Origin of the sequence: Salmonella sp. NW645 (assembly GCF_051703725.1) — a bacterium.
GTDB classification, from domain to species: Bacteria; Pseudomonadota; Gammaproteobacteria; order Enterobacterales; family Enterobacteriaceae; genus Salmonella; species Salmonella enterica.
In genome coordinates this window covers 228,626-285,981 of record NZ_JAMMKR010000001.1, presented here as the reverse complement: position 1 = coordinate 285,981, position 57,356 = coordinate 228,626, and the positions used below count along the sequence as shown (strand labels likewise).

57 protein-coding genes, 1 pseudogene and 1 other annotated feature (2 of these 59 running past the window's edge) are annotated in these 57,356 nt (G+C 51.6%); of the genes and pseudogenes, 28 read left to right on the top strand and 30 right to left on the bottom strand.

What is annotated here, in order from left to right:
• Both rssB and galU read left to right on the top strand, forming a co-directional pair.
• On the top strand, positions 1-768 hold the 3' portion of the coding sequence (gene rssB, locus NA389_RS01405) for a two-component system response regulator RssB (protein ID WP_000193432.1). The gene continues 246 nt to the left of window position 1, outside the view; 768 of the gene's 1,014 nt are visible here — the last part of the coding sequence; its start codon lies beyond the left edge, outside the window; it ends in the stop codon at positions 766-768.
• A 202-nt stretch (positions 769-970) separates the two neighbouring features.
• The gene (gene galU / locus NA389_RS01400; RefSeq protein WP_000729450.1) at positions 971-1,879 is read left to right on the top strand and encodes a UTP--glucose-1-phosphate uridylyltransferase GalU; all 909 of its coding nucleotides are present in this window, start codon (positions 971-973) and stop codon (positions 1,877-1,879) included.
• A 131-nt stretch (positions 1,880-2,010) separates the two neighbouring features.
• Here the strand turns inward: galU and hns are convergent, their stop codons facing one another.
• The gene (hns, locus tag NA389_RS01395) at positions 2,011-2,424 is read right to left on the bottom strand and encodes a histone-like nucleoid-structuring protein H-NS (RefSeq protein WP_001287383.1); all 414 of its coding nucleotides are present in this window, start codon (positions 2,422-2,424) and stop codon (positions 2,011-2,013) included.
• 662 nt (positions 2,425-3,086) lie between these two features.
• Between hns and tdk the strand changes: the two genes are divergently transcribed.
• Complete coding sequence (gene tdk / locus NA389_RS01390; protein WP_000068097.1) at positions 3,087-3,704, top strand: thymidine kinase; 618 nt, start codon at positions 3,087-3,089, stop codon at positions 3,702-3,704.
• A gap of 194 nt (positions 3,705-3,898) precedes the next feature.
• On the opposite strand, the gene adhE is transcribed toward tdk, so the two are convergent.
• Positions 3,899-6,577, bottom strand: a complete 2,679-nt coding sequence (adhE, locus tag NA389_RS01385) for a bifunctional acetaldehyde-CoA/alcohol dehydrogenase (protein ID WP_000301679.1) — start codon at positions 6,575-6,577, stop codon at positions 3,899-3,901.
• Between the two features lie 476 nt (positions 6,578-7,053).
• On the opposite strand from adhE, the gene NA389_RS01380 reads away from it, so the two are divergent.
• From NA389_RS01380 to NA389_RS01350, 7 genes are all read left to right on the top strand, one after another.
• Positions 7,054-7,701 (top strand): YchE family NAAT transporter, encoded by a 648-nt coding sequence (locus tag NA389_RS01380; protein ID WP_000615840.1) that lies wholly within the window; start codon positions 7,054-7,056, stop codon positions 7,699-7,701.
• A 776-nt stretch (positions 7,702-8,477) separates the two neighbouring features.
• Entirely contained in the window at positions 8,478-10,109 is a 1,632-nt protein-coding gene (gene oppA / locus NA389_RS01375) for an oligopeptide ABC transporter substrate-binding protein OppA (protein ID WP_001521098.1), read from the top strand.
• 122 nt (positions 10,110-10,231) lie between these two features.
• Positions 10,232-11,152 (top strand): oligopeptide ABC transporter permease OppB, encoded by a 921-nt coding sequence (gene oppB, locus NA389_RS01370; RefSeq protein WP_000911097.1) that lies wholly within the window; start codon positions 10,232-10,234, stop codon positions 11,150-11,152.
• A gap of 14 nt (positions 11,153-11,166) precedes the next feature.
• On the top strand, positions 11,167-12,075 hold the full coding sequence (oppC, locus tag NA389_RS01365) for an oligopeptide ABC transporter permease OppC (RefSeq protein ID WP_000979653.1): 909 nt from the start codon (positions 11,167-11,169) through the stop codon (positions 12,073-12,075).
• Between the two features lie 11 nt (positions 12,076-12,086).
• Positions 12,087-13,094 (top strand): ABC transporter ATP-binding protein, encoded by a 1,008-nt coding sequence (locus NA389_RS01360; protein ID WP_000058861.1) that lies wholly within the window; start codon positions 12,087-12,089, stop codon positions 13,092-13,094.
• Entirely contained in the window at positions 13,091-14,095 is a 1,005-nt protein-coding gene (gene oppF, locus NA389_RS01355) for a murein tripeptide/oligopeptide ABC transporter ATP-binding protein OppF (RefSeq protein WP_000994697.1), read from the top strand. Before NA389_RS01360 ends, oppF begins: the two co-directional genes overlap by 4 nt.
• Before the next feature lie 47 nt (positions 14,096-14,142).
• Entirely contained in the window at positions 14,143-14,979 is an 837-nt protein-coding gene (locus NA389_RS01350; protein WP_000059072.1) for an ion transporter, read from the top strand.
• A 47-nt stretch (positions 14,980-15,026) separates the two neighbouring features.
• Here the strand turns inward: NA389_RS01350 and NA389_RS01345 are convergent, their stop codons facing one another.
• Together NA389_RS01345 and cls are read right to left on the bottom strand one after the other, a co-directional pair.
• Complete coding sequence (locus NA389_RS01345; RefSeq protein WP_000425070.1) at positions 15,027-15,356, bottom strand: HI1450 family dsDNA-mimic protein; 330 nt, start codon at positions 15,354-15,356, stop codon at positions 15,027-15,029.
• Between the two features lie 33 nt (positions 15,357-15,389).
• The gene (cls, locus tag NA389_RS01340; protein ID WP_000206886.1) at positions 15,390-16,850 is read right to left on the bottom strand and encodes a cardiolipin synthase; all 1,461 of its coding nucleotides are present in this window, start codon (positions 16,848-16,850) and stop codon (positions 15,390-15,392) included.
• Between the two features lie 142 nt (positions 16,851-16,992).
• Between cls and NA389_RS01335 the strand changes: the two genes are divergently transcribed.
• Complete coding sequence (locus tag NA389_RS01335; RefSeq protein WP_001531561.1) at positions 16,993-17,166, top strand: YciY family protein; 174 nt, start codon at positions 16,993-16,995, stop codon at positions 17,164-17,166.
• A gap of 43 nt (positions 17,167-17,209) precedes the next feature.
• On the opposite strand, the gene NA389_RS01330 is transcribed toward NA389_RS01335, so the two are convergent.
• Positions 17,210-17,506, bottom strand: coding sequence for a YciI family protein (locus NA389_RS01330; protein WP_000967605.1), 297 nt, complete (start codon positions 17,504-17,506; stop codon positions 17,210-17,212).
• A 223-nt stretch (positions 17,507-17,729) separates the two neighbouring features.
• Here NA389_RS01330 and tonB point away from each other — a divergent pair, with 223 nt between their 5' ends.
• Positions 17,730-18,452 (top strand): TonB system transport protein TonB, encoded by a 723-nt coding sequence (gene tonB / locus NA389_RS01325; RefSeq protein WP_023137495.1) that lies wholly within the window; start codon positions 17,730-17,732, stop codon positions 18,450-18,452.
• A gap of 58 nt (positions 18,453-18,510) precedes the next feature.
• Here tonB and yciA read toward each other — a convergent pair whose 3' ends face one another.
• From yciA to NA389_RS01305, 4 genes are all read right to left on the bottom strand, one after another.
• The gene (yciA, locus tag NA389_RS01320) at positions 18,511-18,912 is read right to left on the bottom strand and encodes an acyl-CoA thioester hydrolase YciA (protein ID WP_000210317.1); all 402 of its coding nucleotides are present in this window, start codon (positions 18,910-18,912) and stop codon (positions 18,511-18,513) included.
• Between the two features lie 160 nt (positions 18,913-19,072).
• Entirely contained in the window at positions 19,073-19,612 is a 540-nt protein-coding gene (locus tag NA389_RS01315) for a septation protein A (protein WP_000808682.1), read from the bottom strand.
• A gap of 56 nt (positions 19,613-19,668) precedes the next feature.
• The gene (locus NA389_RS01310) at positions 19,669-20,412 is read right to left on the bottom strand and encodes a YciC family protein (RefSeq protein ID WP_000028507.1); all 744 of its coding nucleotides are present in this window, start codon (positions 20,410-20,412) and stop codon (positions 19,669-19,671) included.
• 25 nt (positions 20,413-20,437) lie between these two features.
• Entirely contained in the window at positions 20,438-20,842 is a 405-nt protein-coding gene (locus NA389_RS01305) for a YkgJ family cysteine cluster protein (RefSeq protein ID WP_000114955.1), read from the bottom strand.
• 337 nt (positions 20,843-21,179) lie between these two features.
• Between NA389_RS01305 and ompW the strand changes: the two genes are divergently transcribed.
• Positions 21,180-21,818, top strand: coding sequence for an outer membrane protein OmpW (ompW, locus tag NA389_RS01300; RefSeq protein WP_000714802.1), 639 nt, complete (start codon positions 21,180-21,182; stop codon positions 21,816-21,818).
• Positions 21,819-21,899: 81 nt separating this feature from the next.
• On the opposite strand, the gene NA389_RS01295 is transcribed toward ompW, so the two are convergent.
• The 10 genes from NA389_RS01295 to trpL form a co-directional block, all read right to left on the bottom strand.
• Complete coding sequence (locus NA389_RS01295; RefSeq protein ID WP_000488353.1) at positions 21,900-22,778, bottom strand: manganese catalase family protein; 879 nt, start codon at positions 22,776-22,778, stop codon at positions 21,900-21,902.
• Positions 22,779-22,797: 19 nt separating this feature from the next.
• Positions 22,798-23,304 (bottom strand): ferritin-like domain-containing protein, encoded by a 507-nt coding sequence (locus tag NA389_RS01290; RefSeq protein WP_001109977.1) that lies wholly within the window; start codon positions 23,302-23,304, stop codon positions 22,798-22,800.
• Positions 23,305-23,377: 73 nt separating this feature from the next.
• Entirely contained in the window at positions 23,378-23,881 is a 504-nt protein-coding gene (locus NA389_RS01285) for a YciE/YciF ferroxidase family protein (protein WP_001022826.1), read from the bottom strand.
• 89 nt (positions 23,882-23,970) lie between these two features.
• On the bottom strand, positions 23,971-24,153 hold the full coding sequence (locus NA389_RS01280; RefSeq protein WP_000807657.1) for a general stress protein: 183 nt from the start codon (positions 24,151-24,153) through the stop codon (positions 23,971-23,973).
• Positions 24,154-24,631: 478 nt separating this feature from the next.
• Positions 24,632-25,438 carry a tryptophan synthase subunit alpha gene (gene trpA, locus NA389_RS01275; RefSeq protein WP_000443021.1) on the bottom strand — a complete coding sequence of 269 codons (807 nt, stop codon included), beginning with the start codon at positions 25,436-25,438 and terminating at the stop codon, positions 24,632-24,634.
• The gene (trpB, locus tag NA389_RS01270) at positions 25,438-26,631 is read right to left on the bottom strand and encodes a tryptophan synthase subunit beta (protein ID WP_000209485.1); all 1,194 of its coding nucleotides are present in this window, start codon (positions 26,629-26,631) and stop codon (positions 25,438-25,440) included. Before trpB ends, trpA begins: the two co-directional genes overlap by 1 nt.
• A gap of 9 nt (positions 26,632-26,640) precedes the next feature.
• Complete coding sequence (trpCF, locus tag NA389_RS01265; RefSeq protein ID WP_001195303.1) at positions 26,641-27,999, bottom strand: bifunctional indole-3-glycerol-phosphate synthase TrpC/phosphoribosylanthranilate isomerase TrpF; 1,359 nt, start codon at positions 27,997-27,999, stop codon at positions 26,641-26,643.
• Positions 28,000-28,002: 3 nt separating this feature from the next.
• On the bottom strand, positions 28,003-29,598 hold the full coding sequence (gene trpD / locus NA389_RS01260; RefSeq protein WP_000763487.1) for a bifunctional anthranilate synthase glutamate amidotransferase component TrpG/anthranilate phosphoribosyltransferase TrpD: 1,596 nt from the start codon (positions 29,596-29,598) through the stop codon (positions 28,003-28,005).
• Positions 29,598-31,160: an anthranilate synthase component I gene (trpE, locus tag NA389_RS01255; RefSeq protein WP_001194377.1), complete on the bottom strand. Its 1,563-nt coding sequence runs from the start codon at positions 31,158-31,160 to the stop codon at positions 29,598-29,600. The genes trpD and trpE overlap by 1 nt, the downstream gene beginning before the upstream one ends.
• Before the next feature lie 22 nt (positions 31,161-31,182).
• Positions 31,183-31,278 (bottom strand) — a sequence feature (Trp leader region).
• Positions 31,255-31,299, bottom strand: a complete 45-nt coding sequence (trpL, locus tag NA389_RS01250) for a trp operon leader peptide (protein WP_102040439.1) — start codon at positions 31,297-31,299, stop codon at positions 31,255-31,257. (Overlaps the previous feature by 24 nt.)
• Before the next feature lie 121 nt (positions 31,300-31,420).
• On the opposite strand from trpL, the gene rnm reads away from it, so the two are divergent.
• From rnm to rluB, 3 genes are all read left to right on the top strand, one after another.
• Positions 31,421-32,302 (top strand): RNase RNM, encoded by an 882-nt coding sequence (gene rnm, locus NA389_RS01245; RefSeq protein ID WP_000500444.1) that lies wholly within the window; start codon positions 31,421-31,423, stop codon positions 32,300-32,302.
• Positions 32,303-32,309: 7 nt separating this feature from the next.
• Positions 32,310-32,930: an L-threonylcarbamoyladenylate synthase gene (locus NA389_RS01240; RefSeq protein WP_000077250.1), complete on the top strand. Its 621-nt coding sequence runs from the start codon at positions 32,310-32,312 to the stop codon at positions 32,928-32,930.
• Positions 32,931-33,030: 100 nt separating this feature from the next.
• On the top strand, positions 33,031-33,906 hold the full coding sequence (gene rluB / locus NA389_RS01235; RefSeq protein WP_001291233.1) for a 23S rRNA pseudouridine(2605) synthase RluB: 876 nt from the start codon (positions 33,031-33,033) through the stop codon (positions 33,904-33,906).
• An 86-nt stretch (positions 33,907-33,992) separates the two neighbouring features.
• Here rluB and cobO read toward each other — a convergent pair whose 3' ends face one another.
• Positions 33,993-34,583 carry a cob(I)yrinic acid a,c-diamide adenosyltransferase gene (gene cobO, locus NA389_RS01230; protein WP_001278862.1) on the bottom strand — a complete coding sequence of 197 codons (591 nt, stop codon included), beginning with the start codon at positions 34,581-34,583 and terminating at the stop codon, positions 33,993-33,995.
• Positions 34,580-35,341 carry a YciK family oxidoreductase gene (locus tag NA389_RS01225; RefSeq protein WP_000559309.1) on the bottom strand — a complete coding sequence of 254 codons (762 nt, stop codon included), beginning with the start codon at positions 35,339-35,341 and terminating at the stop codon, positions 34,580-34,582. Before NA389_RS01225 ends, cobO begins: the two co-directional genes overlap by 4 nt.
• A 237-nt stretch (positions 35,342-35,578) precedes the next feature.
• Here NA389_RS01225 and sohB point away from each other — a divergent pair, with 237 nt between their 5' ends.
• Positions 35,579-36,625 (top strand): protease SohB, encoded by a 1,047-nt coding sequence (sohB, locus tag NA389_RS01220; protein WP_000422082.1) that lies wholly within the window; start codon positions 35,579-35,581, stop codon positions 36,623-36,625.
• Positions 36,626-36,666: 41 nt separating this feature from the next.
• Here sohB and NA389_RS01215 read toward each other — a convergent pair whose 3' ends face one another.
• Positions 36,667-36,918 carry a YciN family protein gene (locus tag NA389_RS01215; RefSeq protein ID WP_000548616.1) on the bottom strand — a complete coding sequence of 84 codons (252 nt, stop codon included), beginning with the start codon at positions 36,916-36,918 and terminating at the stop codon, positions 36,667-36,669.
• 402 nt (positions 36,919-37,320) lie between these two features.
• Here NA389_RS01215 and topA point away from each other — a divergent pair, with 402 nt between their 5' ends.
• The 6 genes from topA (at position 37,321) to acnA (ending at position 44,948) form a co-directional block, all read left to right on the top strand.
• Positions 37,321-39,918, top strand: coding sequence for a type I DNA topoisomerase (topA, locus tag NA389_RS01210; protein ID WP_000513593.1), 2,598 nt, complete (start codon positions 37,321-37,323; stop codon positions 39,916-39,918).
• A gap of 403 nt (positions 39,919-40,321) precedes the next feature.
• The gene (cysB, locus tag NA389_RS01205) at positions 40,322-41,296 is read left to right on the top strand and encodes an HTH-type transcriptional regulator CysB (RefSeq protein WP_000776232.1); all 975 of its coding nucleotides are present in this window, start codon (positions 40,322-40,324) and stop codon (positions 41,294-41,296) included.
• A gap of 280 nt (positions 41,297-41,576) precedes the next feature.
• On the top strand, positions 41,577-41,717 hold the full coding sequence (locus tag NA389_RS01200) for a YmiA family putative membrane protein (protein WP_213083417.1): 141 nt from the start codon (positions 41,577-41,579) through the stop codon (positions 41,715-41,717).
• On the top strand, positions 41,718-41,888 hold the full coding sequence (locus NA389_RS01195; RefSeq protein WP_000029024.1) for a hypothetical protein: 171 nt from the start codon (positions 41,718-41,720) through the stop codon (positions 41,886-41,888).
• A gap of 109 nt (positions 41,889-41,997) precedes the next feature.
• The gene (ymiC, locus tag NA389_RS01190; RefSeq protein ID WP_223148964.1) at positions 41,998-42,090 is read left to right on the top strand and encodes a small membrane protein YmiC; all 93 of its coding nucleotides are present in this window, start codon (positions 41,998-42,000) and stop codon (positions 42,088-42,090) included.
• Between the two features lie 182 nt (positions 42,091-42,272).
• Complete coding sequence (gene acnA / locus NA389_RS01185; protein WP_000099466.1) at positions 42,273-44,948, top strand: aconitate hydratase AcnA; 2,676 nt, start codon at positions 42,273-42,275, stop codon at positions 44,946-44,948.
• A 55-nt stretch (positions 44,949-45,003) separates the two neighbouring features.
• Here the strand turns inward: acnA and ribA are convergent, their stop codons facing one another.
• Entirely contained in the window at positions 45,004-45,594 is a 591-nt protein-coding gene (gene ribA / locus NA389_RS01180) for a GTP cyclohydrolase II (RefSeq protein ID WP_001176283.1), read from the bottom strand.
• Between the two features lie 195 nt (positions 45,595-45,789).
• Between ribA and pgpB the strand changes: the two genes are divergently transcribed.
• The 5 genes from pgpB to yciH all read left to right on the top strand — a co-directional run bounded on the left by pgpB (position 45,790) and on the right by yciH (position 49,442).
• Positions 45,790-46,554 carry a phosphatidylglycerophosphatase B gene (gene pgpB / locus NA389_RS01175; RefSeq protein WP_000948651.1) on the top strand — a complete coding sequence of 255 codons (765 nt, stop codon included), beginning with the start codon at positions 45,790-45,792 and terminating at the stop codon, positions 46,552-46,554.
• Positions 46,555-46,703: 149 nt separating this feature from the next.
• Positions 46,704-47,012 (top strand): LapA family protein, encoded by a 309-nt coding sequence (locus NA389_RS01170; RefSeq protein ID WP_000876301.1) that lies wholly within the window; start codon positions 46,704-46,706, stop codon positions 47,010-47,012.
• A 6-nt stretch (positions 47,013-47,018) separates the two neighbouring features.
• The gene (gene lapB, locus NA389_RS01165) at positions 47,019-48,188 is read left to right on the top strand and encodes a lipopolysaccharide assembly protein LapB (protein WP_000891378.1); all 1,170 of its coding nucleotides are present in this window, start codon (positions 47,019-47,021) and stop codon (positions 48,186-48,188) included.
• A gap of 190 nt (positions 48,189-48,378) precedes the next feature.
• The gene (pyrF, locus tag NA389_RS01160) at positions 48,379-49,116 is read left to right on the top strand and encodes an orotidine-5'-phosphate decarboxylase (RefSeq protein WP_001666970.1); all 738 of its coding nucleotides are present in this window, start codon (positions 48,379-48,381) and stop codon (positions 49,114-49,116) included.
• Complete coding sequence (yciH, locus tag NA389_RS01155; RefSeq protein ID WP_001285199.1) at positions 49,116-49,442, top strand: stress response translation initiation inhibitor YciH; 327 nt, start codon at positions 49,116-49,118, stop codon at positions 49,440-49,442. The genes pyrF and yciH overlap by 1 nt, the downstream gene beginning before the upstream one ends.
• A 119-nt stretch (positions 49,443-49,561) precedes the next feature.
• Here yciH and osmB read toward each other — a convergent pair whose 3' ends face one another.
• From osmB to fabI, 7 genes and pseudogenes are all read right to left on the bottom strand, one after another.
• Positions 49,562-49,780, bottom strand: coding sequence for an osmotically-inducible lipoprotein OsmB (osmB, locus tag NA389_RS01150; RefSeq protein ID WP_000481166.1), 219 nt, complete (start codon positions 49,778-49,780; stop codon positions 49,562-49,564).
• Between the two features lie 258 nt (positions 49,781-50,038).
• Positions 50,039-50,791, bottom strand: a complete 753-nt coding sequence (gene yciT, locus NA389_RS01145) for a DNA-binding transcriptional regulator YciT (protein ID WP_001088593.1) — start codon at positions 50,789-50,791, stop codon at positions 50,039-50,041.
• An 86-nt stretch (positions 50,792-50,877) separates the two neighbouring features.
• The gene (locus NA389_RS01140; protein ID WP_001279854.1) at positions 50,878-51,057 is read right to left on the bottom strand and encodes a YciZ family protein; all 180 of its coding nucleotides are present in this window, start codon (positions 51,055-51,057) and stop codon (positions 50,878-50,880) included.
• Positions 51,058-51,178: 121 nt separating this feature from the next.
• A complete protein-coding gene (gene pdeR, locus NA389_RS01135) occupies positions 51,179-53,161 on the bottom strand; it encodes a cyclic di-GMP phosphodiesterase (RefSeq protein WP_000977609.1) in 1,983 nt (660 codons plus the stop codon).
• A 261-nt stretch (positions 53,162-53,422) separates the two neighbouring features.
• A complete protein-coding gene (locus NA389_RS01130) occupies positions 53,423-55,357 on the bottom strand; it encodes an exoribonuclease II (RefSeq protein ID WP_000485043.1) in 1,935 nt (644 codons plus the stop codon).
• A gap of 244 nt (positions 55,358-55,601) precedes the next feature.
• Positions 55,602-56,579: pseudogene (locus NA389_RS01125) on the bottom strand (carboxymuconolactone decarboxylase family protein); the annotation flags it as partial.
• 199 nt (positions 56,580-56,778) lie between these two features.
• Positions 56,779-57,356, bottom strand: the 3' portion of a protein-coding gene (fabI, locus tag NA389_RS01120) for an enoyl-ACP reductase FabI (RefSeq protein WP_000506501.1). The gene runs 211 nt beyond the window's last position; the window shows 578 of its 789 coding nt (coding positions 212-789); the start codon falls outside the window, past its right edge; its stop codon occupies positions 56,779-56,781.

Sequence of the window (57,356 nt, the reverse complement as noted above, 5' to 3'; positions counted from 1 at the left end):
CTGGTTATTTCCGCAACAGAAAATATGGCGGATATCGCCAAAGCGTTACGCCTTGGGGTTGAAGATGTCTTGCTGAAGCCGGTAAAAGATCTCAACCGCTTGCGGGAAACCGTATTCGCTTGCTTATACCCTAATATGTTTAACTCGCGGGTTGAAGAAGAAGAACGCCTGTTTCGTGACTGGGATGCAATGGTGAGTAATCCAACCGCCGCAGCGCAATTGTTGCAGGAATTGCAGCCCCCGGTACAGCAGGTGATTTCTCATTGCCGCATTAATTACCGGCAGCTCGTCTCCGCCGATCAGCCTGGACTGGTGCTGGATATTGCGCCGCTATCTGATAACGAACTGGCATTTTATTGCCTGGATGTCACCCGGGCGGGCGATAACGGCGTGTTAGCCGCATTGTTGCTGCGAGCGCTATTTAACGGCTTATTGCAGGATCAGCTCGGCCAACAAAAGCACCGTTTACCGGAGTTAGGCGCGCTATTAAAACAGGTAAATCATCTGCTCAGACAAGCCAATTTACCTGGGCAATTCCCGCTATTTGTCGGCTACTATCACAGTGAGCTCAAAAATTTGATTCTCGTCTCCGCCGGATTGAACGCCACCTTAAATACGGGCGCTCATCAGGTTCAAATTAGCAGCGGCGTGCCGCTAGGAACATTGGGTAACGCCTACCTTAACCAATTAAGCCAGCGTTGCGACTCATGGCAGTGTCAAATATGGGGCGCAGGAGGGCGTCTGCGATTGATGTTGTCTGCGGAATGACCAAACGGAAGAGTGAGCGGAAATTGCTTTACCGGCCTTTCCCGACGAGTGTTACTATCTGCGGCAGATTTATAAGTATTTGTCTTAATTATACCAATATAAGTCCTTTTTGGACCTGAGGCTTGTTCTGGTACTGATATACTGGAACACGATACAGATTAATGAACACGTTCAATACATGAACAGTCCAGGAGAATTTTAAATGGCTGCCCTTAATTCGAAAGTCAAAAAAGCCGTTATCCCGGTCGCGGGATTGGGAACCAGGATGCTGCCAGCGACCAAAGCTATCCCGAAAGAGATGCTGCCGCTGGTTGATAAGCCATTAATTCAGTACGTCGTGAACGAATGTATCGCTGCTGGCATTACTGAAATCGTGCTTGTGACGCACTCGTCTAAAAACTCTATTGAAAACCACTTTGATACCAGTTTTGAGCTGGAAGCGATGCTGGAAAAACGCGTTAAGCGTCAGCTTCTGGAGGAGGTTCAGTCTATTTGCCCTCCGCATGTCACTATTATGCAGGTACGTCAAGGGCTGGCAAAAGGCCTGGGCCATGCCGTATTGTGCGCGCATCCCGTTGTCGGAAACGAACCTGTCGCTGTTATTCTGCCAGACGTTATTCTTGACGAATATGAGTCCGACCTGTCTCAGGATAACCTGGCTGAAATGATCCGCCGTTTCGACGAAACCGGCAATAGCCAGATTATGGTTGAGCCGGTAGAAGATGTGACTGCATACGGCGTGGTAGATTGCAAAGGCGTTGAGCTGGCGCCGGGCGAAAGTGTGCCGATGGTTGGCGTGGTTGAAAAACCAAAAGCGGATGTCGCGCCGTCTAACCTTGCGATTGTTGGGCGTTATGTGTTGAGCGCGGATATCTGGGCGTTGCTGGCGAAAACCCCTCCGGGCGCCGGGGATGAAATTCAGTTGACCGATGCTATCGATATGCTGATCGAAAAAGAAACGGTTGAAGCCTACCACATGAAGGGTAAAAGCCATGACTGTGGTAATAAGTTAGGATATATGCAGGCATTCGTTGAATATGGCATCCGTCATAATTCGCTGGGTGCTGAATTTAAAGCCTGGCTTGAAGAAGAAATGGGTATTAAGAAGTAACGATACGTTATAAATTTTTTAACAGAAGCGCTGGTAAATCCGGCGCTTTTTTTATGCCTGGGGTTGTCAGCGGAGAACTCAGGCAAAAAAAATCCCGCCAGCGGCGGGATTTTAAGCATCCAGGAAGTAAATTATTCCTTGATCAGGAAATCTTCCAGTTGCTTACCTTGTTCTTCCATTGCTTTTTTGATTACAGCCGGTGTACGACCCTGGCCAGTCCAGGTTTTAGTTTCACCGTTTTCGTCAACATAGCTATATTTAGCCGGACGAGCTGCGCGTTTAGCTTTGGTGCCGGATTTAGCGGCAGCCATGCTATTCAGCAGTTCATTCGGGTCAATGCCGTCGGCAATTAACATTTCACGATACTGTTGCAGTTTACGAGTGCGTTCTTCCACTTCAGCAGCAGCAGCGCTTTCTTCTTCACGACGCTCATTAACGACAACTTCTAATTTTTCCAGCATTTCTTCAAGCGTTTCCAGAGTACATTCTCTTGCCTGCGCACGAAGAGTACGGATGTTGTTCAGAATTTTAAGTGCTTCGCTCATTGTAGTAATCTCAAACTTATATTGGGGTGGTTTGTTGAGCTAATAATAGAGCGATAAATTCAGTTGTGCAATAGCCAGGAATGTAAGGAATTCAAAATTACGCTTTATTAAGCACACGTTTTAATTATCTCAACTTAAATTTTCCTTGAGGCGACGCACAAAAAAGAGCTTATTGGCAGGGGGGATACTCATCGTCTGTCGCTAAAAATTTAGGAGTCAGGTCACATTTTATCATGATGAAATACGATCTCATTGCAGAGATATCAATCTCTTGTATTAGCTTTCCTTACAAGAAAACCCTATTACTTTGCACCGGGTATGAGTAACGGTAACAATAAGTACAAGGTTTTCATATTGGCGGGTGATGATAAGCATTGTTGATGAATTTTAACGGCATAATTTGTGAAGGAATGTGTATATGCCCTTCATACTTCAAGTTGCTTATGTGTTGGCTACGCTCGCTCACCCCAGTCACATAGTTATCTATGCTCCTGGGGACTCACTCCCTTGCCGCCTTTAAGCAACTCGAATTATTTTGGGTATAGTGAGCGATGTTTGTACAATTCTTAATACTCACCGGAGCGCGAGCCGCGCCGTCGCGTCGGTAAATTATGGTACAATCCCGCCAATCTTTATTTCACTCAGGTGAGGTCCTGCGACCAATGGCACAGCTATATTTCTACTATTCGGCAATGAATGCGGGTAAGTCGACTGCACTGCTGCAATCTTCATACAATTATCAGGAACGCGGGATGCGTACCGTCGTATATACGGCGGAAATCGACGATCGTTTCGGCGCAGGCAAAGTCAGCTCTCGTATCGGTTTGTCGTCGCCGGCAAAATTGTTTAACCAAAATACATCCTTGTTTGAAGAGATTCGTGCCGAGAGCGCGCGGCAGACAATACATTGCGTGTTAGTCGACGAAAGCCAGTTTTTGACTCGCCAGCAGGTTTATCAATTATCCGAGGTTGTCGACAAATTAGATATTCCAGTACTCTGCTATGGGCTACGAACAGACTTTCGTGGGGAGCTCTTTGTCGGCAGCCAATACTTGCTGGCATGGTCAGATAAGCTGGTGGAATTAAAAACTATCTGTTTCTGCGGTCGTAAAGCCAGTATGGTTCTGCGACTTGATCAGGACGGCAGGCCTTATAACGAAGGCGAACAGGTGGTTATTGGCGGGAATGAACGCTACGTTTCAGTTTGCCGTAAGCATTATAAGGACGCGCTGGAGGAGGGCTCACTGACGGCGATTCAGGAGCGTCATCGGCACATATGATACTGAGAAAGATCGGCTTATAAAACGCCCTGTAGCGCTTTGGAGGTCATTATTCAGGCCTCCTGACGAAGGGCGTGCCGTGAGCGCGTAGGTCAGATGGTAAGCATAGCGCCTTCAGGCATCAGATAAACAGGTAAAATAAAAAAAACGGCCTCAATTGAGGCCGTTATTGTCATGCTAAAGCAGATAACGAATTAAGCGGATTTTTTCGCTTTTTTCTCTGCTTTCGGTGTGGCAACGACGTCTTTCTTCGCTGCAACTTCACCTTCGGTGAAATCACGACCGTAGTAGGTATCCAGCAGAATCTGTTTCAGTTCGGAGATCAGCGGATAACGCGGGTTAGCGCCGGTGCACTGGTCATCGAAGGCATCTTCAGACAGTTTGTCAACGTGTGCCAGGAAGTCAGCTTCCTGTACGCCTGCTTCACGGATAGACTTAGGAATACCCAGCTCAGCTTTAATGCTTTCCAGCCATGCCAGCAGTTTTTCAATCTTAGCGGCGGTACGGTCGCCCGGCGCGCTCAGGCCCAGGTGGTCAGCAATTTCAGCGTAACGGCGGCGTGCCTGCGGACGATCGTACTGGCTGAAAGCGGTCTGCTTGGTCGGGTTGTCATTCGCGTTGTAGCGGATAACGTTACAAATCAGCAGGGCGTTCGCCAGACCGTGCGGAATGTGGAACTGAGAGCCCAGTTTGTGCGCCATGGAGTGACATACACCGAGGAAGGCGTTGGCAAACGCGATACCGGCGATAGTCGCTGCACTGTGAACACGTTCACGCGCAACCGGGTTTTTAGACCCTTCGTGGTAAGACGCCGGCAGGTTTTCTTTCAGCAGTTTCAGAGCCTGCAGAGCCTGACCGTCAGAGAACTCAGAAGCCAGTACGGAAACGTAAGCTTCCAGGGCGTGAGTCACCGCATCCAGACCACCGAACGCACACAGGGACTTCGGCATATCCATCACCAGGTTGGCGTCGACAATCGCCATATCCGGGGTCAGGGCATAGTCAGCCAGCGGATATTTCTGACCGGTTGCATCGTCGGTCACAACCGCAAACGGTGTGACTTCAGAACCGGTACCGGAAGTGGTGGTGACGGCGATCATTTTCGCTTTCACGCCCATTTTCGGGAACTTGTAGATACGTTTACGGATGTCCATAAAGCGCAGCGCCAGTTCTTCGAAGTGAGTTTCCGGATGTTCGTACATGACCCACATGATTTTCGCGGCGTCCATCGGGGAACCGCCGCCCAGCGCGATGATCACGTCTGGTTTGAAAGAGTTAGCCAGCTCAGCGCCTTTGCGAACAACGGAAAGCGTCGGGTCGGCTTCAACTTCGAAGAAGACTTCGGTTTCAACGCCAGCCGCTTTCAGCACAGAGGTGATCTGGTCTGCATAGCCGTTGTTGAACAGGAAGCGGTCAGTCACGATGAGCGCACGTTTGTGGCCATCAGTAATCACTTCATCCAGCGCGATGGGCAGAGAGCCACGGCGGAAGTAGATAGATTTCGGAAGTTTGTGCCACAACATGTTTTCAGCTCGCTTAGCAACGGTTTTCTTGTTGATCAGGTGTTTCGGACCAACGTTTTCAGAGATGGAGTTACCACCCCAGGAACCACAACCCAACGTCAGGGAAGGTGCGAGTTTGAAGTTGTACAGATCACCGATACCACCCTGAGAGGCCGGGGTGTTGATCAGGATACGCGCAGTTTTCATCATCTGACCGAAGTAAGCAACGCGTTCTGGCTGGTTATCCTGGTCAGTGTACAGGCAGGAGGTGTGACCGATACCGCCCATAGCGACCAGTTTTTCTGCTTTTTCTACCGCTTCTTCGAAATCTTTCGCACGATACATCGCCAGAGTCGGAGACAGTTTTTCGTGTGCGAACGGTTCGCTTTCATCAACGACTGTAACTTCACCGATCAGAATCTTGGTGGTTTCTGGTACGGAGAAGCCTGCCAGTTCAGCGATTTTGTAGGCTGGCTGACCGACGATAGCGGCGTTCAGAGCGCCATTTTTCAGGATAACGTTTTGAACCGCTTTCAGCTCCTGGCCCTGCAGCATGTAGCCGCCGTGGCTGGCGAAACGTTCGCGAACGGCATCATAGACGGAATCAACAACGACAACAGACTGTTCAGAAGCACAGATTACGCCGTTATCGAAGGTTTTAGACATCAGAACAGACGCCACAGCGCGTTTGATATCAGCGGTTTCATCAATGACAACCGGGGTGTTGCCTGCGCCTACGCCGATAGCAGGTTTACCGGAGCTGTATGCTGCTTTAACCATGCCTGGACCGCCCGTCGCAAGGATCAGGTTAATATCCGGGTGGTGCATCAGCGCATTAGACAGTTCTACGGAAGGTTGATCGATCCAGCCAATCAGATCTTTCGGCGCGCCGGCAGCGATAGCCGCTTGCAGAACGATGTCTGCCGCTTTGTTGGTTGCTTCTTTAGCGCGCGGATGCGGAGAAAAGATGATGGCGTTACGGGTCTTCAGGCTAATCAGCGATTTGAAGATCGCGGTAGAGGTCGGGTTAGTGGTTGGAACGATACCGCAAATAATGCCGATAGGTTCAGCAATGGTGATGGTCCCGAAGGTGTCGTCTTCAGACAGCACGCCGCAGGTTTTTTCATCTTTATAGGCATTGTAAATATATTCAGAAGCGAAGTGGTTTTTAATCACTTTGTCTTCCACGATACCCATACCGGATTCGGCGACGGCCATTTTGGCCAGCGGAATGCGGGCATCAGCGGCTGCCAGAGCGGCGGCGCGGAAGATTTTGTCGACCTGTTCTTGAGTGAAACTGGCATATTCACGCTGGGCTTTTTTTACACGCTCTACGAGTGCGTTAAGTTCAGCGACATTAGTAACAGCCATAATGCTCTCCTGATAATGTTAAACTTTTTTAGTAAATCATCTGCGCGATACGTGAGTATAGACAGATCGACGATACTTTGTATAAATGCCTGAAATTCAGGTGGTTACTTAACGTCCGTTTCGCTCTGATTTACTAAAAGAGCTTCTGCGTTAGTATCATTTAACTCTAACGCGTTACGTCCAGGTGGCGTAAGCAAGATTACTCACTTCTGAGTAGCGATTGTGTGATCTAAATCAAGATTACGCAAAGCTGACACCTTTCAGCAGGCCATTTTAGCCTTTTATGTAAATTGTTAAGAAATCGTTGTCATGAAGAGTGAGTGGATTAGCATAACGAGTACATATAAATAACAGCGATGAATGGATGAAATTAGGTGTAGATAAGAGGTGAACTATGCGAATAAAAGGCGTATCTTCTGCGCGTTTTGATCATTAACGAACATTGACTTCATCCGGCTAACGCTTCGGAGCTAACCGTGATTCAACCGCTTTTTGATTTTCCTGTTTACTTTAAGTTTTTTATCGGGCTCTTTGCGCTGGTTAACCCGGTGGGGATTATCCCCGTTTTCATCAGCATGACCAGCTACCAGACGGCCACGGCGCGTAATAAAACTAACCTCACCGCGAATCTGTCGGTTGCGATTATCTTGTGGAGTTCCTTATTCCTCGGCGATGGCATCCTGCAGCTGTTTGGTATTTCTATTGACTCGTTCAGAATTGCGGGCGGTATCCTGGTTGTCACCATTGCAATGTCGATGATCAGCGGGAAGCTGGGGGAAGATAAACAAAACAAGCAAGAAAAGTCAGAGACGGCCATACGCGAGAGCATTGGCGTTGTGCCGTTAGCGCTGCCGTTAATGGCGGGGCCAGGGGCGATTAGCTCCACTATCGTCTGGGGGACGCGTTATCACAGTATCGCGCATTTGCTTGGTTTTTCAGTTGCTATTGCGCTTTTTGCGCTTTGCTGCTGGGGCGTGTTCCGTATGGCGCCGTGGCTGGTTCGTTTGCTGGGGCAAACCGGTATCAACGTTATTACCCGAATCATGGGGTTGTTGTTAATGGCGCTCGGCATCGAATTTATTGTCACAGGAATAAAAGGCATTTTCCCCGGCTTGCTCAACTAAACTCCCACCTGTTGATTTACAGGCGGTGCCCTAAGGGAGCCGCCTTGTGACATTTCCAGTGACATTCCCACGTAACACTTCTTACTTTGATAAGCATTCAGCGTTTTAATGATAAAAAATACTAATATAATCTAACGATATTTATTTTTATTAATCAAACTATTATCAACATTACTGAGTCCGTGAGAAGCGGTAGGTCTGTTATTTTATTCACACCATACTCTGGGGCTTGATGAAGGATTATTGAAATGTTATTAGTTGTTTCAGCTCCATCGTAGATGAATGTGCTAAATAATGAGTATTTGTTAAATTTGTGTGTGTTTTCTGGCGCAGGTATATCCTACGATGTGACAGCGAGGTGGTTTTCTTTCAAGTTATTGATTATAAATAATAAATTAAAGCTTTTTAACATTCTTTAACTGTTTTTCTGGGCAGGAAATTTTCCATAAAAGAGAATTGGTTAACAAAATTGTAAAATGAATTGGCGGTTCAGAAACGCATTTGATACTTTTCGGCCAAACATTTTGCAGAAGATTTCACATTGTTGATAACTATTTTCATTTACATGGTTGTCAGAAATAACGTGCGACGTGGGCAGGTACGTCGTATACCGAATCGACGAAAGGCGATCGAACGAATCGTCAGAATAAATAAAGTCGGTGATAGCAAAAGCAGTGACAGACCTGGCAGTACACCACCAGTGCTGTACAGGAGCCCTGACGGGATTAAACAGGCTGGTAAAAACCAGTAATTATAATGAGTGGAGTACAAACACAATGTCTAACATCACGAAAAAAAGTTTGATTGCAGCGGGAATACTCACTGCGCTCATCGCCGCCAGCGCCGCGACTGCGGCAGACGTGCCCGCCGGTGTTCAGTTAGCCGACAAGCAAACGTTGGTACGTAATAATGGATCAGAAGTGCAGTCTCTCGACCCGCATAAAATTGAAGGCGTGCCGGAATCGAACGTCAGCCGTGACCTCTTTGAAGGCTTATTAATTAGTGATGTCGAGGGGCATCCTTCACCGGGCGTCGCGGAAAAATGGGAAAATAAAGATTTTAAAGTCTGGACATTCCATCTACGTGAAAATGCGAAATGGTCAGATGGTACGCCTGTCACCGCCCATGATTTCGTTTATAGCTGGCAACGCCTGGCCGATCCTAATACGGCATCGCCGTACGCCAGCTATCTGCAATACGGTCATATCGCTAATATCGATGACATTATCGCCGGTAAAAAACCCGCCACCGATCTGGGGGTAAAAGCGCTTGATGATCACACCTTTGAAGTGACCTTAAGTGAGCCGGTGCCTTATTTCTACAAATTGTTGGTCCACCCTTCAGTGTCTCCTGTACCGAAATCAGCGGTCGAAAAATTTGGCGATAAATGGACGCAACCAGCCAATATTGTCACTAACGGCGCTTATAAGTTAAAAAACTGGGTGGTGAACGAACGTATCGTGCTGGAGCGTAACCCGCAATACTGGGATAACGCCAAAACCGTCATCAATCAGGTAACTTATTTGCCTATCTCTTCGGAGGTGACGGATGTGAACCGCTACCGCAGCGGCGAGATCGATATGACTTATAACAATATGCCGATCGAATTATTCCAGAAACTGAAAAAAGAGATCCCGAATGAAGTCCGCGTAGACCCTTATTTGTGTACCTATTATTACGAAATTAATAATCAAAAAGCGCCGTTTAACGATGTCCGCGTGCGTACCGCGCTGAAACTGGCGTTAGATCGCGACATTATTGTTAATAAGGTTAAAAATCAGGGCGATTTACCCGCTTATAGCTACACGCCGCCGTATACCGATGGCGCAAAACTGGTAGAGCCTGAGTGGTTCAAATGGTCCCAGCAAAAGCGTAATGAAGAAGCGAAGAAATTGTTGGCTGAAGCCGGCTTTACGGCGGATAAGCCCTTAACATTCGACCTGCTGTATAACACCTCCGATCTGCATAAAAAACTGGCCATTGCCGTGGCGTCTATCTGGAAGAAAAATCTGGGTGTCAATGTGAATCTGGAGAATCAGGAATGGAAAACCTTCCTGGATACCCGTCATCAGGGCACCTTTGATGTCGCCAGAGCCGGGTGGTGCGCAGATTATAATGAACCGACCTCGTTCCTGAATACCATGTTGTCCGACAGTTCAAATAACACCGCGCATTATAAGAGCCCGGCGTTTGATAAGCTGATTGCCGACACGCTGAAAGTGGCGGACGATACGCAGCGCAGCGAACTCTACGCTAAAGCGGAGCAGCAGTTAGATAAAGACTCGGCTATTGTGCCGGTGTATTACTACGTTAACGCGCGCCTGGTGAAACCCTGGGTGGGCGGGTATACCGGTAAAGACCCGCTGGATAATATTTATGTGAAAAACTTATATATTATCAAACATTAATGGCAAGACATGGGACAACTGCGGTTGTCCCATGGTGTCTTTTTTCATCGCACTATAACGTTCCCTGGCGGATCTGTTTGTCACGTCCGGGAAGTAAAGGCACAGGCCAGAAGGTACGGGCAATGTTGAAATTTATTTTACGCCGCTGTCTGGAAGCGATTCCGACGCTGTTTATTCTTATTACCATCTCTTTCTTTATGATGCGCCTCGCGCCGGGTAGCCCTTTTACCGGCGAGCGCGCATTGCCGCCGGAAGTGCTGGCCAATATTGAAGCAAAATATCATCTGAACGATCCCATCATGACGCAGTACTTCAGCTACCTGAAGCAGCTGGCGCATGGCGATTTTGGACCATCGTTTAAATACAAAGATTACACGGTCAACGATCTGGTTGCCGCCAGCTTCCCCGTTTCGGCGAAACTTGGCGCCGCCGCTTTTTTACTGGCGGTCATTATTGGTGTCAGCGCTGGCGTGATTGCCGCGTTAAAGCAAAATACGCGATGGGATTATACGGTGATGGGATTTGCCATGACCGGCGTCGTTATCCCCAGTTTTGTGGTAGCGCCGCTACTGGTGATGGTCTTTGCGATAACCTTGCAATGGCTGCCTGGCGGCGGCTGGAACGGCGGGGCGTTAAAATTTATGATCCTGCCGATGGTCGCGCTTTCACTGGCCTATATTGCCAGCATCGCTCGTATTACGCGCGGCTCAATGATTGAAGTTCTGCATTCGAACTTTATTCGTACCGCGCGGGCAAAAGGATTACCGATGCGCAGAATCATCTTCCGCCATGCGTTAAAACCTGCGCTGCTGCCGGTTTTATCCTATATGGGGCCAGCCTTTGTCGGCATTATTACCGGCTCAATGGTGATTGAAACTATTTATGGCTTACCGGGCATTGGGCAGCTTTTCGTTAATGGCGCGCTCAACCGCGATTACTCGCTGGTGTTAAGTTTGACCATTTTAGTCGGGGCTCTGACCATATTGTTTAACGCCATTGTCGATGTGCTCTATGCCGTTATCGACCCGAAAATTCGCTATTGATACTGGAGCTCGCGATGATGTTAAGTAAGAAAAACAGCGAGACGCTGGAAAATTTCAGTGAAAAGCTGGAGGTGGAAGGTCGCAGCCTTTGGCAAGATGCCCGTCGGCGCTTTATGCATAACCGTGCGGCGGTGGCCAGTCTTATTGTCCTGTTTCTGATAGCCTTATTCGTGACAGTGGCTCCTATGCTGTCGCAATTTACCTATTTCGATACCGACTGGGGCATGATGTCCAGCGCGCCGGATATGGCGTCCGGTCACTATTTCGGCACTGACTCTTCCGGGCGCGATCTGTTGGTGCGCGTTGCCATCGGCGGGCGTATCTCATTGATGGTCGGGATTGCCGCCGCGCTGGTGGCGGTCATTGTTGGAACGCTGTATGGCTCGCTGTCCGGCTATCTGGGCGGCAAAATTGATTCTGTGATGATGCGGTTGTTGGAGATCCTCAACTCGTTCCCGTTTATGTTCTTTGTGATTTTGCTGGTGACGTTTTTTGGGCAGAACATTCTGTTGATTTTCGTCGCCATCGGCATGGTCTCCTGGCTTGATATGGCGCGTATCGTGCGTGGCCAAACCCTAAGTCTTAAACGTAAAGAGTTCATCGAAGCCGCGCAGGTGGGTGGTGTGTCGACCGCCAGCATTGTGATCCGCCATATTGTGCCTAACGTCCTGGGCGTAGTGGTAGTGTATGCATCGTTGCTGGTGCCCAGCATGATTCTGTTTGAGTCTTTCCTCAGTTTCCTGGGGCTTGGGACGCAGGAACCGTTAAGCAGTTGGGGAGCGTTGTTGAGCGATGGCGCAAATTCAATGGAAGTCTCACCGTGGCTGCTGCTGTTTCCGGCTGGCTTTCTCGTGGTGACGTTATTCTGTTTTAACTTTATTGGCGATGGCCTGCGTGATGCCCTCGACCCGAAAGATCGTTAAGGAGTACAGCCATGAGCTTATCAGAAACCGCAACTCAGGCGCCGCAATCGGCGAATGTACTGCTGGAGGTAAACGATCTTCGTGTTACGTTCGCTACGCCTGATGGTGATGTGACGGCGGTCAACGATCTGAACTTTACGCTTCGCGCTGGAGAAACGTTAGGTATTGTTGGCGAGTCTGGATCGGGGAAATCGCAAACGGCGTTCGCATTAATGGGACTGCTGGCGACGAATGGTCGAATCGGCGGTTCCGCGACCTTTAACGGACGTGAAATTCTTAATTTACCTGAGCGCGAACTGAATACGCTGCGCGCAGAACAGATTTCGATGATTTTTCAGGACCCGATGACCTCGCTAAATCCTTATATGCGCGTTGGGGAGCAGTTAATGGAAGTCCTGATGCTGCATAAAGGGATGAGCAAAGCGGAAGCTTTTGAAGAGTCCGTCAGAATGCTGGATGCCGTAAAAATGCCGGAAGCGCGCAAACGGATGAAAATGTACCCGCACGAATTTTCCGGCGGAATGCGTCAACGTGTGATGATTGCGATGGCGCTGTTGTGCAGGCCGAAACTGCTTATTGCCGATGAGCCTACCACCGCGCTTGATGTTACCGTGCAGGCGCAGATTATGACCTTGCTTAATGAGCTAAAGCGCGAATTTAATACCGCCATTATCATGATTACCCACGATCTGGGTGTGGTCGCGGGTATTTGCGATAAGGTCCTGGTAATGTATGCCGGGCGTACCATGGAATACGGTAAGGCGCGCGATGTCTTTTATCAGCCCGTTCATCCGTATTCGATAGGCCTGCTTAATGCGGTGCCGCGTCTGGATAGCGAGGGGGCGGAAATGCTGACGATTCCGGGCAATCCTCCCAATTTATTGCGTTTGCCTAAAGGTTGTCCGTTCCAGCCGCGTTGTCCTCATGCGATGGAGATCTGCAATAATGCGCCGCCACTTGAAGCGTTCAGTCCTGGTCGCTTGCGCGCCTGTTTTAAACCGGTGGAGGAACTGCTATGAATGCTGTGATTGAACAACGTAAAGTTCTCCTCGAAATCGCCGATCTGAAAGTACATTTTGATATCAAAGAAGGGAAGCAGTGGTTCTGGCAACCGCCGAAAACTCTGAAAGCGGTGGACGGCGTTACGCTACGCCTGTATGAAGGCGAAACGCTGGGCGTGGTGGGGGAATCCGGCTGCGGCAAGTCGACGTTTGCGCGCGCCATTATTGGTCTGGTGAAGGCGACGGACGGTAAAGTCGCCTGGCTGGGAAAAGATCTGCTGGGCATGAAAGCGGATGAGTGGCGCGAAGTGCGCAGCGATATCCAGATGATTTTCCAGGACCCGCTGGCGTCACTCAACCCGCGAATGACGATTGGCGAAATTATCGCTGAACCGCTGCGCACTTATCATCCTAAACTTTCGCGCCAGGACGTGCGTGACCGCGTGAAAGCCATGATGCTGAAAGTGGGGCTGCTGCCGAATCTCATTAACCGTTATCCCCATGAATTTTCCGGGGGGCAGTGCCAGCGCATCGGTATCGCCCGGGCGTTGATCCTGGAACCTAAGCTTATTATTTGCGATGAGCCGGTGTCGGCGCTGGACGTTTCTATTCAGGCGCAGGTGGTGAATTTGCTCCAGCAGTTACAGCGAGAGATGGGGCTGTCGTTGATTTTTATTGCGCACGATCTGGCGGTCGTAAAGCACATATCCGATCGTGTCCTGGTGATGTATCTCGGTCATGCGGTAGAATTGGGCACCTATGATGAGGTGTACCATAACCCACTGCATCCTTATACCAAAGCGCTGATGTCGGCGGTACCGATTCCCGATCCCGATCTGGAGCGAAATAAGAAGATACAATTGCTGGAGGGCGAATTACCTTCGCCCATTAACCCACCTTCCGGCTGCGTGTTCCGTACACGCTGTCCGCTAGCCGGGCCAGAATGCGCGCTAACGCGACCGGTGCTGGAAGGGAGTTTTCGCCATGCCGTTTCCTGCCTTAAAGTAGACCCGTTATAATCGCAAGGGCTGACAATTCGTCAGCCCTTCTTTTAGGTGAGGTTACCGTGTCACTTTCTTTGTCGTCGGTTCGCCGTCGTCTTTATCATAATCTGTTCGATTTGACTACGCGCTCAGGTCGCCGTTTTGAAGGGTTATGCGCGCTGTTTGCGCTGCTTAGCGTACTGGTCATTTTTGTTGAATCAGGCGTAGGAACGGAATATCACCTGACATTTGATGAATGGCATATTTTTGTCTGGCTGGAGCTCTGCGTTACCCTGATATTTACCGGTGAATACTTGCTCAGACTGTTTAGCTGGCCCGACCCGACAAAATACGTTTTTAGTTTTTGGGGATTTATTGATCTGGTGACGATTTTGCCGCTGTACGTCATGTGGCTGTGGCCGGAAATTAGCCTGAACTATATGTTTGCCTGGCGTGCTATGCGAGCGATTCGCGTGCTGCGTATTCTTAAACTGCTACGCTTTATGCCATCTCTGCGCGTATTCTGGAGCGCCATTATTAGCGCGCGTCATCAGCTTATTCTGTTCTATTCATTTATTGCGATCGTGATGATTATTTTCGGTGCCCTGATGTATCTTATTGAAGGACCGAAATATGGCTTCACGACGCTTAATGCCTCGGTGTATTGGGCGATAGTGACAGTCACAACCGTGGGGTACGGTGATATTACGCCGCATACGCCGCTGGGACGTATTGTCGCGTCGATGCTTATTTTGATTGGTTATTCGGTGATTGCGATTCCCACAGGACTGATTACCACGCACATGAGCAGCGCGTTTCAAAAACGTCACTGGCAGCGAAAATGTCCGCAGTGCCAGCAAAGCCAGCATGAACATAGCGCGCAATATTGTAACCGATGCGGCAGTAAGCTACCGGATTAAACAGGCTTGCCGGAGGGCGCAATCAAACGCCATCCGGCCTGAACCGCTTATTCGCGCCAGAGAATATGGCACAGCTTGTGGTCCTTTTCCCGGCACAGCAGAACGCGGGCAAAAATGTCGTTAATTTCGCCGTCTTCGGTATCCGCCAGGCCAATCACCACCTCGGCAAAAAAGTCTGGATTCAGGTCAAAATCGACGTGCTCTTGCCAGTCTTCAGCGGGATCAAACAACTCCGCGCCACCGCGCTCCTCGAATTGCAAATTGAACAGAATGATATCAGCCGGATCAAGATTATCCGCCGCCAGCTCAAGAAAAATATCGTAAGCCTGCTCAAGCGTTTCGTCTTCAGTCAGGCGATTGTTCAGATCCATTTCCATAGTGACTACCTGTTTACTCATGTTGGTCACGTTTTACAACAATGGACTAAAGAAGTAAAACAATCGCTCGGTAATACGCTGCCATAACGGACGTTTTACCCACAAACGCGCATCTAACAGGCGGGAGCGCGAAATATAATCGTCCTGTACCGCAGCCAGATCGGCGCCGAAACCCGTATCATCAATGACCAGCGTAATCTCGAAATTAAGCCACAGGCTACGCATGTCGAGATTCACGGTACCGACCAGGCTCAGTTCGCCATCGACCAGTACGCTTTTGGTATGCAACAGCCCGCCTTCGAACTGATAGATTTTCACGCCCGCCGCCAGTAACTCGCTGAAAAAGGCGCGACTGGCCCAGCCGACGAGCAGTGAATCATTTTTACGGGGCAGGATAATACTGACATCCACGCCGCGCTGCGCAGCGGTACAAATGGCGTGCAGCAGATCGTCGCTGGGGACGAAATATGGCGTGGTCATAATTAAATATTCGCGCGCAGCATAGGTGGCGGTTAATAGTGCCTGGTGAATGAGATCCTCCGGAAAACCAGGACCGGAAGCAATGGTATGAATGGTATGCCCGCTGGCCTGCTCAAACGGCATAATATTCACATCCGGCGGGGGAGGCAGAATGCGTTTACCCGTCTCAATTTCCCAATCGCAGGAGTAAACAATCCCCATTGCTGTCGCCACGGGGCCCTCCATCCGCGCCATTAAATCGACCCATTGCCCAACGCCGGCATCCTGTTTGAAAAAACGCGGGTCCACCATATTCATACTGCCGGTATAGGCGATGTAATTGTCAATCATCACCATTTTACGGTGCTGGCGAAGATCCATACGGCGTAAAAAGACGCGCATCAGATTCACCTTCAGCGCCTCTACGACTTCAATGCCAGCGTTACGCATCATGGCCGCCCAGGGGCTGCGGAAGAAAGCGACGCTACCCGCGGAATCCAGCATAAGCCGGCAGTGGATGCCACGGCGGGCGGCGGCCATTAACGATTCAGCGACCTGATCCGCCATGCCGCCTGGCTGCCAGATGTAAAACACCATTTCGATATTATGCCGCGCCAGTTGGATATCGCGAATAAGCGCCTGCATGACATCATCGGAGTCGGTAAGCAATTGCAACTGGTTGCCTTTGACGCCCGCAATCCCCTGACGTCGTTCGCACAGCTTAAACAAGGACGATGCGACGCTACTGTTTTCTTGCGCGAAAATGTGTTTGCAGGCTTTGAGGTCATTCAACCATTTGGCGGTAGACGGCCACATGGCACGGGCACGCTCGGCGCGACGTTTGCCTAAATGCAATTCGCCCACGGACAAATAGGCGATGATCCCGACCAGCGGAAGGATATAGATGATTAATAACCAGGCCATTGCGGAGGGAACTGCGCGCCGTTTCATTAGAATACGTAATGTGACGCCGGCAATGAGAACCCAGTATCCCAAAATGACCAGCCAACTCACCACGGTGTAGAAGGTTGTCATAACTTTAAAAATCCTTTAGAAAGCGTGTTGTTAAGAGTTTACGCGTCAGGATTCACATGGCAAATAAAAACACGGGAAAAGCGCTGGTCTGCATCCGGCGAGGGGGTATAATGGCGCTTCTGTTACAGTGAGAGTCGTAAACATGAAGCGTAGTAGAACGGAAGTGGGGCGCTGGCGAATGCTACGTCAGGCGAGCCGCCGTAAAGCGCGTTGGCTTGAAGGGCAATCACGCCGTAATATGCGTATCCATACCATCAGGAAATGCATCTTTAATCGTCAGCGTAATTCATTACTCTTTGCGATTCACGGTGTGTGAGCCAGAAAGGGCACCGTATGCGGTGCCCAACAGGCCATCCTTTTCAAAAGATCTTCTTATATGGTTTGACCGAAACCTGCGCATAGACGCCCGCTGCGACGTAGGGGTCCGCATCAGCCCAGGATTGCGCCGCTTCTAAAGATTCAAATTCAGCGATCACCGTTGACCCGGTAAATCCGGCTACCCCAGGATCGTTACTGTCCACTGCGGGCATCGGCCCGGCAGTTAATAATCGCCCTTCATCATGCAGAAGTTGCAGGCGCGCCAGATGCGCGGGCCGTACCGAGAGGCGTTTTTCAAGCGAGTTGGCATTATCCTGAGCGTAAATAACATACAGCACGGGTAGAGCTCCTTAATCGGTAAAAGTTGCTGATTACGTTATTGGAAAGGGCATTTAACTGCAATGTAAAGATACCGACTTTGTTAAACATGCACATTTTGTGTGGTGTTTTTGTGCGATATCATCTTTTAAATGCCGCTATCAGCAATGCCTTATTGAATATGATTGCTATTTGCATTTAAAATTCAGCTCTGGTTTTTCAACTGAAACGATTATGACTTCAATGACCCTTGATTTACCTCGTCGCTTTCCCTGGCCGACACTCCTTTCCGTAGGCATTCATGGTGCTGTAGTGGCGGGTTTGCTCTATACCTCGGTACATCAGGTTATTGAATTGCCTGCGCCAGCGCAGCCTATCACGGTGACAATGGTTTCACCCGCCGACCTGGAGCCGCCCCAGGCGGTTCAGCCGCCGCCGGAGCCGGTGGTTGAACCCGAACCGGAGCCAGAGCCGATCCCTGAACCGCCTAAAGAAGCGCCCGTGGTGATTGAGAAACCCAAACCTAAGCCAAAACCCAAGCCGAAACCGAAACCGGTGAAAAAGGTTGAAGAGCAGCCGAAGCGCGAAGTCAAACCGGCCGAGCCGCGTCCTGCCTCACCGTTTGAAAATAGCGCCCCGGCGCGGCCAACAAGCAGCACCGCGTCGGCGACCAGCAAGCCGGCGGTGAGCGTGCCCACTGGACCTCGCGCTCTGAGCCGTAACCAGCCGCAGTATCCGGCGCGAGCACAGGCGTTACGTATTGAAGGCCGCGTAAAGGTGAAGTTTGACGTGACCTCTGCTGGGCGAGTGGAAAATGTACAGATTCTGTCCGCGCAGCCGGCCAATATGTTTGAGCGTGAAGTTAAGAATGCGATGCGCAAATGGCGCTATGAAGCAGGCAAGCCGGGGTCCGGGCTGGTGGTCAATATTATCTTCCGTCTGAACGGTACGGCGCAGATTGAGTAACTCTGGCGCCGCCAGTAGGAATATTACCATCACCTGCTGGCGGCGTAAGCGGGTATACTTAACCCTGAACCGGGAGCGGGCGAGGTTTACCGTCCGGATCGACGGCAACATAAATAAACAGCGCCTCGGTGGCCTTGTAGCGCTGTCCAATCGGTTCTGACGCGACTTTTTTTACCCAGACTTCAATATTGATGCTAATAGACGTCGTACCGCGTTTAACGCAGCGCGCGTAGCAGCATACGACATCGCCAACCGCGACGGGGCGCAGAAATGTCATTCCTTCCACGCGTACGGTTACAACCCGACCGTGCGCGATCTCTTTGGCCAGTATCGCGCCGCCAATATCCATTTGCGACATCAGCCAGCCGCCAAAAATATCGCCGTTCGCATTGGTATCGGCAGGCATGGCCAATGTACGTAAAACCAGCTCGCCCTGAGGAGTATTATCCATTGTTGTCATTGTAAAACCGACTATCAGAAAAAATTACAGCCGCGATGCTACTATGAATTTTGTGTGGAGAATAGAGGGAATAAAGGTACTGACGGGAAAGCGCAGGGCGTAAAGGCGGAGAAAATATCGCCAGGCGTTCGCAGTCTGGCGATGATAAGTCACGGGAGGGTTATGATTTATCTTCCTGTGGCAGATGCCGGTAGATATAGACGCCGCTCAGCAGGGTAAAAATGAGCGTCAGCGCCGTGAGTCCGAAGACCTTAAAGTTAACCCAGATATTTTGCGGCAACCAGAAGGCGATATAAATGTTAGCCAGACCGCACGCAATAAAAAACAGCGCCCACGCCAGGTTCAGCTTTGACCAGACCTGCTGCGGCAACGCCAGTTCTTTACCTAACATACGTTGGATTAACGGTTTTTTCATCACCCACTGGCTTATTAACAGCGCGCCGGCGAACAGCGCATAAATAACCGTCACCTTCCATTTAATAAATTCATCGTTATGGAAGAAGAGCGTCAGACCGCCGAAGACGGCAACCAGAACAAAGGTAATCAGCGCCATCTTCTCTATTTTCCGATAACGCACCCAGCTATAAATCAGCACGATTGCCGTCGCGACAATCAGTGCGGAGGTCGCCGCATAGATGTCATAAAGTTTATAAAACGCAAAAAAGACAACCAGCGGTAAAAAATCCAGAAACTGCTTCATTCTTCGATTCCATCATCAACGAGCGTCGAATGCGCCGCGTAACGGCGCATTGCGGATTATTGGCGAATCAACATATACAGGCGGAATAAGTAGATAAGCAATACTGCGGAAATCAGATTGCTCAACGTATTCGCCAGTACAGCGCCTACATTTGGGGTCAGTACAGCGAAGCTGGGCGCGAACAGCAATAGCAATGTTTTAGCCAGTAACCAGCCTATCACCGCAGGCGCGACCAGTCTCATGTTAGCCCAGGCCAAACGCATACTGCTGCGCATTGCGGCAAACACGCCCATTTTCTCTTCAACCAACATCACTGGCGCAAGCGCCAGCACAATGGCCATAATAATCCCCGGAACGACAATCAGCATTATACCGATTTGCACTAACAGGGTAGTCAGAAAAATAAGAATAAACAGTTTAGGCAATGCAGGGGCGCTGGCGCCGATAGCGCGCAGCGCGCTAACCCGATGTCCCGCTGAAACTAATTGAATCATCAGGATGATACCGCCGGCCAGAATAGCGTTGCCGATAAGCCCGGAAAACGTCGAGGCGGCAGAGGCGCGCAACAGGATCTGCTGCTGCTCCGGCGTCATATTTTGTACCAGCTCAAACAGGCCAGCGCTGCCTGCCAGATGTTCTCCTTCACTGAGTTGCGCGATTTGCGCATCGCTGGGTGAAAAGGCATGACCTAAGACCACCGTGATAAATGCGCACAGCAACGAAACCAGCAAGATAGTAATAAATTGATTTCGGAAAAAATTTCCGGCGTCACGGTAAACGGACTTCGCCGTGATAGACATGCACTCTCCTTGAGTTTTGCAGGTGTTAATTTGCGGGCAATTGTACCCTGGATAACTCTACAGTGGCAGCATCAGCAGTTGTATGGAAAAGCATATCTTTGTAAAGCGGCGGTAATCCGTATCGCGCGCGGGCGCGATTGCACGCCTCATTCACTTCGCCTCCTTCGCCCGATATCGAAAATTCGCGACAGGTTGAAGGGCGGTTTTCATAAATAGCGCAACTGACGTTTTCACCCGGCGTGCCAATTAGCGCTTTACAGTGCGGCTGTTTTTGGTTGGTACCGGCCATACAACGTAAAAAAGGAGTAACAGGCTCGGTTAATGATGCCGGAACGCGTCCGCTGGCATCGTCGCCTTCAGCCCAATAAAAGGAGACACGAAAATAGGCACAACAGGCACCGCATGTCATGCATGGGTTAAGAACGCTCATGATTCACCTGCAAAAAACTCACGTATCAATAGATTACAACGGAAATTAATCTGTCCCGCAGTGTTCGCGAATCTTAACGCCACGCGCCATTGCGGGACATTGATTACCTTAGCCAGCCTTTATCGCCAGGGCAACAGGAGCAGACAAATATTTGCATAGCGTGAATATGTCAAAATTGATCTGAATTCCTATAACCAGGATTTTCAATACAAGTTTTAAATTAATCTGGATCAATAAATGTTAAATTATAAGAACAAATGTGATCTGTGTTAGATCACTTATTACTTCATTGTGGGTATATTCATCACGCTTTTATAACCATAACGATGGAGCGGGTATGAAAAAATTTACAGTGGCGGCACTGGCGTTAACAACTCTTCTCTCAGGCAGCGCGTTCGCGCACGAAGCCGGAGAATTCTTTATGCGTGCAGGTCCGGCAACCGTCAGACCTACAGAAGGGGCGGGTGGTACGCTGGGGCATTTAAACGGGTTTGATGTGAGTAATAACACGCAACTCGGCCTGACATTCACTTACATGGCGACGGACAATATCGGGGTTGAATTGCTGGCGGCCACGCCGTTCCGCCATAAGGTGGGTACAGGCGCGACGGGCGATATCGCCACGGTCCACCTGTTACCGCCAACGTTAATGGCGCAGTGGTACTTCGGCGATTCCAGCAGCAAAGTGCGTCCTTATGTCGGCGTAGGGGTGAACTACACCACCTTCTTCGATAACGGCTTTAACGATAATGGTAAAAATGCCGGGCTGTCCGATCTGAGCTTTAAGGATTCCTGGGGCGCGGCAGGGCAAGTTGGGGTAGATTACCTGATTAACCGCGACTGGTTAATTGGCGCCTCTGTCTGGTACATGGATATTGATACTACCGCCAATTATAAAATGGGCGGCGTTCAGCAGCATGACAGCGTGCGTCTGGACCCATGGGTATTTATGTTCTCGGCAGGCTATCGTTTCTAATCGCGTGATGTTGTGACGAAAAAAGACCCCGCCAGGCGGGGTCAAAAAAGGACATGACACACGGATTTTACTTGTCGGAACTCACTTGTCTTCTTTCGGTTCGCCGCAGCCTAGTTCTGCGCCAGTGAGAGGATCAACGGTGGGGTCCGATTTCGTTCTTTCTGCCATCGCTTTGAGCAGCGCCAGCTGCTCGCGCGGCAATTTCACTGTCGCCAGGCCATCGCCGCCATCAACAGCAGGCATCGGTTCTGCGACATAGTTGAAGTTCTCATCGCTATTCCAGCTACCTCGCGGATCGTCGCCTTGCGACATGTTGTAGTACACGTCGGTATACTGTTCTACTGGCGGTAATTTACCCGGCGGGAAGTTGTTACGAATCGAATACAGCGCCTTTTCAAAAGAGAGCTGGTGCGCGACTTCACGGGTCATTAAGAAACTGAGCGTGTCTTTTACGCCAGGATCGTCGGTCAGATTAATCAGGCGTTCATAAATGATCTTCGCTCGCGCCTCTGCCGCGATGTTTGAGCGTAGATCGGCTGTGACTTCGCCGATAGTATCAATATAAGCCGCGGTCCACGGTACGCCGCCGGAGTTTGTCAACGCAGGGCCGCCGCCATACAGCAGAGAGGTGATATGGCTGTCATTACCATTCTGCGTCAGCGAGCGATAAAGTTCCGCTTCGCTTTCGGTGCCTTCCGCCAGCTCGCCTTTAGCGCCTTTATTAAGCATTCCTACCAGTGAGCCGATAATTTCCAGATGACTCAGCTCCTCGGTGGCGATGTCCATTAACATCTCTCTACGACCGGCATCATCATCGCTTAAACCTTGCGTGAAGTAGCGGCAGGCAGCCGCCAGTTCGCCCTGCGGGCCGCCAAACTGTTCCAGCAGCAGGTTCGCTAATCCAGGATTAGGTTCGCTCACTCGCACAGTATATTGAAGTTGTTTTACGTGTCGAAACATATTGCCTCCTGCTTATTATTTATTTTTTGGCTTCAACGCCATCTGCTTCAGATCGCAGTAAAAATTGTTCCGTTGTCTGCGGAATATGTTTGATAAGCCAGTCAGCCATTTGCATTTCTTCTTTCAGAATGGCTTCAATCGTCGGAATTGAGGCCGTGTCACCAGCTTTTTTTGCCGCCGCCAGCAGGGAGGTATAACAAGCAATTTCGAACTGCTCGAAAACATAACCGCTAATTGAGCCTTTGACAATTTCATCGGAAGGGAACATGCCACCGATAGATTGCCCCATTGCTGCCATTTTACTCATGGAGTCTTTCAACACCGAACGAGAAATGCCATTACGGTCCAATACTTCTTCGAGCATGGTAATTTGATGTTTGGTTTCACTAATATGTTGTTCAATTCTGGCTTTTATATCAGGATAATTTTCAATACGGCTGGCCATAGATTCAAGCATCGATTCTGCCTGTTTTTCCATGGCATGGGCGTCACGAAGCCAGTCATGATAATGTTCAGTATAATTCATTTTAAATTCCTCAATGCGTGATAATCTGCTCCGATAATAAAATCGGAATCATGCAAGCTGATAATTAAAAATATTATTTCGATTTGCGTTCAGCACTTTTATTAACATTGCTGACTGCTAAATCGGTAAGTTTTAAATCAGTTTGTTTTTCCTCGTCGAGGGTTTCTTTGAGCAGTTTTAATGCTTTGCTATAGCCAAGCTGCTCGGCCAGGGTGGCAAGCGTGCCGTAGCTGGCGATTTCGTAATGCTCGACTTTTTGCGCCGCGGCGATAAGCGCTGCATCGCGTACTTCGTTTTTCTCCGTACTTTCGATGACTTCATTGGCTTCTTCAATCAGCCCTTCCATAGCGACGCATTTCATTCTTTTCAGTTTAATGCCAGATTCAGATTCGACGATCTGATCAATACGTTCAATCTGACCCTGGGTTTCTTCAAGATGAGATTGAAAGGCCTGGCTTAATTTTTCATTGGACGTGGCTCTGGCTAGTTTAGAAAGAGCCTTGGTTAATTGTTTTTCTGCACTATAGGTATCTGAAAGTAGATGGATAAAAAGGTCTTCAACGGTTTTAATATTCATAAATCTAATTCTCCTGGGCAAAATACTGCGAGCCAGAAGACTCGCAGATTGCTTGATAAAAGCATGTGTTATATTTACATTACAGTAAATCAGGAATTATCGGATTTACGTCCGCCGTGACTATTCTGACCACCTTTTTTACCGGCTTCAGAAGCTCGTTGCGGATCGTTTTTGAAATTCCCGCCGCTATGCTGACCGCCTTTGCGGCCCGCTTCAGATGCTTTTTCACGATTCTCGGCGAAATTTCCTGAACCACCACGATGTTCGGCCATATTATTTCTCCTGTCTCGTTGCTTGCTGAAAAAATCGGTTTTAACCGTGTCGACACCCTATTAAAATTAGTTGGTTAAACCGATTAGTCAAATTGTCGGAAATAGTTGTGACTTACCGCGTAAATAACGCACAAAAAATGGTTTAGAGATAATATATTCTATATTTTCTTTTAGAATAAGCGATTTAACAGTAAATGCTTTGCATTGTTATTAATAACAAACGTCACTATCTGCGGCAATAGAAACGTTAATGCATTGTTTATTGACATTTCTTTACATAAAGGCGGGGGAAATTGACGTGAAAACGCTAAATTTTTCGGCGTGATTAGGAGTTTTCTTAGCAAAAATTGACTTCAGACTTTTTGAAAGCTGGACAGGGAATAACACCAAAAAGATTGATGATGTACGCCTGAATCGTGATTCTGGTTCGGCGCAACCTCTCATTAAGCCGCCAGCGTTATGCTGACGGCTTAACCCGTTATGCGCGGCTGGCGGCTTTCATCGCTGAGACAAAGGACCTGAGCTCCGCCAACATCTGTTCGGGAGACGTGTGGTTTTTCTCGATAATGTTGACAATGGCTGAGCCGGAGATAGCGCCAGCCGCCCCGGCACGCACGGCCGCAGACACCTGTTCCGGCGAGGAGATACCGAAACCCTGTAACGCAGGCGCGGCATGGTACTCTTTAAGCTTCTCAATGAGATGATGCAACGGCAATGCGCCACGGTTTTCCGCGCCGGTGACGCCCGAACGCGAAAGCAGGTAGGTGTAACCGCGGCCGTAAGATGCGACCTGGCGCAGAAGATCGTCATCCGCATTTGGCGGGCAGATGAAGATCGGCGCGATATTATGCCGTAACGCCGCCTGGCGGAAGGGGGCCGATTCTTCAACCGGGACATCTGCGACCAGCACGGAATCTACGCCAACCTGTTCACAACGGGCATAGAACGCATCTATGCCGTTATTGAACACCAGATTCGCGTACATTAGCAGGCCAATCGGAATGGTAGGGTGTTTTTCACGAATCAGCGCCAGCATTTCAAAACACTGAGCCGGCGTGACGCCAGCGGCGAAGGCGCGTAAGTTCGCATTCTGGATGGTAGGGCCATCGGCCAGCGGATCGGAGAAGGGAATCCCCAGCTCCAGAGCGTCGGCGCCAGCGTCAATCAGTGTGTCGATAATTTTCAGTGACTGTTCAATGCCAGGGTCGCCCAGAGTCACGAAGGGGACAAAAGCGCCTTCCCGGCGATCGTTGAGCTGTGCAAATAAATTTTCGTAGCGTTCCATCAGATTTCCCCTCGCGCTTTCAGGATATCGTGTACGGTAAAGATGTCTTTATCTCCGCGGCCAGAGAGATTGACCACCAGCAGTTGCTCTTTTTCCGGCTGCTCGCGCATCATTTTCAGAGCGTGCGCCAACGCGTGGGAGGATTCCAGCGCCGGGATAATTCCCTCATGGCGGCACAACGTTTTGAAGGCTTCCAGCGCCTCATCATCGGTAATGGAGACATAATCCGCGCGTCCGATGCTGTTCAGGTACGCATGTTGCGGCCCAACGGACGGAAAATCGAGCCCGGCGGAAATGGAATAGGACTCTTCAATTTGCCCGTCCGCTGTTTGCATCATCGGCGCTTTCATCCCGAAATAGATGCCAACGCGACCATGTTTAAGCGGCGCGCCATGCTCGCCGGTTTCAATACCGTGACCGCCAGGTTCAACGCCTATTAGCCCGACGCTGGTATCATTAATAAAATCCGCAAACATCCCGATAGCGTTTGAGCCGCCACCGACGCAAGCGATAACGGCATCTGGCAGACGGCCCTCTTTGTCGAGGATTTGCGCTTTCGTCTCTTCGCCAATCATGCGTTGGAACTCGCGAACGATGGTGGGATAGGGATGCGGTCCTGCCGCCGTGCCGAGCATATAGTGCGCGGTTTCGTAACTACCGGACCAGTCGCGCAGCGCCTCGTTACAGGCATCTTTTAGCGTAGCAGAGCCGCTATGAACCGGGATGACCTCAGCGCCCATCAGACGCATACGGAAGACGTTCGGCGACTGGCGCTCAACGTCTTTGGCGCCCATATAGATACGGCATTTCAGACCCAGCAGGGCGCTGGCGAGCGCAGAGGCGACGCCGTGCTGACCGGCGCCGGTTTCAGCGATAATCTCGCTTTTCCCCATCCGTTTGGCCAGCAGCGCCTGACCCAGTACCTGATTGGTTTTGTGTGCGCCGCCGTGCAGTAAATCTTCGCGCTTTAAATACAACGTGGTACGCGTACCGGCGGTAATGTTCTGACATTTCGTCAGCGCGGTGGGGCGTCCCGCGTAGTTTTTTAGCAGATCGGCGAATTGCGCCTGAAATTCAGGATCTTTTTGCGCGCTGACGAAGGCCTCTTCAAGCTGGTTCAGCGCAGGCATCAGGATCTGCGGCACATACATGCCGCCGAATTCACCAAAGTAGGGGTTGAGAAGTGTTGTCATGTTTTTTCCTTAATATGCGCGCAGTGTCTGAAAAACTGAGGCCAGAAGACGAGCATCTTTGATGCCCGGCTGTGACTCCACACCTGAATTAAAATCGAGACCGGCACAGCCGACTTGCGCCGCCTGGACGCAGTTATCGGCCGCCAGCCCGCCCGCCAGTAACACATTATCCAGCGGTTGCCCCTGTAGCAGTGACCAGTCGAAGCGCTGCCCGCTGCCGCCTTGCCCATTGTCGAAAATGTATTTATCGACATGGTGATAATCGCGTGCGGGAAGGGCATCGCTAACGCTCAGCGCCTTCCAGATTTGCACATTGCGCGGCAACGCCTCGCGCAGCGCGTTGACATACGCCTGGTCTTCGCTGCCATGTAGCTGTACGGCAGAAAGCGGCAGGACGGCAGCTTTCTGGCAAACATCGGCGATATCAGCGTCCTGGAAAACGCCGACATACTGCAATGGCGCGGCGCTTATCACTTCTCTCGCCTGCTCAACGCTCACCGCGCGCGGAGATGAGGGTACAAAAATCAACCCGCCATATATTGCGCCAGCGTCACAGGCAGCTTTAGCGTCCTGGGCGCGGGTCAGGCCGCAGACTTTATTCTCGCCAAGCAGCACGCGACGGACGGCGGCGTTAAGATCGTCATGCGCCATTAACGCGGAGCCAATTAAAAAACCGTTGGCGAAGTGGCTCAGTTCGCGTACCTGACCATAGGTGTTAATCCCGGACTCGCTGATGACAGTCACGCCGTGGCCCAGTTTTGGCGCCAGCTGGCGGGTGCGATTCAAATCAATCGACAGATCGCGCAGATCGCGATTGTTGATACCTACCACTTTTGCGCCTAACGCTATCGCGCGCTCCCGTTCTTCGTCATTACTGACCTCCGTGAGCACGCCCATTTTCAGACTGTGCGCGACGGCGGAGAGTTGGCGATACTGTTCGTCATCCAGAACCGAGAGCATCAGTAAACAGGCATCGGCCTGATAGTAACGGGCAAGGTAGATCTGATAGGGATCGATAATAAAATCCTTACACAGAATCGGCTGCGGCGAGCTTTGGCTAACGACCGGCAGAAAATCGAAGCTCCCCTGAAAATATTTTTCGTCGGTGAGCACCGAGATTGCCGAGGCGTAATGTTGATAAATACTGGCAATACGCGCCGGATCGAAATCATCGCGAATCACGCCTTTTGATGGCGATGCTTTCTTACACTCCAGAATAAAGGCGGTACGCGCGCCCTGGAGCGCATCATAAAAATGGCGTGTACTTGGCTGGATCTCATTTTGAAAACTGGCCAGCGGCTGTTGCTGTTTGCGGGCTTCTACCCAAATCGCCTTGTCTGCGACGATTTTCGCTAAAACGGTTTGCATTATTTACCCTCTTGCCGCCAGTGCGGTGACTCTGTCATATGCGGTGCCGTTGCGCAGAACATCAAGCACGGTTTGCGCGTTGGCTTTGAGATCTTCCTGACCATGCAGACGCATCAGCATCGCCACGTTGGCGGCGACGGCGGCCTCATGCGCGGCATCGCCTTTACCTTGTAATAACCGCGTCAGAATGTCACGGTTTTCTTCCGGCGTGCCGCCAGCCAACTGATCCTGATGGTAAGGCGTCAGGCCAAAATCCTCCGCCGTAAGTTGATAGCTTTTAATTTCGCCGTCATGCAGCTCTGCGACAATCGTCGGCGCATGGAGCGAAACCTCATCCATGCCGCCGCTATGTACCACCGCCGCGCGCTGATAGCCCAGTACCCGTAAGGTTTCCGCAATCGGCAGCACCAGTTCCGGGCTATAGACGCCAATCAATGCCAGCGGCGGATGCGCCGGGTTGATCAGCGGGCCGAGTACGTTGAACAGGGTTCGCGTTTTTAACTGTTGGCGAACCGGCATCGCGTGACGGAATCCGGTGTGATATTTCGGCGCAAACAGGAAACAGACGCCCAGTTCATCTAACGCCTGACGTGATTTATCGGCGTTCATATCCAGATTAATACCGAATGCCGCCAGCAGATCGGATGACCCCGATTTGCTGGACACGCTACGGTTGCCGTGTTTCGCCACTTTCAGTCCACAGGCCGCTGCGACAAAGGCGCTGGCGGTAGAGATATTGATACTGTTGCTGCCATCGCCGCCGGTACCAACGATATCCGCAAACAGATACTCCGGGCGCGGGAACGGGGCGGCATTTTCCAGCAACGCAGTGGCGGCACCGGCAATTTCATTGGGATGCTCGCCGCGAATTTTCATGCTCACCAGCGCGGCGGCGAGCTGTTCAGGCTTAAGTTCGCCGTGGACGACCGCCGAAAACAACTGATGGCTCTCTTGTTGCGTCAGAGTTTGCGCCTGATAGAGTTTCTCCAGAATCGGCTGTAGGGTGTTGGTCGGCTCCAGCTTTTGCTGCGCCCAGGCTAATGTTTGCTCCAGTAGACGCGCGCCCTGTGTCGTCAGGATGGACTCAGGATGAAATTGAAAACCGCAAACGCGATCCGCATCATGACGTACCGCCATCACCATGCCGTTGAAATGGGCGTTAATGGTTAGCCCGGCAGGAACATTACTGCCGACCAGCGAATGATAACGCGCGACCGGTAGCGGATTCGCCAGCCCGGCGAACATCGCCTGACCGTCATGCTCAATGCTGGAGGCTTTGCCATGCAGGATTTCTCCCGCCTGACCGACATAACCGCCGTAAGCTTCGACAATCGCCTGATGCCCCAGACAAATGCCGATGATCGGTAACTTGCCGCGTAGTCGGGTCAGCAGCTCCGGCATACAGCCTGCCTCGCTGGGGACGCCCGGACCGGGGGAGAGCATTAGCACCGGATTTTTCATTGTCGCCAGGCGATCGATAAGCGTCTGTGCCGGAATATGGTTACGGTAAATCACCACGTTATGACCGTTGGTCCGTAGCTGATCTGCCAGGTTCCAGGTAAACGAGTCGATGTTATCGAGCAGCAGAATATCAGCCATCAGAAGGTCTCCTGTGCATGATGCGCGGTGGCGATAGCACGCAATACGGCGCGCGCTTTATTACGGGTTTCATCGGCTTCAGACTGCGGAACAGAGTCCAGCACAATTCCGGCGCCCGCCTGTACGGTGGCGATACCGTTCTCCACCAGCGCGGAGCGGATAACAATACAGGTGTCCAGATCGCCGTGGGCGGTGAAGTAACCGACAGCGCCGCCATAGCTGCCGCGGCGCTGTCCTTCCGCATCGGCAATCAACTGCATGGCGCGTACTTTTGGCGCGCCGCTCAGGGTGCCCATGTTCATGCAGGCGCGATAGGCGTGCAGCGCGTCGAGATCGTGACGCAGTTCGCCCACTACCCGGGAAACCAGATGCATCACGTACGAATAGCGGTCAACTTTTGTCAGATCGGCAACGTAGCGACTGCCCGGCGTACAGATGCGCGCCAGGTCATTGCGCGCCAGATCGACCAGCATCAGATGTTCGGAAAGCTCTTTATGGTCGGTACGCATGTCCAGCTCAATACGGCTGTCGAGATCTCTGTCCAGCGTACCATCGGCGCGGCGACCGCGTGGACGGGTACCCGCGATGGGGTAAATTTCAATCTGACGGCTGGTGGCGTCATATTTCAGCGAGCTTTCCGGCGACGCGCCGAAAAGCGTGAAATCATTATCCTGCATAAAGAACATATACGGGCTGGGGTTGCTCTTTTTCAGCACGTAGTAGGCAGCCAACGGCGACGGGCAGGGCAGTGAAAAGCGGCGCGACGGCACCACCTGAAATATCTCCCCCGCGCGGATGGCTTTTTGCAACTGGCGTACCACCGCGCCGAACGCGTCATCGCTTTGATTGCATTCGCAGCGCATGTCCGGCACCGGCGTGACCGGCAACGGCGGCGCAGGCTGGGTTAACTGTTGGCTAAGGTAGGCCAGGCGGGCGTTCAGGCGCTGTTTTTCCCGGTCACTGGCGGTGAACAGACTGGCCTGAATACGGGTGCTTTTTTTCTGATGATCTATCACCATTAGCGTTTCCGCTAAATAAAAGCAGTAGTCCGGGCAGTTATTGCCAGCCTCAAGGTGTGGCAGCGCTTCAAAGCCAGCGACCAGGTCGTAGGCAAACAGACCGCCGAAAAACATAGCCTCCCGCTCTTGCGTCGGTATGTTCACCACTCCCTGTAACAGGCGGAACGCATCAAATACCGACAGAGAGCATAAACGGGCGTCTTCATCTAATAATGGGCTGACGGGCGGAAAGCGTAGAATGCGACCGGCAGGCAGGACTTCGTTCTCCACGCCAGCGGGCAGGGCGGTATCCAGTAGCGGTAATAACGAGGCGCCATTATCAGATAACGCCTGAATAGTGACAGTGTCACCTAGAGCGGTAATGCGCAGCGCGCTATCTACCAGCAGCAGGCTTTTTAAATCGTCTTTACTGTCGATATCTGCGGACTCCAGCAGCAGCGTTGCCGGGCGATCGCCGCAGACCTGGTGAAAAAGCGCCGTTGGGTTTTCCCGGTAGGCGGCATCGCAGGTCAACAGTTCGAGCGTGGGTTTTGGTGTTTGCATGGTTATTCTCATTATTTTGTTCAAAAAAAAGCCCGCTTAACAGGCGGGCCGGGTATCGTTTGGCTGATTACAGCTGTTCATACACCGCCCGCTATCAGGAAGTGCACCACCAACCGTGTAATGCAAATGTCGCTGCCATTTTAGATACCCTCTTCATGTGAACTTTCGTACTAGTTAACTAGTTCGATGGAATAATGTCAACACCTATTTCAGTATATTTGCCGGAACCGTTATGATGTACATGACATACCTTTATCTCTATGGGAGCCGCCTTGAGCGACACGAATTACGCAGTGATTTACGATCTGCACAGTCATACCACGGCGTCCGATGGACTGTTGACGCCAGAAACATTAGTACACCGTGCGGTAGAGATGCGAGTCGGCACGCTGGCGATTACCGATCATGACACCACAGCCGCGATTCCTGCGGCAAGAGAAGAAATTTCACGTTCCGGGCTGGCCCTGAATCTTATTCCCGGCGTGGAGATTTCAACGGTCTGGGAGAATCATGAGATTCACATTGTGGGTCTGAATATTGATATTGCGCACCCGGCAATGCGCGATTTTCTGGCGCAGCAGACACATCGGCGTCAGGCACGCGGTCGGCTCATTGCGGAGCGTCTGGAAAAAGCCCATATTCCCGGCGCGTGGGAAGGGGCATTGAGACTGGCCAATGGCGGCGCGGTGACGCGCGGCCACTTCGCCCGCTTTCTGGTGGAGTGCGGCAAAGCCGCGACCATGGCGGATGTTTTTAAAAAATATCTCGCGCGTGGGAAAACCGGTTACGTTCCGCCGCAGTGGTGTACAATAGAACAAGCTATTGATGTCATTCATCATTCTGGCGGTAAGGCGGTGTTGGCCCATCCGGGACGCTACGACCTTAGCGCTAAGTGGCTGAAAAGATTAGTGGCGCATTTTGCCGACCATCACGGCGACGCGATGGAAGTGGCGCAGTGCCAACAATCGCCCAATGAACGCACCCAACTGGCGACGCTTGCGCGTCAGCATCATTTATGGGCATCGCTTGGATCTGATTTCCATCAGCCCTGCCCGTGGATTGAGTTGGGGCGTAAACTCTGGCTGCCCGCTGGCGTTGAAGGCGTATGGCAGACATGGGAACAGCCGCAAATATCACAGTGAGGGAAGTATGAGCCAGTTTTTTTATATCCATCCGGATAACCCACAGCAACGGCTGATTAATCAGGCCGTCGACATTGTGCGTAAAGGCGGTGTTATTGTTTATCCAACCGATTCCGGCTATGCCCTTGGTTGTAAAATTGAAGACAAAGGCGCAATGGAGCGCATTTGCCGCATCCGTCATCTGCCGGACGGCCACAACTTCACGCTGATGTGCCGCGATTTGTCCGAGTTGTCGACCTACTCCTACGTCGACAACGTGGCGTTTCGTCTGATGAAAAACAATACGCCGGGTAATTACACCTTTATCCTGAAGGGGACAAAAGAGGTGCCGCGCCGTCTGTTGCAGGAAAAGCGTAAAACCATCGGCCTGCGCGTACCGTCAAACCCGATTGCGCTGGCGTTATTGGATACGCTGGGCGAACCGATGCTCTCGACGTCGTTGATGCTGCCTGGCAGCGACTTTACCGAGTCGGACCCGGAGGAGATTAAAGATCGGCTGGAGAAGCAGGTGGATCTGATCATCCACGGCGGTTACCTCGGTCAACAGCCTACCACGGTAATCGATTTGACCAATGACTCCCCGGTGGTGCTGCGCGAAGGCGTCGGCGACGTTACACCTTTCTTATAAGGGTGTAAGCCTGTATACTACGCGGCCTTAAAATGGCGCGGCAACGCGCCGTTCATTCTCCTGTTCGACGCCTGTGAAGGCGACACCTGAAGGAAGCTCTATGAGCGAAAAGTTACAAAAAGTGCTGGCGCGCGCTGGCCACGGCTCTCGCCGTGAAATCGAATCCATTATTGAAGCGGGACGTGTCAGCGTTGACGGTAAAATCGCCACGCTTGGCGATCGTGTTGAAGTCACTCCCGGTTTGAAAATCCGTATCGACGGTCACCTGATTTCGGTGAAAGAGTCGGCGGAACAAATTTGCCGCGTTCTGGCCTATTACAAACCAGAAGGTGAACTGTGTACCCGCAATGACCCTGAAGGGCGGCCAACCGTTTTTGATCGCTTACCGAAACTGCGCGGCGCGCGGTGGATTGCGGTAGGACGTCTGGATGTCAACACCTGCGGGCTATTGTTGTTTACCACCGACGGTGAACTGGCGAACCGCCTGATGCACCCTAGTCGTGAAGTTGAACGTGAATATGCCGTGCGCGTGTTCGGTCAGGTGGATGAATCGAAACTGCGTGATTTAAGCCGTGGCGTACAGTTGGAAGATGGTCCGGCGGCATTTAAGACCATTAAATTCAGCGGCGGCGAAGGCATTAACCAGTGGTATAACGTGACGCTGACGGAAGGACGCAACCGCGAAGTTCGCCGACTGTGGGAAGCGGTAGGCGTTCAGGTCAGCCGTTTGATCCGCGTTCGTTACGGCGATATCCCGCTGCCGAAAGGCCTGCCGCGCGGCGGCTGGACTGAGCTCGACCTCGCGCAAACGAACTATCTGCGTGGTCTGGTAGAGCTCCCGCCGGAAACCTCGTCGAAGGTTGCCGTCGAAAAAGACCGTCGTCGTATGAAAGCGAACCAGATCCGTCGGGCGGTAAAACGCCACAGCCAGATAGCTGGCGGACGCCGCTCCGGTGGGCGTAATAACAACGGGTAATCTCTACCGCGGTCTATAGGCTGAGAATCATCAGACAAGAGGGTTTGTGCCGGATGGCGGCGCAAACGCCTTAATCCGGCCTACGGTTAATAATCAATTCCCATCTGGGCTTTTACGCCCGCGTCGAAAGCATGTTTAACCGGACGCAGTTCGCTGACGGTATCCGCAAGATCAAGAATATCCCGGTGACAGCCGCGACCTGTAATAATCACCGTCTGGTGACCAGGGCGCGCGTTTAGCGCGCTTATGACCTCTTCCAGCGGCAAATAGTCATACGCCACCATATAGGTCAGCTCATCCAGTACCACCATATCAAGCCGCGGATCGGCCAGCATCCGTTTACCATGCTGCCAAACGGCCATACATGCTGCAGTGTCTGCCTCGCGATTTTGCGTCTCCCAGGTAAATCCCGTTGCCATCACCTGAAATTCGACGCCATGCGGTTCCAGCAGATTACGCTCGCCGTTGGGCCAGGTGCCCTTAATAAATTGCACCACACCTACGTTTTTACCGTGTCCTACGGCGCGGGCGGCAGTCCCGAAAGCCGCCGTGGTTTTGCCCTTACCATTGCCAGTAAACACGATAATAATACCGCGCTCTTCCTGTGCCTGGGCGACACGGGCGTCAACCCGATCTTTTACCTTCTGCTGGCGCTGCTGATAGCGTTCATCACTCATTGGGCGATTCCTGGTTTACGGCCCGGTTGGGCGTCAAAGGTCATACCGGTTTTACGGCGACTGTCGTCGCCCATAAGCCACAGGTAAAGCGGCATAATATCGGCAGGCGTTTTTAATTTCTGTGGATCTTCCGTCGGAAAGGCGCTGGCGCGCATACCGGTGCGCGTGCCGCCCGGGTTAATGCAGTTAACACGTAGAGAACGGTTCTGGTATTCGTCCGCCAGCACCTGCATCATTCCTTCGGTAGCAAACTTCGAGGTGGCATAGGCGCCCCAGTTGGCGCGCCCCTGACGGCCAACGCTTGATGACGTAAAGACCAGCGAGCCGGCATCGGACTTCAATAATAACGGTAACAGCGCTTGGGTGAGCATAAAGGTGGCGTTAACATTTACCTGCATGACATCCTGCCAGATCTGCGGATCTTGTTCGCTCATTGGACCGATTTCCCCCAGTAACCCGGCATTGTGCAGGACGCCATCCAGGCGGGGATAGTGCGCGGCGATGCGATCGGCCACTTGCCGGCACTCTTCAGCGGTGCAGGTCAGTAGATCAAGCGTAAACCACTGTGGTTGAACATGTTGCTCGTCAGCAATGTGCTGCGCGACCCGACGCAGTTTCTCTTCGTTGCGTCCCAGCAGAATCACCGTTGCGCCGTAACGCGCATACGTAAGCGCGGCTTCCCGCCCAATGCCATCGCTGGCGCCAGTGACCAGAATAATGCGGTTTTGCAATAGATCTTGTTTCGGTTGGTAATGCATGGCTACTCCTCAACGGCGTGGTGCACCGTCCTGCCAGGTTGTCTTATCTTCGCGTTAACTTTTCGGGTTTATGCCTGAAAGCGCCTTTTTTTTCAATCAGACAGGGGCGATAACGCCGTAAAATGAACGTCTTGTCATACTTTTTCTTCCTCAACAGGCATACGGATGAAGAGAGACTGACTTCGATGCCTGTTGTACACTGAGCACAAGTCGCGTTATTTAATCAAGGTGGGAGTCGTGGAATTGTTGTCTGAATATGGCTTATTTTTGGCAAAAATCGTCACCGTTGTGGTGGCCATTGCCGTCATTGTGCTGCTGATCGTGAATGCTACGCAACGCAAACGCCAGCGCGGCGAGCTGCGCGTGACCAATTTGAGCGAGCAGTATCAGGAGATGAAGGATGACCTTGCTGCGGCGTTGATGGATGGCCATCAGCAAAAACTGTGGCATAAAGCGCAGAAAAAAAAGCATAAGCAGGAGGCGAAAGCCGCCAAAGCGAAAGCGAAGCTGGGGGACATTGCGACATCGGACAAACCGCGCGTATGGGTGATAGATTTCAAAGGCAGTATGGACGCTCACGAAGTTAATGCGTTACGCGAAGAGGTCACGGCGGTGCTGGCAGTGGCGAAACCCGGCGATCGGGCGGTTGTGCGTCTGGAAAGCCCCGGCGGCGTTGTGCATGGCTATGGCCTGGCGGCATCGCAATTGCAGCGCCTGCGCGATAAAAATATTCCGCTGACCGTGACGGTGGATAAAGTCGCGGCAAGCGGAGGCTACATGATGGCCTGCGTGGCGGAAAAAATTATCGCAGCGCCGTTCGCTATTGTGGGGTCAATTGGTGTTGTCGCGCAAATTCCGAACTTTAACCGCTTTCTCAAAAGTAAAGACATTGATATTGAACTGCATACCGCAGGGCAGTACAAACGTACCCTGACATTGTTAGGCGAGAATACGGAAGAAGGGCGGCAGAAGTTTCGTGAAGATCTCAACGAAACGCACCATCTGTTCAAAGAGTTTGTGCAGCGGATGCGTCCGGCTCTGGACATTGAACAGGTCGCCACGGGCGAACACTGGTACGGTCAGCAGGCGCTGGAGAAAGGACTGGTTGATGAAATTAACACCAGCGATGAGGTTATCCTCGGCCTGATGGAAGGGCGCGAGGTGCTGAATGTGCGCTATATGCAGCGTAAAAAACTGATCGATCGTGTTACCGGCAGTGCGGCGGAAAGCGCGGATCGGCTGCTGCTGCGCTGGTGGCAGCGTGGACAAAAGCCGTTGATGTAAACCGCTATTGCCGGATGGCATTCAGCGCCATCCGGCATGGATTAATCCACCAGGTGATACTTCTCAGACAGCACATGCGCCAGGTGTTTAAACATGTTAAACACTGCGGTGCTTTTAGGGGTCGGTAACCCTTGCTCGTCTAAAAAGTAATCGCCGCTGAAAACCAGCACGCCATTTCTCTGCGTTACGCCGGTGGCGACAATACCTGCCATCGTGTCTTCATGTTCCCGAATAATTTTGTTGGCTTCAAGCAACAGTGTTTCGCGATCGATAGGTTGCGTCTCTTTATGCATTTTTTACTCCTTAAACAAGGAGATTAGTCTACGCTGAGCACTTCTGATGGGCAAATATTCTCACAGGAAATTGATGGATTTGTCATGTTGCGTTCACTGGCAAGATTTGTTTTTGCATGCTAATAAAGTTGCGTATCGAATTTTATCAGGTACAGTGTGACGCTTTCGTCAATCTGGCAACAGAATTGCTTGACATTCGACCAAAATTCCGTCGTGCTATAGCGCGTGTGTGCAAAAAAGCCTGTTAACTCAGTCACCTGAGGGTTACATTTCGTACACAAAGCCAGTACAAGGGGTTGATATCCGCAGACGCAGAGACCATATATCGTTGTCTCGTCGCCAGTGGAAGGTGAATCAACGTGCGACGCATTCCTGGAAGAATCAACTTAGGTAAAGGTGAATATGGGTAAAGCTCTTGTCATCGTTGAGTCCCCGGCAAAAGCCAAAACGATCAACAAGTATCTGGGTAATGACTACGTGGTGAAATCCAGCGTGGGTCATATCCGTGATTTGCCGACCAGTGGCTCAGCAGCTAAAAAGAGCGCCGACTCTACCTCCACCAAAACGGCTAAAAAGCCCAAAAAGGATGAACGTGGCGCTCTCGTCAACCGTATGGGGGTTGACCCGTGGCACAACTGGGATGCGCACTATGAAGTGCTGCCCGGTAAAGAGAAGGTCGTCTCTGAACTGAAACAGTTGGCGGAAAAAGCCGACCACATCTATCTCGCAACCGACCTTGACCGCGAAGGGGAAGCCATTGCATGGCACCTGCGGGAAGTGATCGGCGGCGATGACGCGCGCTACAGTCGCGTAGTCTTTAACGAAATAACCAAAAATGCCATTCGCCAGGCGTTTGAACAGCCGGGCGAGCTGAACATTAACAGGGTCAACGCCCAGCAAGCGCGCCGCTTTATGGATCGCGTGGTAGGCTATATGGTCTCGCCGTTGCTGTGGAAAAAGATCGCCCGTGGTTTGTCGGCAGGTCGCGTTCAGTCTGTCGCGGTCCGTCTGGTCGTTGAACGCGAGCGCGAGATTAAAGCGTTTGTTCCGGAAGAGTTCTGGGAAATTGACGCTAATACGACGACGCCGTCTGGCGAGGCGCTACCGCTACAGGTCACGCATCAGAACGACAAGCCATTCCGGCCGGTAAATCGTGAGCAGACGCTTGCCGCCGTCAGCTTGTTGGAAAAAGCGCGCTATAGCGTACTGGAGCGTGAAGACAAACCGACCAGCAGCAAACCTGGCGCGCCGTTTATCACCTCCACGCTACAACAGGCGGCCAGCACCCGGCTGGGCTTTGGCGTGAAGAAAACCATGATGATGGCGCAGCGTCTGTATGAGGCGGGCTACATCACCTATATGCGTACAGACTCCACCAACCTGAGTCAGGATGCGGTCAACATGGTGCGTGGTTATATTGGCGATAATTTCGGCAAGAAATACCTGCCGGATAACCCGAACCAGTACGCCAGCAAAGAAAACTCTCAGGAAGCGCACGAAGCGATCCGTCCTTCCGACGTTGCTGTCATGGCGGAGTCGCTGAAAGACATGGAGGCTGACGCGCAGAAGTTGTATCAACTAATTTGGCGTCAGTTTGTCGCCTGTCAGATGACGCCAGCACAATATGACTCTACTACGCTTACCGTTGGCGCAGGCGAGTTCCGCCTGAAAGCGCGTGGGCGTATTTTGCGCTTTGACGGCTGGACAAAAGTGATGCCGGCGCTGCGTAAAGGCGATGAAGATCGCACATTGCCTGCCGTGAATAAGGGCGATGCGCTGACGCTACTTGAATTGACGCCTGCTCAGCACTTTACTAAACCGCCAGCCCGGTTTAGCGAGGCTTCTCTGGTTAAAGAGCTTGAGAAGCGCGGTATTGGTCGTCCGTCTACCTATGCGTCGATTATCTCGACCATTCAGGATCGCGGCTATGTTCGCGTTGAAAACCGTCGTTTCTATGCGGAAAAAATGGGTGAAATCGTCACCGATCGGCTGGAAGAAAACTTCCGCGAATTGATGAACTACGATTTTACCGCGCAGATGGAAGATAGTCTGGATCAGGTTGCAAATCACCAGGCCGAGTGGAAAGCGGTACTGGATAACTTCTTCAGCGATTTTACTCAGCAGCTCGATAAAGCCGAGAAAGATCCGGAAGAAGGGGGGATGCGCCCTAACCAGATGGTGCTGACCAGCATCGACTGTCCAACCTGTGGCCGTAAAATGGGAATTCGTACTGCCAGTACGGGGGTTTTCCTTGGATGTTCAGGTTATGCGCTTTCGCCGAAAGAGCGTTGTAAAACGACCATTAACCTGGTGCCGGAAAATGAAGTTCTGAACGTGCTGGAAGGCGACGACGCCGAAACCAACGCCCTGCGCGCCAAACGTCGCTGTCAGAAGTGCGGTACGGCGATGGACAGCTATCTGATCGATCCGAAGCGTAAATTGCATGTGTGTGGTAATAACCCGACCTGTGACGGCTACGAGATTGAAGAAGGCGAGTTCCGCATCAAAGGGTATGACGGCCCGATCGTTGAGTGTGAGAAATGTGGTTCCGAAATGCACCTGAAAATGGGGCGTTTTGGTAAGTACATGGCCTGTACTAACGACGAATGTAAAAATACCCGTAAGATCTTGCGTAACGGCGAAGTTGCGCCGCCGAAGGAAGATCCTGTTCCATTGCCGGAACTGCCGTGTGAAAAATCGGACGCGTACTTTGTGCTGCGCGATGGCGCCGCAGGGATATTCCTGGCGGCCAATACGTTCCCGAAATCACGCGAAACGCGCGCGCCATTAGTCGAGGAGCTATACCGGTTCCGCGATCGCCTGCCGGAAAAACTGCGTTATCTGGCGGATGCGCCGCAGCAGGATCCGGAAGGCAATAAAACCGTTGTTCGCTTTAGCCGCAAAACAAAACAGCAGTACGTTGCGGCGGAAAAAGACGGGAAGGCGACGGGATGGTCAGCGTTCTTCGTCGACGGCAAGTGGGTTGAAGGCAAGAAATAACCCCTGCCTGTCGTCACTATAGTCAAGCGGGCCGCGTAAGCGGCCCTTTTTTATATACCCTTCATATTTAAAGTGGCTTATGTGTTGGCTACGGATTACTCGGCCCATCCATGGGCCTCGTCCTGACGGGCCGTCGCACGCGACGTTCAAATCTGCTCCCGGCAGATTTGTCGCTCATCCCAGTCACCTTATGCTCCTGGGGACTCACTCTCTTGCCGCCTTTAAGCACTCGAATTATTTTGGGTATAGCGGCCTTATTATTTTATCGCGCTGGCTATACAGTTCAGATATAAATGATATAGTGGTTATAGTTAACACCTTTTTTATTATTAAATCGTATTAGCAGCCCGATTAAGTCTGCAGATAAACGATGGCCTGATGGCGCTAATCTGGATGATGTATTATGAAATTGCAGCAGCTTCGTTACATTGTTGAAGTGGTTAATCATAACCTTAACGTCTCCTCTACCGCTGAGGGGTTGTATACTTCCCAGCCGGGGATCAGCAAGCAGGTTAGGATGCTGGAAGATGAGCTTGGCATCCAGATTTTCGCCCGCAGCGGTAAGCATCTGACTCAGGTGACGCCCGCAGGACAGGAGATTATTCGTATTGCGCGTGAGGTGCTTTCCAAAGTCGATGCCATTAAGTCGGTCGCCGGCGAGCACACCTGGCCGGATAAAGGCTCGCTCTATATTGCCACTACCCATACTCAGGCGCGTTACGCATTGCCAGGCGTGATTAAAGGCTTCATCGAGCGTTATCCGCGCGTTTCGCTGCATATGCACCAGGGGTCGCCAACGCAGATTGCGGAAGCGGTATCGAAAGGGAACGCCGATTTCGCGATTGCCACGGAAGCGCTGCATTTATATGACGATCTGGTGATGTTGCCATGCTATCACTGGAACCGTTCGATAGTGGTGACGCCGGATCATCCATTGGCGGCAACGTCTTCCGTAACGATTGAAGCGCTGGCGAAGTATCCGCTGGTGACGTATACCTTCGGCTTTACCGGGCGTTCCGAACTGGATACCGCTTTTAATCGCGCAGGGTTAACGCCGCGGATCGTCTTTACAGCAACCGATGCGGATGTGATTAAAACGTATGTCAGGTTGGGGCTGGGCGTTGGCGTCATTGCCAGCATGGCGGTCGATCCGCTTGCCGATCCTGATTTAGTGCGGATTGACGCGCACGATATTTTTAGCCACAGCACCACAAAAATTGGTTTTCGCCGTAGTACTTTTTTACGCAGCTATATGTACGATTTTATCCAGCGTTTTGCGCCGCATCTGACGCGTGATGTGGTGGATACGGCGGTGGCGTTGCGTTCTAATGAAGAAATTGAAGCGATGTTTCAGGATATAAAGCTGCCTGAAAAGTAATAGCACCGTCGGTTTGTGTCGTAGTGGCATGGCAGACAAAGCCGCTTTTTGCAATATCCCTCAAAGTATTACGGGTAATGATCAGCAAAATAGTGTTGAATTACCCGTCCCGCCAGTTTCTTTTTCCAAATAGTTATCTTGAGTCAAAAGATTGATTTATTCACTGGCAACGATTCGTAAATTGACTGGATTTTTGACTAAAGTTTATTTAGGATTTGTCTCATCTGATGATTAATTGTACCGATTGTTTGGTGCTGAAATGATAAGTGATACCGATAGCATGAGGTTAGTAATGCCTTCTGAAAACCAGGAACCGCGCCGCGACCCTGAGCTCAAACGTAAAGCATGGCTGGCGGTTTTTGTGGGTTCTGCGTTGTTCTGGGTAGTGGTAGCGCTTGTTATCTGGCATTGGTGGGGCTAAGTGAGCATTACGTCGGAACGCGAGCGCGTGGTCGCGCCCCCGATTCAATCTTGTGACGATGATAACACCCCGGATATGACCGTTTTCCGGTCTGTTCCGCAACACTGGACGCTCACACCGCAGCAGCGGGCATTTATTGATGCTTTTGCTGACGAGGTGTCACAAAAATAATATTCGTCTTTTTATTGGCGTTACTGTTTTATTAACGCTGTCTTATTACACCGCAGCAACCGTGTGCTGAGCGCCTCTCAGTATTGATTAAACACAGTTGGTGTCGCCTATGTTAACGTCAAATATAAAGTATTGGTCATGGACTGGCGCGTTTATATTATCGCTACTGTTCTGGGCCGAGTTAATCTGGATTGCCGTCTAATCTCGTCAAAGCCCGATAATGCGCTATTTATCGGGCTTTTTCATCTTCGCTCCTCGCCTGTTAGGTTTCTCCTCTTTTAGCAATTTGGGTTGTTATCAAAACGTTACATTTTGTTTGTGTTATCTTTAATACAACCCTGTGGAGAATCAGGGTAACGCAACCCTGTCATTTAAGGAGGAGCTATGTCGTCAACCCTACGAGAAGCCAGTAAGGATACATTGCAGGCCAAAGATAAAACGTATCATTACTACAGTCTGCCGCTGGCTGCCAAATCCCTGGGCGATATCGCCCGTTTGCCCAAATCACTTAAAGTGTTACTGGAAAACCTGTTGCGCTGGCAGGACGGCGAATCTGTGACTGATGAAGATATTCAGGCGCTGGCCGGTTGGCTTAAAAATGCCCATGCCGATCGTGAAATTGCCTGGCGGCCCGCCCGTGTCCTGATGCAGGACTTTACCGGCGTGCCTGCCGTTGTCGACCTGGCGGCGATGCGTGAAGCCGTTAAACGCCTCGGCGGCGATACGTCGAAAGTGAACCCGTTATCGCCGGTTGATCTGGTTATTGACCACTCTGTGACGGTCGATCATTTCGGCGATGACGATGCGTTTGAAGAAAACGTGCGGCTGGAAATGGAACGTAACCATGAGCGTTATATGTTCCTGAAATGGGGAAAGCAGGCATTCAGTCGTTTCAGCGTGGTGCCACCCGGAACCGGCATTTGCCATCAGGTTAACCTGGAATACCTGGGTAAAGCCGTCTGGAGCGAATTACAGGACGGGGAGTGGATTGCTTACCCGGACTCGCTGGTGGGGACTGACTCCCATACGACCATGATTAATGGTCTGGGCGTATTGGGGTGGGGCGTGGGCGGTATTGAAGCGGAAGCGGCGATGCTTGGTCAGCCCGTGTCGATGCTTATCCCGGATGTCGTCGGCTTTAAGTTAACCGGTAAACTTCGGGAGGGGATCACTGCCACTGACCTGGTGCTAACCGTCACGCAAATGCTGCGTAAGCATGGCGTCGTGGGTAAATTTGTTGAATTTTATGGTGATGGTCTGGATTCGCTGCCGTTGGCGGATCGCGCGACCATCGCTAATATGTCGCCGGAATATGGCGCAACCTGTGGTTTCTTCCCTATTGACGCCATTACCCTGGAATATATGCGATTAAGCGGACGTAGCGACGATCTGGTCGAGCTGGTTGAAGCCTACGCGAAGGCGCAGGGAATGTGGCGTAATCCCGGAGACGAACCGGTATTTACCAGTACGCTGGAACTGGATATGGGCGATGTCGAGGCCAGCCTGGCCGGGCCGAAACGCCCGCAGGATCGCGTAGCGTTAGGCGATGTGCCGAAAGCCTTTGCCGCCAGCGCCGAGCTGGAGCTGAATACCGCGCAAAGAGATCGCCAGCCGGTTGACTATACGATGAACGGACAGCCATATCAGCTTCCTGATGGCGCTGTCGTCATTGCCGCCATCACCTCCTGTACGAATACCTCGAATCCCAGCGTGCTGATGGCTGCGGGATTACTGGCGAAAAAGGCAGTAACGCTGGGGTTGAAGCGTCAACCTTGGGTCAAGGCTTCTCTGGCGCCGGGGTCAAAAGTGGTATCTGACTATCTGGCGCAGGCCAAACTTACGCCTTACCTGGATGAGCTCGGTTTTAACCTGGTCGGTTATGGCTGTACGACCTGTATCGGGAACTCCGGTCCGTTGCCGGAGCCTATTGAGACCGCGATTAAAAAAGGCGATCTGACGGTAGGGGCCGTGCTTTCCGGTAACCGAAATTTTGAAGGGCGTATCCATCCGCTGGTGAAAACGAACTGGCTGGCGTCGCCGCCGCTGGTGGTGGCGTATGCGCTGGCCGGAAACATGAATATTAACCTCGCGACAGACCCGCTGGGGTACGATCGTAAAGGCGATCCGGTATACCTGAAGGATATCTGGCCTTCAGCGCAGGAAATTGCCCGCGCCGTTGAACTGGTATCATCGGATATGTTCCGTAAAGAGTATGCGGAAGTGTTTGAGGGCACGGACGAATGGAAATCGATTCAGGTTGAATCGTCCGATACCTACGGATGGCAGTCGGATTCAACCTATATTCGCCTGTCGCCTTTCTTTGATGAAATGCAGGCCCAGCCTGCGCCCGTCAAAGATATCCACGGCGCGCGTATCCTGGCGATGCTGGGTGATTCGGTGACGACCGACCATATTTCCCCGGCCGGCAGTATCAAGCCGGACAGTCCCGCCGGACGCTATCTGCAAAATCACGGCGTTGAGCGGAAGGATTTTAACTCTTATGGATCACGGCGCGGTAACCATGAAGTGATGATGCGCGGTACGTTCGCCAATATTCGTATTCGCAACGAAATGCTGCCCGGCGTCGAAGGTGGGATGACGCGGCATTTGCCGGGTACGGAAGCGATGTCGATTTATGATGCCGCGATGCTCTACCAGCAGGAAAAAACGCCGCTGGCGGTGATTGCCGGGAAAGAGTATGGGTCGGGATCGAGCCGTGACTGGGCGGCAAAAGGTCCGCGGCTGTTAGGTATCCGCGTGGTGATCGCCGAGTCGTTCGAACGTATCCACCGCTCAAACCTGATTGGGATGGGGATCCTGCCGCTGGAGTTTCCACAGGGCGTAACGCGTAAAACGCTGGGACTGACCGGGGAAGAGGTGATTGATATCGCGGATCTGCAAAACCTGCGCCCTGGCGCGACCATTCCGGTGACGTTAACGAGATCGGACGGCAGCAAAGAAACGGTACCTTGTCGCTGTCGCATTGATACCGCCACCGAGCTGACTTACTACCAGAATGACGGCATATTGCACTATGTCATTAGAAATATGCTGAACTAAAGCCGTTTATCGGGCCTGCCGTAAACAGGCAGGCCCGCGCTTTAATACCGGTGGCTTACTTGTTTAGCAGGTGACCCATTTTGGCCGCTTTAGTATCGAGATAATGCTCATTATTTGGATTACGACCCACAATGAGCGGAACGCGTTCCACGATATTAATTCCCGCCTCGGTCAGTATTTCGACTTTCTTCGGATTATTGGTCAGCAGGCGAACTTCATCCACGCCGAGTAATTTGAACATATCCGCGCACAGGGTGAAATCACGCTCATCGGCGGCAAAGCCGAGCTGATGATTGGCCTCCACCGTGTCATAGCCTTGATCCTGTAACGCATAAGCGCGAATTTTATTAAGCAGGCCGATATTGCGGCCTTCCTGACGGTGGTAAATCAGAATACCGCGTCCTTCTTCCGCAATATGCGTCAGCGCGGCTTCCAGTTGAAAACCACAATCACAGCGCAGACTAAAAAGCGCGTCCCCGGTAAGACATTCGGAATGAACGCGAGCCAAGACCGGCGTTTTACCTGAAATATCGCCAAAAACCAGCGCGGCATGGTCGTGTCCGGTTGCCAGTTCTTCAAATCCCACCATCAGAAAGTCACCCAATGGGGTTGGCAGTTTGGCTTCTGCCACACGTTTAAGCTGCATGTATTTCTCCAGATTATGCTGACGCCTGCGGTGTCGTCGCCTGTTGGATTGTATCCCGCTATTTTGCCATAAGGCGGCGGTCATCACCTAATCACTACCACGTAATTGCTCAGGAATGGCACAAATTTGTCAATTTTCCAGTCCGGCGAGAATTTTCAGTTATGATTGTGATACTTACTTATAAAAGGAGCATCCATGCTTTCAATTGCGAGGCGCACCGCGGCAGGCGCAGCCCTGTTGCTTATCATGCCGCTTGCCGTATGGGTATCAGGCTGGCAGTGGCAGCCAGGACATCAGGTCTGGTGGCTAAAAACGCTATTCTGGATAACGGAAACCGTGACCAAACCCTGGGGCGTTATCACGCATGTGATTCTTTGTGGATGGTTCTTATGGTGCCTGCGATTTCGCCTGCGCGCCGCCATTATGCTGTTTGCGATTCTCGGTGGGGCGATTATCGTCGGGCAGGGCGTGAAGTCATGGGTAAAGGAGCGCGTACAGGAGCCGCGGCCATTTGTGGTCTGGCTTGAAAAAACGCACCATATTCCCGTCGATGAGTTCTACACTTTAAAGCGTACAGAACGCGGACATTTAGTGAAAGAGCAGTTGGCCGGGCAACAGAACATCCCCGTTTTCCTGCGTCAGCACTGGCAAAAAGAGACGGGTTTTGCGTTTCCCTCCGGACATACCATGTTTGCAGCGAGCTGGGCGCTTTTGGCCGTGGGTCTGTTATGGCCGCGCAGACGGACTTTCACCATCGCGTTTTTGTTAGTCTGGGCAACCGGCGTAATGGGCAGCCGTTTGCTTCTGGGAATGCACTGGCCGCGAGATTTAGTGGTCGCCACGCTTATCTCCTGGCTATTAGTTACCCTGGCGACCTGGCTGGCGCAGCGAATTTGCGGGCCGCTTATGCCGCCTCGTGAAGAAGCGCAAGAAATTGCTGAACGCGAGCAGGAAAGCTGACAACGGTTGATTTTCTGACTATTGCCCTTAAATCATCTGATGGCGGGCGCATTTCCATTTCGCGCGAGGCGGGAAAATGGTAATTTAGAAGGCTGGATGCGGTAAGTTGGACACGATTTATTCGCGCAAACCACATAACGGGAAGTAATGTGAAATATTTACTCATTTTCTTACTGGTATTGGCGATTTTTGTTATTTCGGTGACGCTGGGCGCGCAGAATGATCAACAGGTGACGTTTAACTACCTGCTGGCGCAAGGGGAGTATCGTATCTCCACGTTGCTTGCTGTGTTGTTCGCCGTCGGTTTTGCGATTGGCTGGCTGATTTGCGGCCTGTTCTGGCTGCGGGTCCGCGTTTCCCTTGCCCGCGCTGAACGTAAAATTAAACGACTGGAAAACAAGCTCTCGCCAGCAACCGACGTTGCGGTCCCTGCCGATTCGTCGGTTGTAAAGGAATAATCATTTATGTTGGAGTTGTTATTTCTGCTGTTGCCTGTAGCCGCTGCCTATGGGTGGTATATGGGTCGCAGAAGTGCGCAACAAACAAAACAGGATGAAGCTAACCGCCTGTCGCGCGATTATGTCGCAGGGGTTAACTTCCTGCTGAGTAACCAACAAGATAAAGCGGTGGATCTGTTCCTCGATATGCTTAAAGAGGATACGGGCACCGTTGAGGCTCATCTCACTCTCGGTAATCTGTTTCGCTCTCGCGGCGAAGTCGATCGCGCCATTCGTATTCATCAAACGCTCATGGAAAGCGCTTCATTGACCTATGAACAGCGTTTACTGGCTGTTCAGCAACTGGGGCGCGACTATATGGCCGCCGGTTTATATGACCGCGCGGAAGATATGTTTAACCAACTTACCGACGAAACGGAATTTCGCGTAGGCGCGTTACAGCAGCTCTTGCAAATCTATCAGCTAACCAGCGACTGGCAAAAGGCGATCGAAGTCGCAGAACGGCTGGTGAAACTGGGCAAAGATAAACAGCGTATCGAAATCGCCCATTTTTACTGTGAGTTAGCGTTACAGCAGATGGGCAACGACGACATGGATCGCGCGATGGCGTTGCTGAAAAAAGGTGCCGCCGCAGATAAAAATAGCGCCCGGGTGTCTATCATGATGGGGCGCGTTTATATGGCGAGAGGGGATTACGCCAAAGCGGTCGAAAGCCTGCAACGTGTGATCGTTCAGGATAAAGAGCTGGTCAGCGAAACGCTGGAAATGCTGCAAACCTGTTATCAACAGCTCGGTAAAAATGCCGAGTGGGCGGAGTTTTTACGTCGCGCCGTTGAGGAGAATACCGGTGCTGGCGCTGAGTTAATGCTTGCCGATATTCTGGAAGCGCGTGAAGGTAGTGACGCAGCTCAAGTCTATATCACGCGTCAGCTACAGCGACATCCTACCATGCGGGTGTTCCATAAGCTGATGGATTACCACCTCAACGAGGCGGAAGAAGGGCGAGCGAAAGAAAGCCTGATGGTACTGCGTGATATGGTTGGCGAACAGGTGCGCAGTAAACCGCGGTATCGTTGTCAGAAATGCGGTTTTACCGCCTATACCTTGTACTGGCACTGTCCGTCCTGCCGGGCATGGTCGACCATTAAACCTATTCGCGGACTTGATGGGCAGTAGTATATAAAAAAAGCTTCACTTTAGTTACAACATACTTAATGATGTAAAGCTAGAAACGACGCTGGCATCAGCAGGCAGGGCTTATCAGGTTGTCAATCGAACCTGTTAATTTCCCTGCGCCGCAGGTAGAATGCACGCCGTTTATCCAATTTGCGCCACTTCCGGTGCCCATCATCAAGAAGGTCTGGTCATGACGTTTACTGCTTCATCTTCTTCCTGCGCTATTACTGAATCGCCTGTCGTTGTGGCGTTGGATTACCATGAACGCGATAAAGCCCTGGCGTTTGTCGATAAAATCGATCCTCGCGATTGTCGCTTAAAAGTGGGCAAAGAGATGTTCACGTTATTTGGCCCACAGCTCGTCCGGGATCTCCAGCAACGTGGGTTTGATGTCTTTCTTGATCTAAAATTTCATGATATTCCCAACACCACGGCCCGGGCAGTCGCCGCAGCGGCAGACCTGGACGTCTGGATGGTAAACGTTCACGCGTCTGGCGGGGCGAGAATGATGGCCGCAGCGCGCGACGCGCTGGCGCCATTCGGTAAAGATGCGCCGTTGCTCATTGCCGTGACCGTGTTGACCAGTATGGAAACCTGCGATCTGCGCGATCTGGGCGTGACGTTGTCACCGGCGGAACATGCGGAGCGGCTGGCGCGCCTGACGCAGCAATGCGGGCTGGATGGCGTGGTCTGTTCCGCTCAGGAAGCGGTCAGATTTAAACAGGTCTTTGGCGCTGCATTTAAGCTGGTGACGCCGGGCATTCGGCCCGCAGGCAGCGAGGCAGGCGATCAGCGACGCATTATGACGCCCGAACAGGCATTATCCGCCGGCGTCGACTATATGGTGATTGGCCGCCCGGTTACGCAATCGGTAGATCCGGCGCAAACGCTGAAGGATATTAACGCGTCACTGAAACGGGAGGCATAATGAGCGATTCCAATAGTCGTCTGGTTTATTCAACACAGACGGGGCGCATTGAAGAACCTAAAACGGCGCCGGTTCGTCCCAAAGGGGATGGTATCGTTCGCATTCAGCGTCAAACCAGTGGCCGTAAGGGTAAAGGCGTATGTTTGATTACCGGTATTGAGATGAATGATGCGGAATTAACCAAACTGGCGGCTGAACTGAAGAAAAAATGCGGCTGTGGCGGGGCAGTAAAAGAAGGAATTATTGAAATTCAGGGTGATAAACGCGACTTGATAAAATCATTGCTGGAAGCTAAAGGAATGAAAGTAAAATTAGCTGGCGGCTAATGAAAACGCCACGGTTGTAAATTACCGTGGCGTGAAAGTCAACTTTGTCTATTTTTGTAATCCAGACCTGAAAAGAATAAACGTATTATTTTGAACCGTTCAATATTTAAACGTCTGGATTATTTTCCAACCTGGTGACCAATCACGCCGCCGACCGCCGCGCCGCCCAGGGTGCCTAATGTACTGCCGTCCGTTAACACTGCGCCGCCTAACGCCCCCGCACCTGCGCCAATAGCCGTGTTGCGATCGCGCTTGGACCAGTTTGAGCAGGCGCTCAGAGACATTGCTACGGTGATTGCCAGCACAGCAGCGGCCATTTTTTTGCTCGTCATAAACATAATACTCTCTCCTGAATTAACGATTCACGGAATTAAGCTCACTATAACTATAGTTAAAATAAAACCTGTTAAGAGATTTTCCGTAAAACCTGATTGCGCAGGGGTATATCACGCAGGTGATAGTCACTTCCTGTTATTTCGCTAATATTAATTTTACGACGTTACGCTCGTTACAACAGGTAAATAGTCTTAATTGGGATGTCAGAAAAGTCTTAGAGAGAGGATGATTTGCCATAGGGCAAACCATCAGGAAATATTTTAAACGGATGAGCCAATAACATTGACTAGCAGCCCCGCATGTTCTAACTGCATTTGATCGCTGGCGGAAATTTTGGAATCCGTAATGACACGATGAAAGCGAGAGAGCGGGCCCAGGGGATAGGGATGCACACAGCCAAATTTGGAGCTGTCGGTGAGGACAATCGCTTCTGAGCCTTTTTCCAGAACAGCGTTAACCACATCCGATCGCATCATATCGCGTCCGGTAAAGCCGGTATCAGCCTGCCAGCCATCAATACCGATAAATGCTTTGCTGAAATGCACTTGATGGATAAACTGTCGCGTCAACGGCCCTACCATGCTTTCACTTTTTTTCTGATAGATTCCACCGAGGAGAATGACTTCGCAAGGGGTCTCTTTGAGCAGGTGCGCGATATAACTGCTCACGGTGATGATCGTGACATCTTTTTGTTCCGCCAGCGTCCGGGCCAATAGCGCATTGCTACTGCCATTTTCAATAAAAACGGATTCCCCTGGACTGACCAGCGAGGCGGCGAACTCCGCCAGTCGGCGTTTTAGCGTGTAGTTCGTCATCATGCGAGTCTCTACGTCATCGCTCTCAAGCGAAACGGCGAAACCGTGCGCACGGCGTAAATAGCTCTGCTTTTCCAGGGTATTCAGATCCTGACGAATCGTGACTTCAGATACGCCGGTAATTTTCGCCAGTTCAGCAACGCTCATCTGGCCTTTATCAACCACCATTTGCAAAATTGATTGTTGTCGGGAGTTCATAGTATTAATTTTATACGTTAAGAGGAGTCAACAGACAGTCAGAGAGCCGGGAAGGGCTAACGGCCATCCCGGACAAATAATCGCTATCAGATTTCCCAGGGCGATCCGGGCGCCTGGGATGGCGAGATACCGTCTTTAACCTGATCTAACAGCTCTGCTCTCAATATTTCAAGGTTATTGATGGCCGAGTGGTAATCGCCAGCAACAAGGATATCCAGCACGGTATCAATGCGTGCGGCAATTCGTTGTGCTTCGATATCAGACATGTTTGTCATCCTTAATGTCAGAAAAGGTTTCAATTCATGATGCAGAAATTAATCTGAAAAGAGAAGGGAAAAATAGGGCTATGCCTGTCTGCACAGGCTGTTCTCCCTATTATCGTCGCCATTAACGCATTTTTTTCGTCTGATAACGTTTGTACCAGCGTTCAAAAGAAACGGCGGGCATAGGTTTGGCGAATAAAAAGCCCTGTCGTTCATTGACGCCGTTTTTTGTCAGGAAGGCATCTTCTTTAGCATTTTCTACACCTTCGGCAATCACTTGTAAATTTAGCGCCTGAGCCACCGCGACAATCGCCCTAACCAGAGATTGCGACAGCGGTTGCTTATGGATATCTCTGACGAAAGCCTGATCCAGTTTAACGGCATCAATAGGGAACCGGGCGAGTTGAGAAAGCGAAGAATACCCGGTGCCAAAATCATCCAGATGAATCTGGGCGCCGAGCTGACTAAATTGCTGGATAACCGATAGCGCCAGCGTGTCGTTTTCGATCAGGCAGCTTTCCGTTAGCTCGACATCGATCGGGCAATACTCAAAATTCAGATCGTACAAAGCCTGTTTAAGCGCAGTAAAAAGCGTCTGGTCGGCCAGTTGTCGCGCCGAAAAGTTAACGGCTACGCGCAAGTTAATCCCTTTATCGCGCCATTTCGCAATCTGGCGAACCACATCCAGAATCACCCAGCGGCCCAGCGGGACGATGAGTCCTGACTCTTCGGCGTATGAGATGAACTCCAGCGGCGGAATTAATCCGCGTTCCGGCGATTGCCAGCGTACCAGCGCTTCCAGGCTACGTACTTCGCCGCGCCAGGTAATTTTGGGCTGATAGTGAATAAGTAACTGGTCGTTTTCCAGCGCTTTTCGCAGGTTTGTATCCAGCCAGTGATAGTCAAATACGCGCTGATTCATTTCCGGCGAAAAAACGCAGAACTGACCGCGGCCGCCTTCTTTGGCGTTATACATTGCGGTGTCGGCAGTGCGAATGAGACTTTCGCTGTCCTGTCCGTGCCGGGGGGCCAACGAAATGCCAATGGCGCATCCCGTGTAAACTTCAATGAGTCCAATACGAAACGGTTGCCGCAGACGGGTAAGAATTCGTGAGGCTACTGCTTCCAGCGCGGCCTGAGACGTATGGGCAGCGAGGACAATGAATTCATCTCCCCCCAGTCTGGCCAGCAATTGATCTTCCTCCAGACAACTCAACAGCGCCAGCGAAACGGCCTGTAGGAGCTGATCGCCAAACATATGCCCATAGGCGTCATTAATTTTCTTGAAATTATCCAGATCGAGATAAACGATACCCACCTGCGACTCCCCAGCCGAGGCAATAGCATGATTAATAAATTCATGAATAGCATTGCGATTGGGCAGGCCGGTGACGGTGTCTGTATTCGCCAGTATGCGTAAACGCTCCTGAGCCCGCCTTTCTTCGGTGATATCCGTGCCTGCGCAGATCAGGAAAATTTCGTTTTTTCCGCTGCCGTTATGGACGAATTTATTACGAAATAAGAACAGGCGTTGGCCTTTACGGGTCTTTATCCAGCGTTCGATTTCATAGGCATTGCCATTGCGAAAAAAATTCTCAATGTAGTGCCGGGAGGCAACCGCCTCCCGGCGACTCATAAATAATTTAAAGACGCTTTGACCAATTACATCTCGCTCTTTTAAGCCCGTGTACTCTTCGCATGACTGATTAAATCGACAGATTTTTCCCTGACTATCCAGTATCGCAATGACTGAGTTGGCTTCTGATACGATTTGCTCGGCAAAAGAGAGCTCCTGCGCCTGCGTTGGCGCGACGGCAGGCGTATCAGGCCAGGTTGCCAGGCTGCCAGCCCATTCACGGTTATTAATCTTACGGCCTACCAGGTGTACTACGGTAACCTGTTTTTCTATCAACAACGTTATCAGCAGACTGGACGTAATCGCCGTTATTTCCCGGATACGCCCGGCTTGCTCCGGCGATAGCTCGACCGTTTTTTCTGTATCCGTTTCACCTGTCGGGGAGAGATACAGCACGTTGCGGTTATCAGCCAGACGCCAGTGAGAGTGAAGGGGACTTAGCGCCGTTTGTTCCTGAATCTGTTTCATCATGCATACCATCCCATTTAAGCGCCAGGTGCCCGAAAAGAAAGGTTAGCCATGTTATAAATAAGGGTAATTATGGCTGAACGTATTGTTTTATCTATGTATTCATATGTAATCCAGATTCTGGAAAAAGCATAGTCGCCAGCTAAAAATAACAAGAAATGGGGCGCTTGAATAAGATTAAACGCAGAGCATGACGGAAGGGAGAAGAAGAAAAGAAACGGCCTTTGCCTTCTCAGCAAAGGCCGTTGAGCGAGCTAAGCGTGGTTACGCTGCCGGTCGGGCAATAATGCTGCGGGTTTCCATGCGAACTTCCGCAATAGTGACATCAATGACATCCGTCACTTTATAAACCGTCTCACCTTTAATCTGTACCGTACCGTTTTCCTGGCTGCATACCAGTTCATCGCGAACGGCGTGCAGGAACGGGGCAGGGATAAAGGCGATAGCGCCGTTATCGACCAGTCGCACACGCATACCACCGCGGCTGACGTCAATAATTTCTGCCGCGAAACGGGTATTTGTCCCCGCCTTATCGTTAAGGAAGCGTGCATATAACCAGTCGCCGACATCGCGCTCCGCCATACGGTTCAGGCGACGGCGTTCCGCCATTTGCTGGGTGATATCTTCCTGCGGACGCGCAATAGCTTCCCCCTTGATGACCGCTTTCAGCAGGCGATGGTTAATCATATCGCCATACTTACGGATGGGAGAAGTCCAGGTGGCGTAAGCCTCAAGACCAAGACCGAAATGCGGCCCCGGCTCGGTGCTGATTTCCGCAAAAGACTGGAAGCGACGAATGCGGCTGTCAAGGAAACCGGAGGGCTGCGCATCCAGTTCGCGACGCAGTTTACAGAAGCCTTCCAGCGTCAGCACCTCTTCGGCATCGACATGCAGACCATGCGTTTTCAGCAGTGCGGTCAGCGCGTCGGCATTCGCGGGATCGAAGCCCGTATGTACGTTGTAAATACCGAAACCGAGCTTATCGCGCAGTACGCGCGCGGCGCAAAGGTTAGCGGCGATCATCGACTCTTCTACGATACGGTTAGCGATACGGCGCGGTTCCGCCACAATATCCAATACTTCGCCTTTTTCGCCAAGGACAAAGCGGTAATCCGGGCGGTCTTTAAAGACTAACGCATGATGATGACGCCACTCACTGCGGCTTAGACAAATACGGTGCAACAGACGAATCTGCTGGGCAATGCCTTCGTTATCCGGCTGCCAGGTGCCGTTATTTTCCAGCCAGTCGGAGACATTGTCGTACGCCAGCTTGGCCTTCGATTCGATCGTGGCCGCAAAAAAGGCGATATCATCGTCAATGGTGCCGTCTGCGGCGATTATCATGCGACAGGCGAGCGCCGGACGCACTTCGTTGGCGCGCAGCGAGCACAGATCGTCAGACAGCTCACGCGGCAGCATAGGAATATTGAAGCCCGGCAGGTAGTTGGTGAAGGCGCGAATTTTCGCGGCGTTATCCAGCTTACTGCCTTCGGCAATCCAGGCGGTAGGATCGGCGATAGCCACCGTAAGCTGGAGTCTGCCGTCCGCTAATTCCTCAGCATAAAGCGCGTCATCCATATCTTCAGTGCTGGCGCTATCGATAGTGACGAAATTCAGCGCGGTAAGATCCTGGCGCTCCAGCCCTTCGTCCAGCATCTCCGTCGCTACGCCGTTCGGCGCTTCTTTTTCCAGGTTGTGGCGGGCAAGCGTAACCCACCAGGGAACAAAGTGATCGTCGGCAAAGGTGATGTACTGCGTTAAATCGGCGTAAAACGAACGGTCGCCTTTAAGCGGATGGCGGCGCATTTCGGCAACCGCCCAGTCACCTTCTTTGAACTCATGCTGAACGCCGCGCGCGGCGCGGCAGGGAATCGCGTCTTTCAGCAACGGATGATCCGGCACGATGGACAGGCGGTCATTTTTACCCTGAACTTTTCCCACAAAGCGCGTCAGGAACGGTTCGATCAGTTCTTCCGGCTCGGCAGACTCCCGTTCTTTTTCCGTGTGGATGACCGCGACGATACGATCGCCATGCATCACTTTTTTCATCTGCGGCGGAGGAATGAAATAGCTTTTTTGCGCGTCAACCTCAAGGAAGCCAAAGCCTTTTTCCGTGGCTTTTACGACCCCTTCAGCGCGCGGCGTCTGGGAATGCAGTTGCTGTTTAAGCTGCGCTAGCAGCGGGTTGTCCTGAAACATATTCGTCTATTTTCGTAGCCAAAAGAGCGGCTGACAGTTTTACGCGATTCTGCCTGGCGCAGCAAGCGCTCTTTCTGTAATGGATGAGTTAATAGGTTTCGCCCAACGCGATTTTTAAACGATTTAACCATCCGCACACGCCGCACCAGCCTAACATGTTAATGGCCTGCTCCGATGAAACACCCCTGGTGAGTAGCGGGAAAAAATGCGCGGCGCTAAAGCGATCGGGCGCTCTGGTGAGCCATTGTATCGCCTGTGTCAGCGCAGGCTCAAGTTCCCAACGAGCGATGTCGTCGTCTTCCTGGCGTAACGTGATGACAGCGCGACGCCACGCGCCAGGTTGGGTTGCCTGTTCGTTAAAGCAGGCGGCGCTGCCGTTGATACGTGATGTGAGGAGCGTGATAAGTGGAAGTAAAGAGGGGGGCGACGCAGTGTGTAATGTGCTGGTCAGTATGCGTTCGAGTAACGCGAATGAAGACGGATCGCAGATGAGTACCGGTGCCATCATTTGGCATTGTGAAGACGAATATTGCCGCTGAACTTTGGTATGGGCGGGAGGATATTCTACCAGACTGGCGGCGGGCTGCCATGTCGTCTGGGGGTTTTGAAACCGCGCGGCCCTGGCAAAGCGCTGCATCTCCTGGCCGGGCAGTTCGCGCACGGGTAGACGACAAAACGCCTGAAATATCGCCGCTACCCGCGCCTGAAAACCGATAAACCCAATGATCTGATTGATGAGTACGGTATCCCGGGTGGTTAATCCCACCTCTGCAAGTTGTTCGCGGGCCCGCGTATTGATAACGGAGGGGGAGCCGGCAAGCTGACGAGCGTATTGCGTAATTTGCGCCAGCCGTTGATTGCTCTCTCTTGAGGCATCAGGGCCGGGTAGCGGCGCCAGACGCGCGGCATAATAGCGGCACAAACGCTGAACCCCAAATACCTGAGCGGCGGTCAGCGCGGTGCTCATACGTTCATAGGCGCTAAACGTATGAAGCCGGTCGTTGAGAACCGTGCGGGGAAATAAGACATCCGCCAACTGGCGAGCTGGCTTTAACCATGATTCAAAAGGCGTCAACGCGGTTTTTGCTACCGCTAAATCCAGTAAAAATCGATCGTTAACATACGCGGCTTCCGGCATCAGCGAAAGCGGGGTTTGTGACGACATAGTGGATTGTGTTTCATGATACCAGTGGCTTTTACCCGCTTTTCGGCATTGTTCCATAGGGTTTCCCGAGGATGAAATGGCGATCGATAATGATTCGGCGTCGGATCGTTTATGCTGGATTATCCTGGCGTATGCGGGAAAGGGATGAAAGATTGTTAGGTGATAACAAATATCAGAACGCTATATAACGAGATGAGTGGTGAGTGAGGGGAATGGGGCAGCACAGCCGTGCTGCCCGCTAATAAACTTAATGCGCTTATTTGAGTTCCAGTTCATTCATTGCCGCAATGCTGAACCCGCCGTCAACATGAACGACTTCGCCAGAAATGCCTGCCGAGAGATCGGAGCACAGAAACGCCGCTGAGTTACCCACATCTTCAATGGTCACGGTGCGACGAATTGGCGTAACGGCTTCACAATGCGCCAGCATTTTACGGAAGTCTTTAATACCGGACGCCGCCAGCGTGCGGATTGGACCCGCAGAGATGGCGTTGACGCGAACCCCTTCCGGTCCCATAGCATTTGCCATATAACGCACGTTAGCTTCCAGAGAGGCTTTCGCCAGACCCATGACATTGTAGTTCGGGATGGCGCGCTCCGCTCCCAGATAAGACAAGGTCAACAGCGCAGAACCCGGATTCAGCATGGTGCGGCAGGCTTTCGCCATGGCAACAAAGCTGTAAGAGCTAATATCGTGAGCGATTTTAAAGCCTTCGCGGGTAACCGCATTAACATAATCGCCGTCCAGCTGATCGCCAGGCGCGAAACCAATTGAGTGTACGAAACCGTCAAATTTCGGCCAAACGTTACCCAGCTCTGCAAACATAGCGTCAA

Excerpts from the sequence above, each read along its gene's own strand:
- oppB (WP_000911097.1), top strand. The coding sequence starts at position 10,232 with ATGTTGAAATTTATTTTACGCCGCTGTCTGGAAGCGATTCCGACGCTG.
- trpB (WP_000209485.1), bottom strand. The coding sequence starts at position 26,631 with ATGACAACACTTCTCAACCCCTACTTTGGTGAATTCGGCGGCATGTAT.
- NA389_RS01130 (WP_000485043.1), bottom strand. The coding sequence starts at position 55,357 with ATGTTTCAGGACAACCCGCTGCTAGCGCAGCTTAAACAGCAACTGCAT.
- pdeR (WP_000977609.1), bottom strand. The coding sequence starts at position 53,161 with ATGATGAAACAGATTCAGGAACAAACGGCGCTAAGTCCCCTTCACTCT.
- oppA (WP_001521098.1), top strand. The coding sequence starts at position 8,478 with ATGTCTAACATCACGAAAAAAAGTTTGATTGCAGCGGGAATACTCACT.
- NA389_RS01280 (WP_000807657.1), bottom strand. The coding sequence starts at position 24,153 with ATGGCCGAACATCGTGGTGGTTCAGGAAATTTCGCCGAGAATCGTGAA.
- galU (WP_000729450.1), top strand. The coding sequence starts at position 971 with ATGGCTGCCCTTAATTCGAAAGTCAAAAAAGCCGTTATCCCGGTCGCG.
- yciT (WP_001088593.1), bottom strand. The coding sequence starts at position 50,791 with ATGAACTCCCGACAACAATCAATTTTGCAAATGGTGGTTGATAAAGGC.
- oppC (WP_000979653.1), top strand. The coding sequence starts at position 11,167 with ATGATGTTAAGTAAGAAAAACAGCGAGACGCTGGAAAATTTCAGTGAA.
- pyrF (WP_001666970.1), top strand. The coding sequence starts at position 48,379 with ATGACGTTTACTGCTTCATCTTCTTCCTGCGCTATTACTGAATCGCCT.
- NA389_RS01215 (WP_000548616.1), bottom strand. The coding sequence starts at position 36,918 with ATGCATAAAGAGACGCAACCTATCGATCGCGAAACACTGTTGCTTGAA.
- tonB (WP_023137495.1), top strand. The coding sequence starts at position 17,730 with ATGACCCTTGATTTACCTCGTCGCTTTCCCTGGCCGACACTCCTTTCC.
- NA389_RS01285 (WP_001022826.1), bottom strand. The coding sequence starts at position 23,881 with ATGAATATTAAAACCGTTGAAGACCTTTTTATCCATCTACTTTCAGAT.
- rluB (WP_001291233.1), top strand. The coding sequence starts at position 33,031 with ATGAGCGAAAAGTTACAAAAAGTGCTGGCGCGCGCTGGCCACGGCTCT.
- acnA (WP_000099466.1), top strand. The coding sequence starts at position 42,273 with ATGTCGTCAACCCTACGAGAAGCCAGTAAGGATACATTGCAGGCCAAA.
- lapB (WP_000891378.1), top strand. The coding sequence starts at position 47,019 with ATGTTGGAGTTGTTATTTCTGCTGTTGCCTGTAGCCGCTGCCTATGGG.
- topA (WP_000513593.1), top strand. The coding sequence starts at position 37,321 with ATGGGTAAAGCTCTTGTCATCGTTGAGTCCCCGGCAAAAGCCAAAACG.
- cobO (WP_001278862.1), bottom strand. The coding sequence starts at position 34,583 with ATGAGTGATGAACGCTATCAGCAGCGCCAGCAGAAGGTAAAAGATCGG.
- cls (WP_000206886.1), bottom strand. The coding sequence starts at position 16,850 with ATGACAACCTTCTACACCGTGGTGAGTTGGCTGGTCATTTTGGGATAC.
- NA389_RS01200 (WP_213083417.1), top strand. The coding sequence starts at position 41,577 with ATGAGGTTAGTAATGCCTTCTGAAAACCAGGAACCGCGCCGCGACCCT.
- NA389_RS01310 (WP_000028507.1), bottom strand. The coding sequence starts at position 20,412 with ATGTCTATCACGGCGAAGTCCGTTTACCGTGACGCCGGAAATTTTTTC.
- trpCF (WP_001195303.1), bottom strand. The coding sequence starts at position 27,999 with ATGCAAACCGTTTTAGCGAAAATCGTCGCAGACAAGGCGATTTGGGTA.
- osmB (WP_000481166.1), bottom strand. The coding sequence starts at position 49,780 with ATGTTTATGACGAGCAAAAAAATGGCCGCTGCTGTGCTGGCAATCACC.
- tdk (WP_000068097.1), top strand. The coding sequence starts at position 3,087 with ATGGCACAGCTATATTTCTACTATTCGGCAATGAATGCGGGTAAGTCG.
- NA389_RS01360 (WP_000058861.1), top strand. The coding sequence starts at position 12,087 with ATGAGCTTATCAGAAACCGCAACTCAGGCGCCGCAATCGGCGAATGTA.
- NA389_RS01345 (WP_000425070.1), bottom strand. The coding sequence starts at position 15,356 with ATGGAAATGGATCTGAACAATCGCCTGACTGAAGACGAAACGCTTGAG.
- ymiC (WP_223148964.1), top strand. The coding sequence starts at position 41,998 with ATGTTAACGTCAAATATAAAGTATTGGTCATGGACTGGCGCGTTTATA.
- trpE (WP_001194377.1), bottom strand. The coding sequence starts at position 31,160 with ATGCAAACACCAAAACCCACGCTCGAACTGTTGACCTGCGATGCCGCC.
- NA389_RS01240 (WP_000077250.1), top strand. The coding sequence starts at position 32,310 with ATGAGCCAGTTTTTTTATATCCATCCGGATAACCCACAGCAACGGCTG.
- NA389_RS01295 (WP_000488353.1), bottom strand. The coding sequence starts at position 22,778 with ATGTTTCGACACGTAAAACAACTTCAATATACTGTGCGAGTGAGCGAA.
- NA389_RS01140 (WP_001279854.1), bottom strand. The coding sequence starts at position 51,057 with ATGTCTGATATCGAAGCACAACGAATTGCCGCACGCATTGATACCGTG.
- ompW (WP_000714802.1), top strand. The coding sequence starts at position 21,180 with ATGAAAAAATTTACAGTGGCGGCACTGGCGTTAACAACTCTTCTCTCA.
- NA389_RS01335 (WP_001531561.1), top strand. The coding sequence starts at position 16,993 with ATGAAGCGTAGTAGAACGGAAGTGGGGCGCTGGCGAATGCTACGTCAG.
- oppF (WP_000994697.1), top strand. The coding sequence starts at position 13,091 with ATGAATGCTGTGATTGAACAACGTAAAGTTCTCCTCGAAATCGCCGAT.
- trpA (WP_000443021.1), bottom strand. The coding sequence starts at position 25,438 with ATGGAACGCTACGAAAATTTATTTGCACAGCTCAACGATCGCCGGGAA.
- cysB (WP_000776232.1), top strand. The coding sequence starts at position 40,322 with ATGAAATTGCAGCAGCTTCGTTACATTGTTGAAGTGGTTAATCATAAC.
- rnm (WP_000500444.1), top strand. The coding sequence starts at position 31,421 with ATGGGAGCCGCCTTGAGCGACACGAATTACGCAGTGATTTACGATCTG.
- NA389_RS01315 (WP_000808682.1), bottom strand. The coding sequence starts at position 19,612 with ATGAAGCAGTTTCTGGATTTTTTACCGCTGGTTGTCTTTTTTGCGTTT.
- yciA (WP_000210317.1), bottom strand. The coding sequence starts at position 18,912 with ATGACAACAATGGATAATACTCCTCAGGGCGAGCTGGTTTTACGTACA.
- NA389_RS01290 (WP_001109977.1), bottom strand. The coding sequence starts at position 23,304 with ATGAATTATACTGAACATTATCATGACTGGCTTCGTGACGCCCATGCC.
- trpD (WP_000763487.1), bottom strand. The coding sequence starts at position 29,598 with ATGGCTGATATTCTGCTGCTCGATAACATCGACTCGTTTACCTGGAAC.
- adhE (WP_000301679.1), bottom strand. The coding sequence starts at position 6,577 with ATGGCTGTTACTAATGTCGCTGAACTTAACGCACTCGTAGAGCGTGTA.
- NA389_RS01225 (WP_000559309.1), bottom strand. The coding sequence starts at position 35,341 with ATGCATTACCAACCGAAACAAGATCTATTGCAAAACCGCATTATTCTG.
- yciH (WP_001285199.1), top strand. The coding sequence starts at position 49,116 with ATGAGCGATTCCAATAGTCGTCTGGTTTATTCAACACAGACGGGGCGC.
- pgpB (WP_000948651.1), top strand. The coding sequence starts at position 45,790 with ATGCTTTCAATTGCGAGGCGCACCGCGGCAGGCGCAGCCCTGTTGCTT.
- ribA (WP_001176283.1), bottom strand. The coding sequence starts at position 45,594 with ATGCAGCTTAAACGTGTGGCAGAAGCCAAACTGCCAACCCCATTGGGT.
- hns (WP_001287383.1), bottom strand. The coding sequence starts at position 2,424 with ATGAGCGAAGCACTTAAAATTCTGAACAACATCCGTACTCTTCGTGCG.
- NA389_RS01305 (WP_000114955.1), bottom strand. The coding sequence starts at position 20,842 with ATGAGCGTTCTTAACCCATGCATGACATGCGGTGCCTGTTGTGCCTAT.